This window comes from Staphylococcus massiliensis CCUG 55927 (assembly GCF_000298075.1).
Lineage (GTDB): Bacteria > Bacillota > Bacilli > Staphylococcales > Staphylococcaceae > Staphylococcus > Staphylococcus massiliensis.
The window spans coordinates 995,214-1,052,884 of sequence record NZ_JH815593.1; the positions used below are offsets into that span (position 1 = coordinate 995,214).

Consider the following 57,671-nt stretch of genomic DNA (forward strand, 5'->3'; position numbering starts at 1 on the left):
CTCTAACTCTTTGAGTTCACGTTCTAATTGCGGAATTTTACCGTGTTGTAGTTCGGCTGCTTTCTCTAAGTTATAATTATTCTCTGCATCTTCTAATGCTTTACGTCTTTCATCAAGTTCCGTACGTTTTTCTTGTACGACTTTAATTTTTTCTTTTTCCTTTTCTACGCGAGACGAAATTTCAGCTTGTTTTTCTTTCTCATTCGCGAGTTCTTCTTGAAGTTCTTTAAGTCGGTTTTGACTGGATTGGTCAGACTCGTTTTTCAGTGCGCTTTCTTCGATTTCAAGTTGCATCACGCGTCGATTGACTTGGTCAAGTTCTGTTGGATTAGAACCCATTTCGGTCTTAATTGTGGCACAAGCTTGGTCAACTAAGTCAATCGCTTTATCAGGTAAGAAGCGATCTGTGATGTAGCGGTCTGATAGTTCTGCCGCTGCCACTAAAGCACGGTCTTGAATACGCACACCATGATACACTTCATAACGCTCTTTAAGACCACGTAAGATTGAAATCGTATCTTCTATATCTGGTTCACTGACGTTTACTTTTTGGAAACGGCGTTCTAACGCAGAGTCTTTTTCAATATATTCACGGTACTCATTTAAAGTTGTAGCACCAATACAATGTAATTCGCCACGTGCTAACATGGGTTTTAACATGTTACCTGCGTCCATCGCACCATCTGTTTTACCTGCACCAACTAACATATGAATCTCGTCGATGAAGAGTAAGATGCGACCTTCTGATTCTTTAATTTCTTTAAGAACTGCTTTTAAACGTTCTTCGAATTCACCACGGTATTTCGCACCGGCTACAAGCGCACTTAAATCAAGCTCAAATACCGTTTTATCCATTAGTGTTTCAGGCACGTCTTTTCTAACGATACGCTGTGCGATACCTTCAACGATTGCTGTTTTACCAACACCAGGTTCACCGATAAGAACTGGGTTGTTTTTCGTTTTACGACTTAGGATACGAATCGCATTACGAATTTCGTCATCACGTCCGATAACGGGATCCATCTTACCGTTTCGTACTTCTTCTACTAAGTCGCGACCATATTTTTCTAAAGCTTCATAGTTTACTTCTGGATTTTGAGATGTCACATGATTCCCTCCTCTAATTTTCTTAATGATTTCTTTGATGACCTTTTCTTTATGTGAAACAAATGATTGAGTTGTTTGATCAATTTCCATTGCAGCTAACAATACGTGTTCCATTGAGATGTATGCGTCTTCATATTGTTCCATGTATTGTTTTGATTTCGTAAATAGTTCGTTCGTTTTAGGCCCAACGTATTCACCATATGTGACGTTATCACCTTTAACCGTTGCATAAGATGCTAACTTCTTATTATACGCTTCGATTAATTCATCCGTATCAACTTTCGCACGTTCAAGAATCGATTTGAAAAGACTATCATGTTCGAGTACGCACGATTTTAACACACATTCAATTTCGACATTTTGTATCTTTTGATTTTTAGCTTCTTCAATCGCCTTTTGTAAGGCACCTTGAACAGCATGCGTCATTTGATTTATGTCCAATATCGTTCACCTCTCAGTTATCGTCTTGACTTTGACTTTCTTTGACTAATACTAGTATAACGCCACAACTCATGACTTTCAAATGATTTAACTAAAAAACACGTTCCCCTTTCAAGATTTTTTAATCTTTTTAGGAAACGCGTTATATTTACTTCGTTTGATTCAATTCACTAATGATTGCGCGTGACAACGCTTTGATGCCTGGTGCTTCTAAATGTATGCCATCATATGCGAAATACTCCACATGTCCTTCTGATTTCTTATACCAATCTACTAAATGGACGTTGTCATGTTCTTCGGACGCTTCTTTGAGTAATTGGTTCACGTGCGTTTCGTAATTACGAGGAACGCGCGTGTTCACGAGATAGACGTTAGCTTGATTGAACTTTTCAAGGAGGGAATCGAGTTGCGCCTTTGAAAAGTCACCATTCGTCCCTAGCTCGAGCACCACGATCTTACCCTTCTTATTGTAAGACGCATACTTCTTCTCGGCTAAAGGTACGGCCTGAATTAAATTACGCCCCACCTTACCATCAATTTCTGATAGAGGGATTTCGCCTTTAAAATATGAACCGATATCTACCATTATAGAGTCACCTAGTAACAGAGGCGCGAGTGTTGTATCGTTCTGCGTGATCAGTTTGTCGCCGGTTAGATCGATATGGTCAAAGTGTATGGGTACGGCAATTTGATCTTCAAGCTTATTTGTATTAAACGTCGTGTTATGTGACGCATCAGCTTGGACCTTTGATAATGAATTAAAACCACCAAGCACTGAAACGGTTAATATAAATATCATGAGCGCAGATAGGATTGTGCGGCCATATCGTCGAAAGTTGAAAGGATGAACTTTGAACGCTTTGAAACCCTCTCTTCGGATCGGTGTTTCAATAAATCGATATGACACTTCTGCACAAGCAAACGTAAGCACAACCTCTGATACGTAGATGTACCAAGGGATTTGGCCTTGTACAAAATAAGAACTCATGACACTCATAATCGGATAATGCCATAAATATAAACTATACGAACGCTGACCGATATACTTGAGTATCGGTAAACTTAAGACTTTCGATAAGTATGTGCTTGGATGCACAGCGCTCATAATAATGAATAACGTGATGAAAGACAAGATATAAAAGCCGCCTACATATAGTACAGGCATTTGATCGTTTATAAGAAACATTGACGCGATAAGTGCGATGAGTCCGAAGATACCTAGACCTTCGACAGTATATTGTAGCGTCTTTGGCGGATTAGCTTTCAACCGAAATGGCGGCCAAATGAATGCTAAGAGTACACCGAGTAATAGCGTTTGTAGGCGTGTATCTGTACCGAAGTAAAGTCTTGATAATGATAAGCCGAACCCTTTTAACGACATCATCACGATTAAGGAAATGATTGAAACTCCGAATAAGATTAATATGACTTTGTGTCGTTTCTTAAATTTCTTTAGTAAAAGCCCTATGATAAGCGGGAATAAAATGTAGAACTGTTCTTCGATTGCAAGTGACCATAGATGCTTGAGTGGCATCAATTCAAATTGATTGAAGTAATCGACATCTCGAAAGATGTACCACCAATTGGATACATAAAAAATGGCTGCCGTTGCATCCTTACGAATTGAGAGAATGTGACCTTCATCAAAGAGAACCGTGTATAAGACGACACTACTTATTACGAATAAGCTCGCGGGTAATAAGCGTTTGATTCTACGGAGCCAGAATCCTTTTAAGTCGATGCGCTGCGATGCATCATATTCATATAGTAAAAGACTTGTAATTAAAAAACCTGAAATAACGAAAAATGTATCGACACCGACAAACCCGCCAGATAACCATCTTACGTTGAGATGGTACACCATGATGGCAATAACCGCTATTGCACGTAGACCATCTAAACCAGGTAAATAACGTTTTTGTCCGTGATTGGATGATTGATTTGGATTCATGAGGTTTTCATTCTTTCTAAAATAAATTGAGTTCATTCTTATAAAGCGATGCATTCAATGTGAACGGTATGTAATTTGAATGTTATATAATAAACTTTACAAGCAATAATATGATTGTAATATTTTTGTTATATTTTTGCAATAATCTTTAATATAATCTTAGAAGGCTTTTGAAGCGGAAGTTTAGTGGCGTGATTCTGAGTAAGCGGTGCGGTCTTAAAAGGCCTTTTCAAAAAATAAAAACGTGAGACTTAAATCGCCTCACGTCTTCTCTATCTATATGAAATTCAGATTAGCTTACACCTAACGCAATTTTAGCGTAACGTGACATCATATCTTTATTCCATGGTGGATTCCAAACGATATTTACTTCAGTATCTTGAATCTCTGGTAACTCAGCTAATGCTGTCTTAACTTGATCAACGATTTGCGGTCCTAATGGACAACCGATTGAAGTTAATGTCATTTCAACAGTGCATAAACCATCATCGTCTAAATCAACTTTATATACAAGACCTAAGTTAACGATATCAATACCTAACTCGGGGTCAATTACGTTCTCTAAAGCGCCTAGGATATTGTCCTTTAATGCTTCATCCATCCATATCACCTCTTTTAATTTTAATCATAAATACAATATATCAAATATCCGACAAAACGCCAATAAAATGCTATGATATTGATACATGAAAAGTATTTACATAAGGAGTTTTATATGGAACAGCACTTAATCGTTTTGGATTTAGACGGCACATTATTAAATGATGAAAAAACAATCCCACCTTACACGAAAGATATCTTAAATGAAGTTATGCGTCGCGGGCACCAAGTTATGATTGCGACGGGTCGCCCGTACAGAGCAAGTAAGGTTTACTATGATGAACTCGGTCTTAATACGCCTATTGTGAATTTTAATGGCGCCTATGTCCATCATCCTAAGAATGAAGATTTCCCAGTGACGCATCGTGTACTTGATTTAGGCTTATCTTTAGAAGTGATTAAGTCTCTACATCGTCATGGTGTAACGAATATGATAGCGGAAGTTAAAGATCATGTGTATATCAATTCGCCGGATGATCGCCTTTTTGAAGGGTTTAGTATGGGAGAACCTGAAATTATTACGGGTGATTTACGTGAGAACTTGAAAGAGGCACCGACTTCCTTATTAGTGGAAGCTAAAGAAGAGTCTATTTCTGACATTAAGGACATGTTAAGTCATTTTTATACTGAACATATCGAGCATAGACGTTGGGGCGCGCCATTTCCTGTTATTGAGATTGTAGCTAAAGGTATCAATAAAGCGCGCGGTATCATGTCTGTTTGCGATTACTTACAAATTCATCAATCACATACCATTGCTTTTGGTGATGAAGATAATGATATCGAAATGATTAAATACGTGCGTAATGGTGTTGCGACGGCAAACGCTTTAAGCGAATTGAAGGATGTTTCTGATGATGTAACGGCGTCGAATAACGACGATGGTATTGGCGAATACTTAAATCGTTACTTTAATTTAAATATGCCTAAGACGCGTGAGCAATAAACCTTTTAAATTGGGAGTGGTTTGGATGTCAAAGATTGTTGTTGTAGGTGCCGTGGCTGGTGGTGCTACGTGTGCAAGTCAGATTCGTAGGTTAAATGATGAGAATGCGATTACCATTTATGAAAAGGACCGTGATATGAGCTTCGCCAATTGCGGCTTACCATATTATTTGGGTGACGTTATTGAAAAGCGTGAGTCGGTACTTGCGATTGAACCTAAAGATTTTAAGGATAAGAAAAATATTGATGTGCATACGTATCACGAGGTTATTGCGGTTGATAGTCAAGCTAAGACGGTGACGGTTAAGAATCATCAAACTGGTGAGACGTTTGAGGACACGTACGATTATTTGATTTTAAGTCCTGGTTGCCGTGCTAAGTCGTTAGGTTTTGATGCTGACTTTATCTTTACACTACGTAATATGGAAGACACTGACCGAATTAATGATTATATTGAGGCGCATGATGTAAAGCGCGTATTATTGGTTGGTGCTGGATATATCTCTTTAGAGATGCTTGAGAATATGTATCACCGCGGACTGAAGCCGACTTTAATTCACCGTTCTGATCAAGTGAATAAGTTAATGGATCAGGATATGAATCAGGTAATTTTAGATGCTATGGATGAACGCGATATTCCTTACTATTTAAATGAAGAAATTGATTCCATTGAGGGTCATGACGTGACCTTTAAATCTGGGAAAACGGAATCGTTCGATATGATTATTGAAGGCGTTGGCGTGGCACCTAATTCCGAATTCTTGAAAGGTAGCGGCGTTGAACGTGATGATAAGGGATACGTCCCGGTTAATGAGAAGTTTGAAACGAACGCGGATGGTATTTATGCGCTCGGCGACGTGATTACTTCATTCTATCGACATGTCGATCTGAAAGCTCACGTACCACTTGCATTTGGAGCGCACCGAGCTGCGAGTATTATCGCTGAGCAATTAGAAGGTCGTTCTGAGATTGTGTTCAAAGGGTTTGTCGGCGCAAACATTGTGAAATTCTTCCAGTATACGTTAGCGAGCACTGGCGTGACCGTTAAAGACTTGGATCAATTCGATTACGACGTCGTTAATCATACTTCCAATACACACGCCGGTTACTATCCCGATAATTCTAAGATGCATATTCGCGTCTATTTTGAAAAGTCCTCTCGTAAAATCTTGCGTGCTGCGGCTGTTGGTGAAAAAGGCGTTGACAAACGTATCGACGTTATAACGATGGCGATTATCGGGGAACAAACCATTGACGATTTAACAGAATTTGAAGTAGCTTACGCCCCGCCGTACAGCCATCCAAAAGACATTATTAACATGGTCGGATATAAAGCTCGCAACAAGTAAAGTGATTTCAGGTAAGAGCGGTGTACCTCCTATCTTAGCGTCGTTAACTTCTACTTGGCTGGTTTAGCTCAAGCAGTTAGCCTTTGATGTTAAGTTATATATTTTTAATGGTCTTAAAGCGGTATGCCTCCAAGTGATTGGCTTTGGAGGCATTTTTTATTGGACGTCCGTTTGCTTTTTAGACGGTTTAGCTATTGGCAGTTAGCCTTACAAGTTAGTGATACAAATTTAATTCTTTCAATGCGGTGTGCCTCCAAGCGCGTGTGCTTGGAGGCATTTTTAATTTTGTTTGACTCGGTTGGAGTATTTTCGGTCGTGATAGTTCGGGCTAGCGATGGCGTGCTAGATAGTATAGAGGTAACCGTTAGAATTACACGTTTTCTGAGTCTTGTAAATCTAGAGGGCCTTGGTTTACACGTTTCTAATTTCTTGTAATTTTAAAGGCCCTTGGTTTACACGTTTCTGATTTCTTGTATTTATAAAGGCCCTTGATTTACACGTTTCTGATTTCTTGTAAATTTAAGGGCATTTGATTTACACGTTTTCTATGTCTTGTAAATTTAAAGGGCCTTGGTTTACACGTTTCTGATTTCTTGTAAATTTAGAGCCCTTTCATTTACACGTTTTCGATTTCTTGTAAATGAAGGTATAAGCCCTACGTTTATCACGTTTCTACTTTCTTGATAAACCAAGCCCCTACGTTTATCACGTTTCTACTTTCTTGATAAACCGCTTAGCTTAATAGCTGGTATAATACTACTGAACCTAAATATTGTAGCTTAAGACTCTAAACAATAACTATAAAATCTTTACTGAAGCCAGAATACTACAAATAGCGCTAACATTTCTAACCGGCATAATAAGCTTCAGTCAAACTTTTCCGTTCTATCAATGGAATTATCTTTCAACCGAACTATTCCCTTACTTACCGTATTACAAACGACGACCGCAATATAATCATCCTATCAACCAGTAGTCCTCTATCCGCCCATCAAAAAACGCCCTAACGACTTCTACTTCATTAGCGGAAGTTGTTAGGGCGTTGTTATACTGTCTTGGCTTTTCAGGAATCGATTAAGATAAACCGAATAGTTGTGTGATTGGTCCTAGAGGTAAGATTGTACCTAGGATCATTGTTAGTAAAGCGATTACTAACGTCGTGATGAATAAGCCACGACTGTTTTGTTTTTTCGTTTTCTTAGCAAGCGTTACTTCTGTAAGCGCGATTACTGCTAAGCCACCAATCATTTTAAGTGTTAAAAGCATATGGTTAGCATCAGCCATGCCAAATGATTTAACGACTAACCAAATACCTGAAATTAACGTTAATAATAAGAATAAACGTAGTGCCATACGTAATGGTTTGAAAGATGGACTTGGTCCTTGTTTATTTGAAAAGTTTTGATAAGCTGCAATAAACAAGATGATTGTTACGATCCAACTTACAATATGAAGATGTACCACGTGTCATTCCCCCCTCTTTTCTTTATTAACTCATATCCATAGTATCATATGATGAATCGTTAGAATACTAAAGATAACCAATCATTAACAATCTTATAACGATTTGGCTTTTTTAAAAAAAAGAAAACCTGGAACAAATTACCGAGGTAAAATGCATCTTGCACGAACTCGGTAAGTCCCGCAACACGATACATGACGGGTTGTTCCAGATTCAATCTCATTTAAAATTATTCAGTTTCTGACGCGACGTAGTTCGTTAACGTACCGATATTGTCAATCGTCACTTTGATTTCATCGCCAGGTTGTAAGAATTTCGGTGGATTCATACCTGCACCGACCCCAGCCGGCGTACCAGTTGCGATAATATCGCCTGGATGAAGGGCTACGTATTTCGAAATTTCTTCGATTAATTCGTCGATCTTAAGGATCATTTCGCCTGTGTTACCGTTCTGACGAATTTCGTTGTTCACTTTCGTTACGATATCAACCGCTTCAGGTGTTGGTAACTCGTCTTTCGTCACGATGTAAGGACCCATTGGGCAACCACCTGTTAAACTCTTTGATAAGAAGGCTTGGTCTTGAGCTTTCTGAGCAGTACGGTCTGTGATGTCGTTAATAATCGTGTAGCCGTATACGTAATCAAGAGCAAGACCACGCGGAATCTTCTCACCATGCTTACCAATTACAACGCCAAGTTCGCCTTCGTAATCGAGCTCGTCTGTAATATCTTTGTGGTTCGGAATCGTAGCATTATCACCTGTTAAAGATGACGCTGCTTTCGTGAAGACATATAAACGCTCAACCTCGTGGTTTAACTCATCAGCGTGTTTCTTATAGTTACGACCAAATGCGATTACATTATTAGTTGGCGTAACGGGTGGTAAGAAGTCAATATCAGCGAACTGAACTTTATACGTCTCAGCATCGCCACTATTCTCAGCTTTAACAACCGCTTTTCGAACCTGTTCTTGGAAATCAACAACTTGGTTCATTTGTAAACCTTCTAATAACGTCTTAGGATTAAAGTCTTCTTCTGCAAAATCTCTAAATACCTTACCTAGATCCCAAGCCGCTTCTTCGCGTTTTACTTTAACGCCATAAGATATATCATCGTTATGTTTGAATGATAAGAATTTCATTCAGTATCAGCTCCTCTAAGTTACTTACACCAATTATAACGAATTTTTTAGACAAATCACAATTTTTTAATTATTCGTCTTAATTACGCCATTCATATATGATAGGTCCCCATTCAAAGTGTTATTACCTTAAGTTCGATAACCTTATGTCACCTTACATCAAGCGATTGATAATGCGTTTAACCCGACTCCCCCTGCAAAAGCCCTTTAAGCCACGTACCTCATCGCGCTTTAACATCAGTACCATCCCACACCCAAATAAGAATGAGAAGATGGGATAAAACGAGCTGATAACGAGTACCGAAATCACGCTAAATAAATGCTGATCCGACAGACTTAAAAAGTGTGTCAGATCAACATTTTTATATGGAAAACTAAAGTTTAAAATGTTCATAAGCAAAATGCCGAACAAGCTAATACCTCTAAGGGCGTCTAATTCAAATATTCTCTCTTTCTTTTGTGTAGACATACCTATCCTTCCTCAATTGACAATTGACCAAATTTAAAGAAATAAAGGTACCCTTTCACTTTAGTATTTAATATCGCTTCGAGCGTTTGTTGATAATACGACATTTGAATATAGTATTTCGATTTAAGTTGTTTACCAAGTTCTTCATCGGTCATACCGCGTCGTCTTCTGAATGAATCCGTTTTATAGTCAACAAAGTAATAACAACCGTCCTTGACAAAAATGAGGTCTACCATACCTTGAATAATTGAAACAGCCGCGTCATCACACTCAATATCATCGACTTTCGACTGATTCACGATAAAAGGAATTTCTCTATAGATCTTGTCACTATGCGCAATGTCGTCGTATAAACGACTCTTCGTGAAGTCATAAACTTCTTTTAAGTTAATGACATCTTTCTCATCGGCATTGAGTATATCTCGCGTCACTAATCCATCCACATATTGCTCCAATGCCTCATGTGTCATCCCTTCCTTTTCAAAAGGAAGATGTTCCATGACCGTATGCATCAACGTACCAATTTCATTTGCACGACGCGTACGCCCTTCTTGCATAAACTGAGGACGATCAAACGTCGAGACGCCAAGTCGATATTGACGCACGCGATCATAATTGGTGTTCGTTTCTTCTGTATCATGTTGACGTTTCAATTCAGAAACAGAGATCTTAGAATGACGACTCACTTGATCTTGATACGGATATTCATAACGTAATTGGTCTTGAATTTGAGCCTGAACATCCGCATGCCCTTTCATATGATCGAGCATGTTTAACGTACGATACGTATCCGATTCAAGTGCATCATCCGATTGAATCTCTGAAAAGTGCTTGATATAGATATCTAAATTCTGAGATAAAGATGTATCTACACGATCAAGATTTGATTCAGTATTCGAAGATTTCGCGGTATCATTAGCATGATATTGACCATAAACGCTATAAATTAACTCAAACGGTGACTTCGCACTCAGTCTTGAACTCGCTGAGATGAGCCCCTTTTCAAAGGGTGTTTCAAGAAGCTTATCAAGTTCTTTCTCAGCCTTAACACGCCCTATCAAATAAAGCTGCGTCTTAGCACGCGTTAACGCAACGTACATTAAACGCATTTCTTCAGAGATGAGCTCTTTCTCACCAATCGCCTTAAACAGCACAGACGCTAACGACGGATAACGCACTTCTGCGTCTAAGTCATAATAATCCATCCCAATTCCGTACTGCTGATTTAGAATGACTTGCTGACGAATATCGCCACGATTAAACGATTTCGATAACCCCGAATAAATCACAAACGGGAATTCAAGCCCCTTACTGCTATGGATACTCATCATACGCACCACATCATCATTCGGACCAATCACATTTTCCTCACCGAAGTCCTTACCGCGTTCAATGAGTTCATCTATAAATCTTATAAACTGGAAAAGCCCTCTAAAGCTCATGTTCTCAAAGTCGACGGCCTTATTAAATAAGCCGTATAAGTTTTGACGACGACCACGGCCGCCTACTAAACCACTGAAATACTGAATAACATATTTATCATTGTAGAATTGGTCGATCAATTGATACACAGGATGATTCTGGCTATAGTCTTGATAATATTGAATATCTTCTAAAAAGGCTTTTAGCTTATCTGTTAAATCTTTATGTTCCGTATCATGCTCTAAAAATTGTTCAATAGACTGATAGAAATAATCCATCTTCTCAGTATGAACTTGAATTGTCGCGAGTTCATCTTCAGTAAATTGATAAATAACAGAACGCATTAGCCCCACTAAATAAATATCTTGAAACGGATTATCAATCACGCGTAAAAACGATAACATCAAGCGAATTTCAGTTTGCTCAAAGTAACCAGATTTACTATTCACATGAAACGGAATGTCCTTATCTTTAAACACCTGTTGAAGTATCCGCGCATTACCGTAGCCACGCTCAAGGATCACAATGTCCTTATATGTCGACTTACGATAGCGCTTAGTATCAGAATCATAAACACGTTGATGCTCAAGAATATGTTCAACCCGTTGCGCGATGAGTTCCGCTTCTTGTTCCGTTCCTGTTAATTCACTTTCGTCATCTTCAACCATGACATCAAACTGCATTGGATACGGTTGTTCTGGATCATATTTCGCACCTAAATAAAGTTGTTGTGCCGCGTCGTACGTAATCTCACCAACCGTTTGATCCATCATATGTTGGAACAAGAAGTTTGTCGTATTAAGAACTTCCGGACGTGACCTAAAGTTTTGAGATAAATCAATACGTAAGCCCGCATCCTTACGGTCAATATCCGTTGTAAAGCGCTCATACTTTTCAATAAATAGACTCGGATCAGCTTGACGGAATTTATAAATCGATTGCTTCACGTCACCAACCATAAATAAATTCCCATTATGTTCCGCACCGCGTTTGATACATGAAATAATCTTCTCTTGAACGCGGTTCGTATCTTGATACTCATCCACTAAAATTTCATCGAATTGATCACGGTAAATATCCGCGATTTGCGACGGACTACCATCCTCATTTGTCAAGATCTTTAACGCGAAATGTTCATAGTCTGAAAAGTCCAGCACGTTCTTCTTGCGTTTATTATCGTTAAACGTTTCGATGACATCTTTCGTTAAAGTAGCGAGATATTGAACTCGAGGCGCTAACGCTTTCATGTCAGACTTTAGTAGCTCTACGTCTCGAGATAAATAATTGTCTTGAACATCTTTAATCAACGCTTTATACGCATCATAATAACCCTTGCCTGCGTCATAAACGTCTAAGTTACCATCATTTTCTTCTTTAACCTTTTTCGTTTGAGACGGGAATCGTTTCGGTAGTTCGTGCTGACTAAGCATATCTAAATCGATGACACCGCCTTCAATCGCTTGATTCATAAACGCCAGTTCACCGCGTAGCAACTCAAGATGCTTATCAACTGCGTACAAATCTTCGAATAACACGGTACTTTCTTTTATAAAGTGATGCGCCGTTTTAAGATCAATCATCATATACGCTTTTAATTGATCAAGCATTTCTTCTTGTTTAGTGTCATCTGCATATGGATCGCTTAGATGCGTAAGCCAATCGATTGGGTTCGGATTCGCGACACTAAAGTAATACAACTTCTTCACCATATCGCGTAGTGTGTCATCTGAACGGTCATTCGCAAGCTGCTCAACGACATCAACGAAATCAGAGTCTAATGTCGCATAGTGCTTTTCCAAGACATCATCAATTGTCTGTTCAAGTAATAGCACGTTCTCCGCTTCAGAACTCGTTCGAAAGTTAGGATCAATGTCTAGCACATCATAGTGTTGTTGGATGAGCTTCAAGCAAAAGCTATGTAGCGTGGATATCTGAGCTTGATGAATCTTAACACGCTGATTTTTAAGATGTTCGTTGTCTGGAAATTCTAAGGATTTCTTCTGAATACGGGCATCAATACGATGTTTCATCTCTCTCGCACTAAGATTTGTGAACGTTACGACTAACAGGCGATCGACATCGATTTCATCACGAATGATGCGTTCAATAATACGCTCAACTAGAACGGCCGTCTTACCAGACCCTGCCGCTGCCGCAACTAAAATATCGCGATCTTTCGCATAAATACTCTTCCATTGGTCATCCGTCCATAAGACGCCTTGTGGTTTCTTAGGAATCATGATTATCCTCCTTTCCATCTTCTTGAAGTAACGCTATCGGATTAATTGTTTCATCAACTTGTCGATATCTAGGTTTATCGATAATACCGTCAACGTGACATACAGACTTATAATTACAGAATCTGCATGGTAGCGTATTCTCATATTGAAGCGGTGCGACTTTCGTTTCTCCATCCATGATGTCGCTTGCTGTTTCAATAAAGTTTTCCTTATTCTTCTGAATGAGTTTATGAATAACGCTTTCATCGGCAACTTTACTATTCGAACTAAAACCGCCATTTTTCTTACGACTAAACGGCACGATGTCTGATTTGTACGACGCCTCATCACGAACATCAAGTGCTTGAATCACGCGTTCATCTTGGTTAATTAAACCTTTCATTTGGAAACTCTTTAAACGCGCTTGATCGATATCAGTCGTTTGATGTTCCACCCAGTTTTTAAAGGATTGAATCGGTTCGTGAACACGCATGTAAAGAAGTCCACCTGGTCGGATGCTTTCACTTAAATTAAGTGCTTTGTAATTTTGAAGCACGATATCCATGTACGTCATCATTTGCATCTGCATGCCGTAATAAACTTTCTTCAAATCAAGTTCAGCACTTTGTTTAGACGACTTATAATCAATGATATTCACAAAGCTATCCGTCTCAGATTGGTACGTATCGATACGGTCGATTTGACCACGGATATAAATCGGGTACCCTTGCTTTGTATATAAGACATCTGCCTTTAACTCTTGATTATGACGTGGCTTCACTTTAAAGCTTTGTTCGAAGCGGTACGGCTTAAACTTCGTATGTGAACCTTGGTACTGCATCGCACTTACCGTCGCTTTAATAATCGCACCAATTTTATGAGACATATATTGATAATGCGCAGTTGAATTCAAGAGATTAAATTGTACCTCTGGTAATATCAGATCTAACGCTTCTTTCGTTAACGCTTGAATATCACGTTCAGTTAACTGTTTGAAATTCCCTTCAACACGTTCTGAAATATAACGTAATACATCATGGAATATTGAGCCTAAGTCAAAGCTCTGAAGCTGATACTTCGTACGTTCGTTTAATTTTAAACCGTGAGACGCATAGTGTTTGAACGGGCATTGCTTAAACCCTTCGAATCGAGACACACTTGCTTCGATCTTAGTCCCGTAGAGCTTTTCAGTGAGAGACTGATCGAGTTGAACGGTTTCATTAGAATAACTTAACGACGTCATTAGGTGATCTAAACCTTGATTTAAATGTTCATCATCGCGAATAACTTGATACGCATCTAACCACGTTTCAGCCACAATTTCATCATTTAACCATCCTTTTAAAGCCTCGAATAAGGAAATCTTGGTCTGATGCGGATGTTCCATTAGACGTAACGGCTCGTGCTCATGCATATGATGAATATTTTGTACCTCTAAATTGAAATACAACGCTTCAATTTGGTCTAAGAACGGACTCTTCTCCTTATCGTCACCTGACATGCCCATTAAACTATATGAGAATGTGACCTTCTCAGTCGCTTGCGCCATCGCGATATAACATACAAATGCCTCGTCCATTTGAAGAATGTCAGCTGTCGGACTTAACTTCACATTCGATTGCGTTTGAAATTGCTTCTTCTCATCATCAGAAATTAAGCTCGAATTCGTTATCGTTTGCGGCATGACACCATCGTTCATACCAATCATATAAATATGCTTTTTATTCGCGACTTTAGATAAATCCATCGTACCAATCGTCACTTCATCAACGCCTTGCGGAATCATCTTAAATTCCAACTGGCTCAGCCCGATATCAAGTATCTCAAGAAAGCGCGTGAGCCCCATATCCTTATCTTTGAAGATCGTCACCATGTCGTCTAACACACGAATAAACCCGTGCCAAACTTGGTCAATCTCTTCCGCTTCCTTATGCTTACCATCTAAGTCAAGTTCATCACGCTGCGTCATCATCTGATGCGGTAATTCAAATTCTTCGATTAAGTTATACAGTGCTGTCGCGTAAGCTGTCGCATGTTGCCCTTCTCTAAGCGCTTGTTCGAAGGCGTGAAGTTTCTTAACAACATCATCTTTAAGCTTGATCACCTTTTCGAAAAGCGCTTGGCGCGCGTCATTCAGTTTGATGTGTCGTATTCCTAAACGCTCAAATTGATCTACCGTGAAATAACGGTCATCTAGCCACTTCGAGCCATGGATACCTCGCTCAATCGCATAATTCTCAAAGATATCTATTAAATAGCGATGGTCTTTAAACGTTGAAGTTAAAATATTCGTCTTTAAAAGACGCATCATCGGTTCGAATGCCCAGTTCTTTTGAATCACTTCCACTAATGAGCGCAACATTTCCATAAACGGGTGATGCGTCATACTGCGCTTAACATCAATATTAAATGGAATATCATATTGATTTAGAATCGTTTCAAGTAAATACGCGTACGCTGGGTCACGATATAAAATCGCGATATCGTTAAAGCGGTAATGGTTCACTCGCAAATCACGTAAAATATCACGTGCGACTTCATTTACTTCTTCACGCATATTCGAACTTTCTAAAATCTTAACTTCATTAGAAGTCGTGCGTTGTTCAACTTGTAGCGCGTCAAACGATTGTTCTAAATGCGCTAACGATTCATTTTGATAACGTTGTACTTGCGTGAAATGACGGCGTTTAAGCGGTATTTGTAAATCTTGAGCGATGTCTTCTAAATGTTGTAGGGATTCTGAAGGTTTACGAAATAGACTGAACATATCTTGATTGCCATCACTTGTAAGTAAGACCGTTACAGACTTACAATGCTTCGTTAATGCTTGAATGATTTCATATTCCAACGTTGAAAAGTTATGGAAACCATCTATGTATATATCCGCTTCTTGAAGCCATTTCGACTCAGGAATCTTCTCAATGAAACGCATCAACATATCTTCATTCGTCACAAAGTGATCCTTAAGACGCGCTTCTAACTTGTCATATATCAATTGAATATCATGAAACTTATCACGCGTGCGCAAGTTGATCGAGTTCGATGAGATAATGTCATCTAAGTCAGTTGGCGTTATGTGGTATTTTTTGAAGTCTTGAATTTGCTCACTTAGCTTTTCACTGAAGCCAAAGTAACCAACTTGAGATTGGTAAAGTTTCAATGATTGCTGATGTTCGTTAAGTAAATCATAAATCATCATCTCCATCGCTTCTTGAGACACGCGATCTTCGGTTAAGCCACCTACTTCCTGAAACAATCGGTGCGCCACACGATTAAAGTGTAGAATTTCAGTACGTAAACTTCCATTTAGCGTGGCATCCTTAGCGAATGCTTGTTCAAATTTAAAGGTACTTTGCGTCGGCGTAATGACAACAATTGGGTCGCCCATTGGTGACGTCTGCATCGCTTGTTTAATTTCAGACATCATTTCATACGTCTTACCAGTACCAGCACGTCCTATAAATGCTTCTAATCTCATAGTCGTCCCCACTCCTTTACTCTATTTTAACATAGCGACGTTTAATTTAATGTTAATGCGTTGTGAATCAAACGTATTAATTGATAGGATTTTGTAGCTGTTTAATTGATTTTAGCGTGTCAATTTGAACATATGTTTAATTGCGCATTCTCCTCTTTGAAAAGCCCTTTCAATATAACAACGCGTACGTCGGCATATCGTTTACTAGCAATCTCGTACACTCAAAATCAAAGTACAACCCTTAAGTTGATCGATTACTTAGAGGGCTTTTCATAAAGAAAACCCCGAACGGTGCTATGTAACACCGTCCGAGGCTCTTAAATATTACTATTCTTCTTCAGGATTAAAGTTAACCTTGAACTTACTTAGCGGCCAGAATCTTAAGGATACTTTACCTACAATTTTATCTTTATCGATTAAACCGAAAGCACGACTATCCTTACTAACTTCGCGGTTATCACCTAACACTAAGTATTTATCTTCTGGAATTTCAGACTTACCTTCTGAGCCGAGTAATTCTTTAGATTCAAAATCACCTGTAATTTTATCTGAGCGCTTATGTTCTTTATTATAATCTAAATAAGGTTCTTTAACTTCCTTACCATTCACGTATAATTTATCGTTTTCATATTTAACTTTGTCACCTGGCGTACCAATGACACGCTTCACATAGTCATCATTTTCATTCGCGTGGAACACAATGACATTACCACGTTTTAAGTCGCCAAATTTAAGTCCAATTTCATTTACAATAACTTTTTCGCCATCTTTTAAAGTTGGATCCATAGAATCACCTTTTACTGTGTAAGGTTTAGCTATGAATTGATGGATGAGTGTAACGATAATGATTGCGACGACTATGGAGGCAATCCACTCTAAAATTTCCTTCTTCATTTTGACACCTCAATTAAATTTAAAAGTTCGTCTTCATTCGGTTAAATGGAAAATATGTAACATTAACATTCCCCATTATATCTTTTTTCTGAATAAAACCAAAGCTTCTTGAATCTTGCTTGGCATCTGCCACGTCATTGAGTACAAGGTAAGAACCTGGTGGCACGATATTCGTTTCGGAATCCTTAATTTCTTCCATATTTAAATGTGCAACTGCATAGGAATTATTCGAAACCTTGCGATCATTAATATACAAATGGTGGTCTTTAAGCGCAACACTTTCACCTGGCAATCCAATTACACGGCTTGTGTAGGCCTCATCACCATGTTTGTACATAATGACATCATCACGATTGATTAAATTAAATAAGTTATCAATCTTGTTATAAATCACGCGGTCCCCTTTTTTAAAGGCCGGTTCCATGTGCGAATGTTCAATAACAGCGCCACTGATTACAAAAGCTTGAATCGTTAATACGATAATAAGACTTACGACTATCGTAATAAGATGTTTAATGATGCGACTCAACTTCATCCTCCTCTACCGTATTCATGTAATTACGTTCAACGCGTTTGCTAATCATGTACAGAACTACAACACCAATGATGATAGCGATAAGTTTTAAGGGATTATGTAGCAGTGTTGTAATATCGTGCCCTAATATACCGATTGATCCAATCATAATCGCTTTTGAAAGACATAAAGCGACGAAATACGTGCCTTTACGAATGTGTGTCATACTCACCACAATATTTACAAGTGCGCTTGGTGTAAAAGAAAAACACAACAATATAAATATTGGCGTTACCCCGCGCCTGTCAATAAAGTAAATCAATCGTTTGACGTGTTTCTTCGTTTTAAGCCTTTTGATGTAGGAAATATGATTCAGCCTCTTAAAGCATAAAAACACAAGAAAGCTACCGATTACAGTCCCTAGCCATGATACGAGGATACCGAAGCCTAAACCAAAAGCATTCACGTTGAATACGACAAACACGATAATTGGCAGTATGGGTAGAAATGCCTCAATAAATGTCAGCAGAAAGCCGAACAATAAATCAAAGCCAGTACCCTTAAACATTTTATAGATTTCAGATAGTTCATGTTGAGTCACAATCACGTCATCCCATCAAACTTGATAGTTTAATTATAATCCTGTCGTATTAAATTGAAAACCGAAATTAATTAATAATTGCATAAATCAGTCTGAGGAAGTACAGATACTTTGGCACTAAAAAAAACAGACATCGAGATTAATTGAAACCTCAATGACTGTTTTATGCATTTTATATACATTTCTAAAAATTACAATCTTGATTCTAATTCTTTTTTCATATCTTCAAAGCCTGGTTTACCTAGTAAAGCAAACATATTTTGTTTATATGCTTCAACACCAGGTTGATTAAATGGGTTAACACCAAGTTGGTAACCGCTCATCGCACACGCAAGTTCAAAGAAGTATACTAAATAACCAAACGTTGTCGCATCAAGCTTAGGCACACGTACGACTAAATTAGGAACGCCGCCGTCGGTATGTGCGAGTAACGTACCTTCGTAAGCTTTCGTATTCACTTCATCTACTGTTTTACCAGCTAAGTAATTGAGACCATCTAAATCATCTTTATCTTCTTTAATTTCAATATCATGCTTAGGTGCGTCAACTTTCACAACCGTTTCAAATAAGAAACGACGCCCTTCTTGCACATATTGACCAAGCGAATGTAAGTCAGTTGTATAATTCGCACTTGAAGGATAAATACCTTTTTGGTCTTTTCCTTCAGATTCGCCAAATAACTGTTTCCACCACTCGTTAAAGTATTGAAGTGCTGGCTCATAGTTGATTAACATTTCAGTCGTATACCCTTTATTGTATAAAGCGTTACGAATTGTTGCATATTGGTATGCAATATTTTCATTAAGATCACTTGTTGAAAGTTCTTTTCGTGCTAAGTTCGCACCTTCCATCATGTCTTCAATATTTACACCACTCACCGCTATTGGTAAAAGCCCTACCGCAGTAAGCACTGAATAACGACCACCAACGTCATCAGGAACCACAAATGTTTCATATCCTTCATCTGTAGCTAATTGTTTTAAAGCGCCTTTTTCTTTGTCAGTCGTCGCAAAAATACGCTTAACCGCTTCTTCTTTTCCATACTTATCTTCAATTAATTGTTTAAATAAGCGGAAGCTAATCGCTGGTTCTGTTGTTGTACCAGATTTAGAGATGACATTGATTGAGAAGTCTTTGCCTTCTAAATATTGCATAAGTTCATGCATATAAGTTGAAGATAAATGATTACCAACGAAAACAATTTCTGGTAAGTCATCATTTTGTTTAAACATTGGCGTTAACATTTCAATCGCTGCGCGAGCACCAAGATATGAACCACCAATACCAATCACGACTAATACGTCTGAATTCGATTTAATACGTTCAGAAGCGTCTAGTATACGCTTAAATTCTGCCTTATCATAATTCTCAGGTAAATCTACCCAACCTAAGTAATCACTTCCTGCACCAGTTCCCTCTTGAATCATTTTATGAATTGTATTCACGATGTCTTGTTGTTGAGAGATTTCATGTTCACCAAGGAATGAAAGTGCCTTTTGATAATCTAATTTAATATGCGTCATGAAGATGACCTCCTGTACTTTGAATACCTTTATTGTACTAATTTTTTAAAAGAGGTTCAATTGAACGCCCATATTACTAAGTATTCAAATATTTGTATATTTATTAATAAAAATGGTTTTATTTACATATTCTTTGTGCTATAATTCTGAATATAAAGAAAAACGTTTAAAAATTCGATGAGGTGAATATTAATGAAAGATAGAGTAGTATTAGCATATTCAGGCGGTTTAGATACAAGTGTTGCCGTACACTATTTAATTGAACAAGGTTACGATGTTGTAGCTTGTTGTTTAGATGTAGGGGAAGGTAAAGATTTAGACCTTGTACATTCTAAAGCATTAGATATGGGGGCAATTGAATGCCATATTATTGATGCTACTAAAGAATTCAGCGAAGATTTTGTAAGTTATGCAATCAAAGGTAACTTAATGTATGAAAATACGTATCCACTTGTTTCAGCATTATCACGTCCATTAATTTCTAAGAAACTTGTGGAAATTGCACATAAAACTGAAGCAGTTGCAATCGCACATGGCTGTACAGGTAAAGGTAACGACCAAGTACGTTTCGAAGTTGCAATCAAAGCTTTAGATCCAGAATTAAAAACGCTAGCGCCAGTACGTGAATGGGGCTGGAGCCGTGAAGAAGAAATTGAGTACGCTAAGAAACACAATATTCCTGTACCAATCGGTAAAGAATCACCGTACTCAATCGACCAAAACTTATGGGGTAGAAGTAACGAGTGTGGTATCTTAGAAGACCCTTACCAAGCACCACCTAAAGACGCGTTCGACTTAACTCAAGAAATTGAAGATACACCAGATGAAGCTGAAGAAATTACGCTTTCATTCGAAAAAGGTATCCCTACTGCAATTAATGGCGAAAGCTATCCATTAAACGAACTTATCTTAAAGTTAAACGAACTTGGTGGTAAACATGGTATCGGTAGAATTGACCACGTTGAAAATAGATTAGTAGGTATTAAATCAAGAGAAGTTTATGAAACACCAGGTGCTGAAATTATTTTACAAGCACACAAAGCGTTAGAAACAATTACGTTAACGAAAGACGTTGCGCACTTTAAACCTGTTATTGAAAAGCAATTCTCTGAAAATGTATATAACGGTTTATGGTTCTCACCATTAACAGATAGCTTAAAATCATTCGTTGATGAGACACAAAAATATATTACAGGTGAAGTAAGAGTTAAATTATTCAAAGCAAACGCAATTGTAAATGGTAGAAAATCACCATATACACTTTATAATGAAAAACTTGCAACGTATACAAAAGAAGATGCCTTCAACCAAGAAGCTGCAGTAGGTTTCATCGAAATTTATGGCTTACCTACTAAAGTGAACGCAATGTTACATGGAGGCGAAGAGAATGAGTAATAAAGCTTGGGGCGGTAGATTCGAGGAGAAACCCGAAGCATGGGTAGATGCATTCAATGCATCTATCCATTTTGATAAAGAACTCATCCATGAAGATATTAGAGGTAGCATTGCACATGTGACGATGCTTGCGAATCAAGGCATTTTAACGGAAGATGAAAAAGATCAAATTATTAAAGGTTTAAATGATGTTAAAGCGGATTATTTAAATGGCGACATGGAACTTAGCGAAAGTTTAGAAGATATTCATTTAAATATCGAACATGCACTTATTCAGAAGATTGGCGAAGTCGGCGGTAAGTTACATACAGGTCGTAGCCGTAATGATCAAATCGCTACAGATTTACACCTTTACACGAAAGATCAAGTTGAAACAATCATTGAAATGATTAAATTCTTCCAACACACAATTTTAAAACTTGCGAATGAACATGTCGAAACAATCATGCCTGGTTATACGCACCTTCAACGTGCTCAACCGATTTCATTCGCTCACCATATCATGACGTACTTCTGGATGCTTGAACGTGATAAATCGCGTTTCAAAGATAGCTTAAAACGTATCGACATCTCACCATTAGGCGCTGCAGCACTTAGTGGTACAACGTATCCGATCGATCGTTTCGATACGCAAGAACAATTAGGTTTCGGAAGTGTCTATGAGAACAGTTTAGACGCGGTAAGTGACCGTGATTATGTCGTTGAAACATTATCGAATATTTCTTTAACAATGGTGCACTTATCACGCTTTGCAGAGGAAATTATATTCTGGTCAACTGACGAAGCGAAGTTTGTAACGTTATCAGATGCCTTTTCAACAGGATCATCAATCATGCCGCAAAAGAAAAATCCGGATATGGCTGAATTAATCCGTGGGAAAGTTGGGCGTACAACGGGTAGCTTAATGAGCATGTTAATGACACTTAAAGGACTTCCCCTAGCCTACAATAAGGATATGCAAGAAGATAAAGAAGGTTTATTTGATGCTATTCATACCATCAAAGGCTCACTTCGAATCTTCGAAGGTATGGTTGCGACGATGAAAGTGAATGAGGATCGTTTACATGAGACAGTTCATCAGGACTTTTCAAATGCGACAGAGCTTGCAGATTACCTTGTGTTAAAGGACATCCCGTTCAGAGATGCGCATGAAATTGTAGGTAAAATCGTTCTATGGTGTATCCAAAATGATAAATATTTATTAGACGTGCCATTCGAGGAATATCAAAAGCATCATGAGAAAATTGAAGAAGACGTTTATGAATATTTAAAACCTGCGAACTGTTTAAAACGTCGTAAGAGCTACGGTTCTACAGGCCAAGAAGCCGTTTACGAGCAGTTAAAAGTCGCAAAAACATATTTATAAAAGTTAAGGTCTAAGACAATGTATAAAGCATTGCTTAAACCTTTTTTATTATGCGCGAATTATGACGCTACGCTTTTATAGAGCGAACGTCCATGTATTATTTACCTGAAACTTGGTTATATACGTCAGGTTTATTTGTAATCGCACCATCTACACCTGATTGATTGAGATATTTCATATCTTCAGGGTTGTTTACAGTATAAGGATGAACTGGCATATCTAGGTTATGCAGGCGTTCAACTGTTTGAGGATTGATATCTTTATAGTTCGGGTTAATACCATCTGCATATTGGTCAATGCTATTTAATTCAGCGTCAGACATCATTGATAAACGCCCTGCTGGTAATAATTGTACGACTGGGATGTTTGGATTAAGTTGGTTCATTTTTTTCATGCTTGATTTAGAGAAAGATTGAATAATAACGTTTTTGTTATCAAAAGAAGTTTGATTTAACATGCCATGTTGTTTAAGTTTCTCAAGGATTTTTTCCTCGATACCTGGATATAATTCTGGGCTTTTAATTTCGACATAATAATGCGCGTCTTTACCATATCGAGAGAGGATTTCATCGAAAGTAGGAATTTTAGCGTTTTGATATTCTGGTCTAGCTTGGTCAGGATGTGCTTGATTAAACCAGCTACCTGCATCTAATTGTTTAAGCTCTTCAAGTGTATAGCCACCTACTAAACCATTGCCATTTGTAGTTCTGCCTAATGTTGTATCGTGAATCGAAACAAGCTCACCATCTCTTGTTAATTGTAAATCCATTTCTATGTAGTCGGAGTTTTGTTCATAGAAGCTTTTGTCGTAGGCTTCTAAAGTATTTTCAGGTGCGTATGCGCTAGCACCACGATGACCAACTGTAACATTATCTGAAGTGTTTTGATCTAACGTTACATCTGTCGTGTCATCTGCAGAAGTTGTGCCTGAAAGTTGGATAGTAAGGGGAATAAATAGAAGTGAAGATACTAATACTCTACGAAAACGCGGTTGAACTAAATTCATTAGACAAATCTCCTTTATTTAAATGGTTACTTTCCTCCTTTACCGTAAATCATTTTCATGAAAATAACGACCGCTTTTACTAGATTTTAAAAATAAATAAACATTATAAATAATGGCTTTAAATTATAAATATAGTTTTAGTATTTGATACTTTTAATTATTAGTTGTTTTTGATAAAAGATGAAGCGTGATTTAAAGAAAAGTAATGTAATTGTCAATTTTAGTTTAAAAATTAATAAAATTTTAGTAAAAGCAATTTACGCAATACTTTTTTACTTTTAAACTTAAATTAACTACTATTAAGGAGTGTTTCAATTGAAAAAACAATATAAAGTTTTAATCGGTGTTGTAGCAAGTGCATTACTTGTATTACCTACTTCATTTTCTCAAGCAGACGCAAGTGGTGCAGGAAAAGGTCAATATAAACATGAACATAAACACCCACAATTAAATAACAGTCCACAAAACGTATTAAACCAAGAACATGTAACTGTAGCGCACAGAGGTGCAAGTGGTTATGCGCCTGAGCACACGTTCCCAGCTTATGACATGAGCCATAATCAGTTAAATGCAGATTACATTGAAATTGACCTTCAAATGACTAAAGATGGTCATTTAGTTGCAATGCATGATGAAGAAGTTGACCGTACGACAAACGGTACTGGCCGTGTTGAAGATTACACTTTAGCTGAGTTAAAACAGTTAGACGCTGGTAGTTGGTTCAACGAAGAGAACCCTGAATATGCGAAAGCTTCATATAAAGGGGCTCAAGTTCAAACGCTTGATGAAATTATTAACCACTACGGTACAGATGCCAACTACTACATTGAAACGAAATCTCCAGATGTATACCCTGGTATGGAAGAAAAATTATTAAGCACTTTAGACCGTCACGGTTTACTTAAAAACAATAAATTAAGAAACGGTCACGTATTAGTTCAATCATTCTCAACTGAAAGCTTATTAAAAATGAACCACTTAAATGGTCGCGTACCTTTAGTTCAATTATTAGATAAAGCTTCAGTACCTTACTTAGACGAAGACGATTGGAACTTTGTGAAAAGCTACGCAGTTGGTGTAGGCCCTGAATACACAGATTTAACTCAAAAGAACACTCAAATTATTAAAGACCACGGTTTAGACTTACACCCTTACACAGTAAATGATAAGGAATCTATGAAACAACTAAATGAATACGGTGTTAACGGCGTATTTACTAACTACGCTGACGTATATAATGATGTTTCAGGTAAATAATTAATAAATAAGGAAGGTCGGGTCACTAGGTAGTGATCCGACCTTTTTCATTTTAGTGATTATAGCGGGAGAGGCCGGTGTTTGAGTACCGGCCTTTTTCTTTATTGGGGTTGGTAAGGCGTACGGTGGCCATGTTACATTGTTTGGGTAGGTCTTTATAACAAGGTGCCCTTGTTACAATGTTTGAGTCAGTCTTTGTAACAAGGCTTCTTTGTTACATTGTTTGAGTCAGTCTTTGTAACATGGCTCCCTTGTTACATTGTTTGAGTCAGTCTTTGTAACATGGCTCCCTTGTTATATTGTTTGTCTCAGTCTTTGTAACATGGCTCCCTTGTTATATTGTTTGTCTCAGTCTTTGTAATAAGGAAAATTTTCGTAATCGAAAATTTCTGATTGTTGAATTGCTCGCGAACAAATTGCTTTAGATCTCTATAGGGTACTTAAGCCGTTATGCGATTGTTTTTATTTTCTTTCGTATAACGGCCACCTTATGCGATTGTTTCAAATTTCTTTCGCGTAACGGCGCCCTTATGCGATTGTTTCAAATTTCTTTCGCATAACAGCCCCGTTATGCGATTGTTTCAAATTTCTTTCGCGTAACGGACCCCTTACACGATTGTTTCAAATTTCTTTCGCATAACGGCTCCCGGCCAACCCCCTTCAAACCTAAATACATCAGCATAAACCGCCAGCACCTCTTAAACCCCTACTTCTTAAACTAAACCAATCCTACTAAATCACCCATTTTCACTAAAACCGCGCAAAATAGAAAAAACCTGAACCACATAGGGTTCAGGTTTTACTGAATTTAAATTATGCCCAACCACGGTAACGTGCTGCTTCAGCAGTACGTTTGATACCTACGATATACGCCGCTAAACGCATGTCGATTTTACGGTTTTGAGCTAATGTGTAGATTGTATCGAAAGCTGTTACAAGCTTGTCGTTCATTTTTTCGTAAACTTCTTCTTCTGACCAATAATAACCTTGGTTATTTTGTACCCATTCAAAGTAAGAAACTGTTACGCCACCAGCACTTGCTAATACGTCTGGTACTAATAATACATCACGTTCAGTTAAGATACGTGTAGCAGCTGGTGTAGTTGGACCGTTAGCCGCTTCAACTACGATGCTTGCTTTAATATCGTTAGCATTGTCTTCTGTGATTTGGTTAGCAATAGCTGCTGGTACTAAGATGTCACAATCAAGTTCGAATAATTCTTGGTTTGAAATTGTGTCATCGAACAGGTTTGTTACTGTACCGAAGCTATCACGACGGTCTAATAAGTAGTCGATGTCTAAACCTTCTGGGTCGTGTAATGCACCATAAGCATCTGAGATACCTACGATTTTAGCACCACGGTCGTATAAGAATTTAGCAAGGAAACTACCTGCGTTACCGAAACCTTGGATTACTACGCGTGAACCTTCAAGTTTCATATCACGACGTTTAGCAGCTTCTTCGATTGCAATTACAACACCCAATGCAGTAGAACGGTCACGGCCTTGTGAACCACCTAATACAATTGGTTTACCAGTGATGAAACCTGGTGAATTGAATTCATCGATAGCACTGTATTCGTCCATCATCCAAGCCATAATTTGAGAGTTAGTGAATACGTCTGGTGCCGGAATATCTTTTGCTGGTCCTACGAATTGTGAAATTGCACGTACGTAGCCACGTGATAAACGTTCAACTTCATGGATACTCATTTGTCTTGGGTCACAAATGATACCGCCTTTACCACCACCGTATGGTAAATCAACGATACCGCACTTCAATGTCATCCACATTGATAATGCTTTAACTTCTTCTTCATCAACGTCTGGGTGGAAGCGAACCCCACCTTTAGTTGGTCCAACAGCATCGTTGTGTTGTGCACGGTAACCTGTAAACGTTTTAACTGTACCATCATCCATACGCACAGGGATACGTACAGTTAAGAAACGTAAAGGTTCTTTGACTAAATCATACATCCCATCATCAAAGCCAAGTTTATTCATTGCTTCTTTAATAATTTCTTGCGTGGAAGTCACTAAATTGTTCTTTTCAGTCATGATCCTATTCGCCTCTTTTTCCTATCATTGTTTTCGCTTTCAAAACTATTGTAACATAAGCACACCTTTTTAAAAGGGATTTAATTGCTTAATTTTACAAATTTCATAAGAAAATGAAAACGCTTTATTATTGTTCGAATACTTGCTTAACTTTATCAATTGCGAAATCTAATTCTTCTTTTGAAATGATAAGTGGTGGTGCAAAACGAATTACTGTTTCATGTGTTTCTTTACATAGAATACCGAGTTCTTTAAGTTTTTCACAATAAGGTCTTGCGTTTTCGTTTAATTCAACCCCGATGAATAAGCCGCGTCCACGTACTTCTTTAATAACTGGGTTTTCAATTTTTTGTAATTCTGATTTGAAGTATTCACCAAGTTCTAATGAGCGACCTGCTAAATCTTCGTCAATAATAACGTCTAATGCAGCCATTGAAACCGCACATGCTAATGGGTTACCACCGAATGTAGAACCGTGAGAACCTGGAGAGAATACACCTAGTACTTCTTCATCTGCTAATACTACAGAAATTGGAAGTACACCGCCGCCTAGGGCTTTTCCTAAGATGTAAACATCAGGTTTAACGTTATCCCAATCTGTAGCGAATAATTTACCAGAACGTGCTAAACCAGCTTGGATTTCGTCCGCAATGAATAATACATTATGCTCATCACATAATTCGCGGATTTGTTTTAAGTAACCTTCTGGTGGAATGTTGATACCAGCTTCACCTTGGATAGGTTCAACAAGTACTGCTGCAGTGTTTTCGTTGATTGCTTCTTTTAATTGATCGATGTTACCGAAGTCAACTTTAACGAAACCTTCTAATAAAGGACCATAACCGCGTTGGTATTCCTTTTCTGAAGATAAAGAAACTGGAGCCATTGTACGACCGTGGAAGTTACCGTTCATTGCTACAACTTCTGCTTGGTTTGGCTCGATACCTTTAACTTCGTAAGCCCAACGACGTGCTGCTTTAAGTGCAGTCTCAACCGCTTCAGCACCTGTATTCATTGGTAATGCTTTGTTTTTACCAGAGATTTTACAGATTTTTTCATACCATTCACCTAGGTTGTCACTGTGAAAAGCACGTGAAACAAGTGTCGCTTTTTCAGCCTGATCTTTAAGTGCTTGGATAATTTTAGGATGTCTATGTCCTTGGTTTACTGCAGAATAAGCAGATAACATATCCATGTATTTATTGCCTTCTGGGTCTTTAACCCAAACCCCTTCAGCTTCTGAAATTACGATTGGTAGCGGTAAGTAGTTGTGCGCACCAAAATGGTTTGTTTGTTCAATAATTTGTTCTGACTTAGTCATTATATCTCCCCTTTACAAAATTGTAGGGTAAATGTCACACCCTATTGGAACGTTACCACAATTGTACCACTACAAATTTAAATTTACAGCGATACAATCGAGGACGTTCTAAAATGCTTATTTACCCTACGTCATTTATCTATTCAACAATGTTTAGTAAATTCTAATTTAAAATTAAAGTGCTTCAGAAACTGTGCGACCTTGTAAGTGAAGAACAAGGTAATCTGGTCCACCAGCTTTAGAGTCTGTACCAGACATTTTGAAACCACCGAATGGTTGGTAACCAACGATTGCACCTGTGCAACCACGGTTGAAGTATAAGTTACCTACCATGAAGTCACGGCGCGCTTGTTCTAATTTCATTCTGTTGTTTGAAATTACAGCACCTGTTAAACCGTACTCAGTATCATTAGCAAATTCGATAGCTTGGTCGAAGTCTTTTGCTTTAGAGAAACCTACAACTGGACCGAAGATTTCTTCTTGCATGATACGGCTATCGTGTTTAACGTCAGCGAATACTGTTGGGTAAACGAAGTTACCTTTAGATTCGTCAGTGTTACCACCTGCAACTAAGCGACCTTCTTGTTTACCGATTTCAATGTATTCTTTGATTTTGTTGATTGATTTTTCATCGATAACAGGACCCATGAAGTTATCGTAGCTTGAAGCGTCACCAACTGTTAATTTTTCAGTTTCAGCTTTAACTTTTTCTACTAACTCGTCATAGATTTTTTCGTCAGCGATAACACGTGAACAAGCTGAACATTTTTGACCAGAGAAGCCAAATGCTGAGTAGATGATCGCATCTGTAGCGACTTGTAAGTCTGCTTCGCTATCTACAACGATTGTATCTTTACCACCCATTTCAGCGATTACGCGCTTAAGGTGAGCTTGACCGTCTTGGATTTTAGAAGCTTTTTGCATAATGTCAGTTCCGACTTTCTTAGAACCTGTGAATGAGATTAAACCTACATCTTTATGCTCAACTAATACATCACCAATATCTCTTGAAGAACCTGGTACCCAGTTTACAACACCTTTAGGTAATCCTGCTTCTTCTAACACTTCCATGAATTTGTAAGATATTACTGGTGTGTTTGAAGATGGTTTTAATACTACAGTGTTACCAGTTACAACTGGAGCTGCAGTCGTACCAGCCATGATTGCATAAGCAAAGTTCCATGGAGAGATAACAACACTTACGCCGATTGGTAAGTAATCGAATTGGTTATATTCACCTGGACGTGATTCAACTTTCTTACCGTCTTTTAATTCAAGCATTTGACGGCCGTAATATTCCATAAAGTCAATAGCTTCAGCTGTATCTGCGTCTGCTTCTTTCCATGGCTTACCGCCTTCTAAAGATAATAAAGCTGAGAATTCATGTTTACGACGACGTGTAATTGCTGCCGCTCTGAATAAAATGTCAGCTCTAGTCTTAGGATCTACTGTGCGCCAAGTTTGGAAAGCTTCTTTTGCAGCTGCAACAGCTTTATCTGCATGCTCTGCACTCGCTTTAGAAACATAACCGATTGTTTCTTCTTTATTAGATGGGTTGTAAGAACGTGTTTTGTCATCAGTATAGATACGTTCACCATTAATGATTAATGGATACTCTTTACCAAGTTCTTGCTTAACCTTTTCTAAAGCTTTTTCATAGGCTTCACGATTCTCCTGTTTCGTGAAATCTGTGAATGGTTCATGTTTATATGGAATCATTTATTAAATCCCCCTTGTTTTATTTTAGGAAAACCCTTACATACTTATAATGACATATAATATTAGCGATTAAAAGCGAAAAACACAGAAAATTTAAATGATTTAAAAATCGGGTTAAATTACACACCTACATCACCTTAATATGACAAATAATGAGCAAATTGTATTTTTAGGTGTAAATCATTTAGAGGCTTAAACGCATAGATTTATGTGATACATTAAAACTATCAATCTTAAAGTATAACTTTTTAACCTACCCTGGAATCTACTTAAGAAAGGATAGTTTCTTATGCAAGGTATCAATCATATTACGTTTTCAGTATCTGATTTAAAGCGCTCTATTTATTTTTACAATCACATTTTAAAAGCCAAATTGATAGTAGAAGGTCATTCCTCAGCATATTTAGATTTAGCAGGCATATGGTTAGCATTGAATGAAGAAAAAGACATACCTCGCGATGAAATAAAGTATTCTTATACGCATATAGCTTTTTCAATTGAGGAAAATGCTTTTGAAGAATGGTATGAATGGTTAGTTGAAAACGAAGTAAATATTCTTGAAGGAAGAACAAGAGACGAGCGTGATAAGAAATCTATTTATTTTACGGATCCTGATGGTCATAAATTAGAACTACACACAGGGACTCTTGATGATAGAATAAAATATTATAAAGAAGCAAAACCTCATATGAGATTTTATTAATTACTACATTATTCTAAACTAGTACTCCCCTGATTTAATCTTCAAATTTAATTAAGAAAATACTTACTATACATTACATATAACGCATAAAGTTTTCTCTAAGAAAAGTTATTTAACATGCATTTTTGTATTAAACACAAAAAAACCACTTACGCTTCCTCTACGTAAGTGGTTTATCTTCGTGCTTTAATGTCACTGCTGTTTTGATTGTTTAACCCATTTCGGTAATCTTTCTTTTAACGTTTGAAACCCATAAACTTCAGTTTCTTCGATTTCTTCCAACACTGAACGTTTTGATTTCTTACGTTCATAGTTCTTAAAGTAATCGTTATCTTTAAGAGACAAATTCAGTTTTCCTTCATGATCAATAGATAGAATTTTAGCTTTTACAATTTGTCCTTCAGACAATAATTTTTTAATATTATGGACGTAATCATCCATAACTTCAGAAATATGAATTAAACCTTCAGTATTGTCAGGGGTTTCAACAAAAGCACCATAGGGTTGAACACCAGTAACACGTACTTTTACATGTTGACCTACTTTATACTGATTATTCAACAATATAACCCCTTAAACTCGTTTGATATGTTAACACAATAATCATAGCATAAATTAGTAGGCAGTACGAACGAATACGTTGAATTTATCTTAATCTTTTTATTGCTTTACTTTTCAAGAAGTGGTTTAATGACCTGTCATCCAAGGTCGTTGCGCATTATTATTACGTCGTGGCTTATTCTTCATCAGTTTATCACCACTAACGACGCGTGGTGTCTTACCGCGTTCAATACGCTTTTTAAGATTTTGGTCCATTGAATACGTCTGAAAAGGCACAAAGACACGTTTCGCCATTTCGTCGCAATTCGGGCACTTCGCAACTTCGTGGTTATCCTTTATAGACTGACGTAAGTTAAATGAACCGCAGTTCGCACATTCATATGTGTAACTTGGCATTACTCATCTGGCTCCATGTCAGGTAATACGCCTTTATTGAAGATCTCTTTAGGTAAAGCAACTGTACAACAAGAGTTCGGAATATCAACAATGCCTGCAACGTTACCTTGCATAGGCGCAGAACCAAGTAACATGTAAGCTTGTTCACCTGTAAAGCCACGTGTTTTGAGGAATTCGATCGCATTTAAACAAGCATTACGGTATGCTGTGTTTGCATCTAAGTATGTTTGATCACCACTAAATTCATTAACTGAGATACCTTCGAATACGATGTAATCTTGATAGTTTGGCATAACTGGACCTGGGTTAAACGCTGGGTTACGTTTGATGTTGTATTTATCCATGCCGCCTTTGATCACGTTTACGCGTAATTCGATCCAACCTGGCATTTCAATACCGCCACAGAATGTAATTTCACCATCACCTTGTGAGAAGTGGATGTCACCTACTGATAATTTAGCACCATCAACGAATACTGGGAAGTAAACGCGTGAACCTTTAGATAAGTTTTTGATATCACAGTTACCACCATTTTCACGTGGCGGAACCGTACGTGCACCTTCTTTAGCAACACGTTCAAAGTCTTTACCTTTTAAAGTACCTGCAACAACTGCATCAGTGTCAGGTAAATTAGCTAAAGGTGGTTCGCGGTGAGGATCTTTATCTACAAGTGCCTTTTCACGACGATTCCACTCATCTAACATATCTTGAGATGGTGCAACACCAATTAAACCTGGGTGAATAATACCAGCAAATTCAACGCCTGGTACGTGACGGCTTGTCGCATAGATACCGTTAAAGTCCCAAATAGATTTAGCCGCATTTGGATAATGGTCAACTAAGAAACTACCGCCGTTAGTTTTATCAAAGATACCATTGAAGCCCCATTTATGTTCATCGAAAGCACCAATGTCTAAGATATCTACAACTAATAAATCACCTGGTTCAACACCGTTAACATGAACTGGACCACTTAATACGTGTACACGATTTAAGTTAACGTGTTTGATATCACTTGGGTCGTCATTGTTAGAAATTTGACCGTCAGTCCAGTCTAAACATTCCATTCTAAATGACTCACCTGGATCTACTGAGAACGCCGCTGGAATATCCGGGTGCCAACGGTTATGTCCTGGATGGTCCTGTTTGTCCATAGTTTTGTTTAAATCAACGTTAAATAACTTCTTTGGCATAATAAATTCCCCCTACTAAAGTTTTAAATTGATTATGTGTCTGAATTTTCTGTTAATTACAATTGTAACATATCTTTATTAAGTCGATATTGATTTATAATGAAATAATTTAAATCGTAATTATTATGATTTAATAATTAAATTTGTTTACAACATCTTCCCATTTCACCAGCTTTCTATTTTTCCCTATTTTTAAAAGCCACGCCAGGTTTCGTTTGCTTAGAAGCCTTTATATATTTTTTATTTAAATACCTTGATTCAAATTTCCTTGTAAAAGCCACGTCCCTATAAAAGCAAGCTAGTTAAAGTGCATTATTTAATAAGTGCTCATTTTGTATTCTACTTTCAAGACTTTGCATCCGCGGAAGACGTATTCACTAAAACAAACACTTCCATCTTATAGGGCTTTTCAAGAAAGAAAAAAGTCCTAACGCACATAGCAATTATACAAGCTATGATAGTTAGGACGTTACAATTAATTAACCTTACAACTACTTTTTAACGCAACCGCTTGATCTGCAATTGCTTTACAACGTTCATAAGGAATCGTCGTTTCAAACGAGAATTGGTAAATGTTTTGAATCTCATGAGCAATCTTATCTGGTTCACCAAGCTGATGAACCTGATCCATCACTTCGTACACTTCCGCGTCACCTAGCGTAGGATCATCAAAGTTCATTGGATTCCAATTTGCGATGAGTTTATATAATTCGATGTTTAAATCATTATTATTCATAAATAAACTCCTTCAATCGTAAATTATGCGTCGATATCGATTGATTCGATGACAACGTCATACATAGGCTTGTCATTTGGGCCTACTTTAACACTAGCGATATCTTCTAAGACATCTTCACCCTCAATTAATTGACCGAATACTGTATGTTTTTGGTCTAACCAAGGTGTACCGCCTTTCTCTTTATACGCATCCGCGATTTCTTCAGGCCAACCGCCATCTTTTAATTGACTTAACATTTGACCTGGAAGTTCTTTCATTTGAACAATGAAGAATTGAGATCCATTCGTATTTGGACCTGCGTTAGCCATAGATAAAGCACCGTATAAGTTAAACGCATTCATAGAGAACTCATCTTCAAATGAACCACCGTAAATACTTTCGCCACCCATACCAGTACCAGTAGGGTCGCCACCTTGAATCATAAAGTCGTTGATTACGCGGTGGAACGTGATTCCGTTATAATAACCATCTTTAGATAACTTAACAAAGTTCTCTACTGTTTTAGGTGCAATATCAGGGAATAATTTTAATGTCATATCACCTTTGTTTGTATGCATAACAACTTTAATTTCGTTGTCTTTGATTTCTTTACTTAACTGAGGAAAGTTTGTCATCTTCATTCTCCATTCATGATAAAATTAATGTATTAACTATTCTAACATAATTTATGAAAGGAAGTTTATAACATGTTATATCAATTTAGCCATAAAACAGGTACATACGCTGTATCTATCGTAGAGGAAAAGGCTGATCAAACATTGGTTCAGATTGAGCAAGTTGTAAAGCACCCGAAACAAGGTGACTTACACAACCCGAACGATGTTGAAGGTGTATTCTTTCATGAACGTCGTGCTTTAAGCCAATTTGAAAAGCGATATACACCAAAGTCACGACTTAAACCATTTGAAGGTGAAGAGCAGTCGTATACAGCGTCACTTCAAGACGCGATAACAGCGCTTGAAGATAAACTTAAAACTAAAGACACCGAACATAGCGCGCTTTCTTTAAAATGTTTAAATACTTTAAAGGAAGATTATGGTCGTCAATACAAGACTGAATTTAAATAAGACAATGCTTCACGCTTAACAACGGAGGATAGGACATGAAAGAAAACATCAATATCAGTGATCTTAAACCCGAGCAATACCCCTATGCGGATGAACAAATACTTAAAAAACAAATCAACAAATATGAAGGCTTTGATACCTTATTACTTTTAGTAATATCCATTACTTTATTGTTACCAGTTATCTTTGATTACAAGAATAGCGGCATCGTGTTAGCTATTACGAGTTTAATCAACATCATTGCTTTAATTTATATCAGTGTCGCGCGACGTTCTTGTAAAAAGAAAATTACAAATGTACTAACTAAATACCAACCGGAACACCATGCAGTCAGTGTTGTAGGCAACTTTGAGGTCATTCAAGCGATAACGATATATCTTTTAATCGCGACTTGCTTCATTACTCTCATCGTTTCAGTCATCAAATTAGTAAGTTAAATGAACACATAGACAGACAACCTTTTATCAAATCGTAAGTTTTAATGAGAAAATATAAAAAGTTTCAAATAAATTTTACCTTTCTCATTTCTACTTTCTACCTATTTAACAAATCTTTTTAAATAATCATTATCGATTAAATTCGTGTTTTTATCAAGTTAATTAATCATGTATAATGAAATTAATACAAGTAAAAGGGAGGACACATAATGGGAATAATACATATTGCAGTTTTGCTACCGTTATTATTTGCCCTCATTATTCCTATTTTGTATCGGTTTTATAAGCGGATACATTTAGGTTGGTTTGTTTTACCTGTCCCTGTCATTTTATTTATATATTTTCTTACTTATATTCAAAATATTATGTCAGGTCAATCGATTGAGAAAACAGCGAAATGGATGCCACAAATTGGTATGAACTTCGCCGTTCATCTAGACGGTTTAAGTTTTCTCTTCACACTATTGATAACAGGTATTGGCGCCCTCGTTGTACTTTATTCGATCGGTTATTTAAGTCAAAAAGAACAACTTGGCAATTTCTATTGTTATTTGCTCTTATTCATGGGTGCAATGCTAGGGGTAGTTTTATCGGATAATTTAATGGTTTTATATTTATTTTGGGAGTTAACATCATTCTCAAGTTTCTTACTCATTTCTTATTGGAGAGAGAAGAAAGCATCACTATATGGTGCTCAAAAGTCGATGTTAATTACAGTATTTGGGGGATTATGTTTACTTGGTGGATTTATCTTACTTGCACTTGCAGGCAAGACGTTAAGTGTTTCTGAATTAATCGCAAATGCTGATAAGATTCACAATTCACCTACATTCATCATGGCAATGGTACTTGTGATTATCGGTGCGATGTCTAAATCAGCACAATTCCCATTTTACATCTGGTTACCAGATGCTATGGAAGCACCTACTCCAGTTAGTGCTTACCTACACTCAGCCACAATGGTTAAAGCTGGTATCTATTTAATTGCTCGTGTAACACCAATTTTCGCAATCTCACAAGGATTCATATGGGCCGTAACGGCGTTTGGCCTTGTAACTTTATTCTGGGGTTCACTCAATGCGACAAAGCAACAAGATTTAAAAGGTATCTTAGCTTTTTCAACAGTTTCACAGTTAGGTATGATTATGTCCATGCTTGGAATTGGTGCAGTAAGCTATCATTTCCAAGGCGATGAAAGTCAACTCTACTTAGCAGCATACACGGCAGCTATCTTTCACTTAATCAACCATGCCACATTCAAAGGTGCCCTATTCATGATTACGGGTGCTGTCGACCATGCTTGTGGTACGAGAGATATTACGAAACTTGGCGGATTAGTTACAATCATGCCGATATCATTTACACTTTCAATTATTACGGCTTTAAGTATGGCAGGTGTACCACCGTTCAACGGTTTCTTATCTAAAGAAAGTTTCTTAGAATCAATGATTCATGTTACTCAAGCACCATTATTTAGCTTAAATACAATTGGATTACTTATTCCAATTGCCGCAATTCTTGGTAGTGTATTCACATTTGTATATTCGATTCGATTTGTAGGAAGTATCTTCTTAGGTTCATATAAACCAGACAAACTACCTAATACGCCTCATGAAGAATCATGGTTAATGCTTTTATCACCAACCATCTTATCAATCTTAGTTATCGGTTTTGGTTTATTTCCAAACATTTTATCTAAACCAATCATTGAACCGGCAGCTAACGCGATATCTCACTCAGACAAAGCACACGCAGAATTCCATTTATTCCATGGATTTACACCAGCGTTTTTCTCAACATTATTTATTTACGTACTTGGTATTCTGTTAATTCTTACATTTCATAGATGGGTTGGTAAATTACACAAGCACCCTGAACGTTTCATGTTGAACAATTGGTATGATCAAATCGGTAGATATACACCATTCTATTCAACAAAACTTACACGAACATACATGACTGGCTTTATTCGTAACAACTTAGTGATCATCTTCAGTATGCTGATCTTAATTACTGCAGTTACATTAATTTTCGTGGACTTTTCACTTGATTTTGAAAAGGTAAGTTCAGTAAGAACGTTCGAAGCAATCACAGTTGTCATGATTACAATTGCTAGTATCATGATTGTATTTGCACGTTCAAGACTATTCAGTATCATTATGCTAAGTGCGGTCGGTTACTCAGTTGCGATATTCTTTATCTTCTTTAACGCACCTGACTTAGCATTAACGCAGTTTGTCGTTGAAACGATTTCAACTGCACTATTCTTATTATGTTTCTATCATTTACCAAACTTAAGTCGTTACAACGAAGATCGTTCATTTAAAGTGGTAAATGCACTCATTTCAATAGGTGTCGGTGCAGTCGTAACAATACTTGGTTTAATTGCTTACGGCAATAAGCATTTCCCATCTATTGCAGAATTTTACCAAAAGCACGTCTATGACTTAGCAGAAGGTAAAAATATGGTTAACGTTATTCTCGTTGACTTCCGTGGTACCGATACGTTATTCGAATCATCTGTATTAGGTATTGCAGGATTAGGTATTTACACACTTATTCGTCTTCGGGCTAAGCATAAAAATGGCTATGAAAGGATTGAGAGAAATGAACAACCAGAAGAATGATATGATATTCCAATTTTCTTCCATATTAATCTTCTTCTTAATTATGCTGTTCGGTTTCTCTTTATTCCTAGCCGGACACTACACTCCAGGCGGCGGATTTATTGGTGGTTTACTTGTTTCAAGTGCACTCGTCATGATTGCAGTCGCATTTGATGTTAAAACACTACGTAAAATCTTCCCTTGGGACTTTAAGAAGTTAATCGGTGTTGGATTATTCTTTTGTGTCGCAACACCACTAGTAAGTTTCACATTTAACAAAAACTTCTTTACACATAAATCTTTCGACATACCATTATTCATACTTGAACCTATGCACTTACACACAGCTGTATTCTTTGATTTAGGTGTCTTATTCGCGGTAGTCGGAACTGTAATGACAATAATATTAACGATTGGAGAGAATGAGTAATGGAGATATTAATGATTTTCGTTTGCGGTATCTTAACTTCAATTAGCGTTTACCTCATTCTATCTAAGAGTTTAATTCGTATTGTTATTGGTACGACACTATTGTCACATGCAGCGAATTTATTCTTAATTACGATGGGAAGTTTAAGAGACGGTGCTGTGCCGATTTATGATAAACATACATCCGATTATGTCGATCCAATTCCACAAGCACTGATTTTAACAGCAATTGTAATTTCATTTGCGGTTACTGCCTTCTTCTTAGTTTTAGCTTTTAGAAGTTATAAAGAGCTTGGTACCGACAACGTAGAGAAAATGAAGGGAGTGCCTCAAGATGATGATTAAAGAGAATTTGCTTATCATGACATTACTCGTACCGATGTTTACAGCAATTATACTCATATTCATCGGTAAACGCCCTTTTGTTAAACGTTACGTTGCCTTACTTGGTACGCTCATTACATTCCTATTCTCAATTTGGAATCTCATTAACGTTTATCAAAATGGTACGCTTAAGCTCGAGCTTGGCTCTTGGAAAGCACCATACAGTATCGTATTTGCAGTTGATTTATTTAGTGGATTACTCATCGTTACAAGTATTTTAGTAACAATCCTCATCATATTATTCTCATACCAATCCATCGGGTTACATAGGGAGACTTATTACTACTATTTCGCAGTTATGTTTATGTTAACAGGTATCATTGGTGCCTTTATGACAGGCGATATCTTTAACCTATTCGTATTCTTCGAAGTATTCCTAATGTCATCATATGCCTTACTTGTGATTGGTGGTACTAAAATTCAGCTTCAAGAAAGTGTAAAGTACCTACTCGTAAACGTTGTGTCATCCGCATTCTTCGTTATTGGTGTAGGTATCCTCTACTCAGTAGTTGGAACGTTAAACTTAGCACATATTAGTGAACGTTTAATCGAGCTTTCTCAACATGAAAAAGGCCTTGTAAGCATCGTATTCATTTTATTTATATTTGTATTCGCTACGAAGGCCGGCGTATTCCCAATGTACGTATGGTTACCTGGTGCTTATTACGCACCACCATTTGCGATTATCGCATTCTTTGGTGCCTTACTTACTAAAGTTGGGGTTTATGCGATTGCTAGAACGTTAAGTTTATTCTTTGATACGACAGTATCATTTTCACACTATACAATATTGGCACTCGCCCTACTCACAATCATATTCGGTTGTGTTGGTGCAGTAGCTTACCATGATACGAAGAAGATTATCATTTATAACATTATGATTGCGATTGGCGTTATACTAGTCGGTGTCGCGATGATGAACGAAAGTGGTATGATTGGTGCCATTTACTACACACTTCATGATATGTTAGTTAAAGCATCACTCTTCTTCTTAATCGGTATCATGTATAAGATTACGAAATCTACAGATATTCGTAAGTCAGGTGGACTGATCAAACACTATCCGTTACTCGGCTGGGCATTCTTTATCGCAGCTTTAAGTTTAGCTGGTATTCCACCGTTCAGTGGGTTCTACGGTAAATTCTATATCGTTCAGGCCACTTTTGAAAAAGGCTTTTACGTAAGTGGTATCATTATTTTACTATCAAGTTTAATCGTTTTATATTCAGTGATGCGCATATTCTTAGCGAGCTTTTTTGGAGAACCAAGGGGTTATAAGGTTAATCCAAACTTACATTATAAAGGGCTCTTAACAGCTGGTGTTCTATCCGTTGTGATTACTGTCGCATTTGGATTATGTGCAGACTTATTGTATCCACTTATTGAACAAGCAGCCGTATCATTCTATGATCCACAATCATATATTGATAGCATAATGGGGGTGAAATAATATGGCCATACAAATCGTCATTAACATCTTTTTAGCTGTATTTTGGATGTTCTTATCAGACAGTTATACACTCAATAACTTTGTATTAGGATTCCTGTTCTCTTTAGCATTTGTGTATCTAATGCGCCATATTTTACCCGGACGCTTTTACATGATTACGTTATATCGCATCTTTAAGCTCATCTTGATATTCTTACTTGAGCTATTAAAGGCAAATGTCGATGTAATACGTATCATCTTTCAACCAAAGATTCAAAACGAACCCGCATTTTTCGAATATGAAACTGAATTAAAGAAAGATTGGGAAATCGTGTTACTTGCAAACCTCATCACGTTAACACCAGGTACCGTCGTATTAGGCGTTAGTGATGACCGCAAGAAACTGTATATTCACTGCGTAGACTTTAGTACTAAGGAAGAAGAAGTCGAAGGAATTAAAACATCGCTTGAAAAAGCGGTGAGAGAGGTAGGCGAACTATAATGGATTATAAAATTTTTATTGTTATCGCATTGATTATTGTTGCACTGTCCATGTTAGCAATTTTAGTTCGAGTTATTCTTGGTCCTACCCTAGCCGACCGCGTCGTAGCACTAGATGCACTCGGTATTCAGTTAATGGCTACAGTTGGTTTATTCTCGATATTACTCGATACGCACCATATGATTGTAGCCATACTGTTAATCGGTATCTTAGCCTTCTTAGGAACAGCCGTATTCGCCAAATACATGCAGAAAGGTCAGGTGATTGAAAATGATCGCAACGATCGTAATTAGTATCGTAATTATCTTAGTTATTTTAGGTTCGTTATTCAGCGCATTTTCAGCTATAGGCTTACTTCGCCTCCCTGACGTATATTCTAGAAGTCACGCTGCAGGTAAAGCTTCAACACTTGGTTCAATGCTGTTATTACTCGGTGTCTTCTTATTCTTTATCGGCGAAGAAGGCTACGTGAATTTCCAAATTCTGATTGGTTTATTCTTCGTGTTTATAACAGGACCACTATCAAGCCATTTGGTTATGAAAGCAGCTTATAACCTAGGCACACCTTATACCAAACGTACTAAATTAGACGAAATTAAAGATAAAGATTAAAGCGCTTGAGATATAACTTGTGAAATAGAGCATTTAGCTTTAACATACACAATTTATTAAAACAGCTGACTCCTAGGGGAGTAGCGTGAGTCTGGAGACTACAGGCTCCAGCCACGCCCCAGGAAAGCATGCTGTTTTAAGGGAATTGTGTGGTATGTATCTCAAGCCCAATAAGAAAAATCCCGGTTTCACAAGCACGCTTGAGACGTGCCTTGAAACCGGGAATTTTTTTAGTTAATTGAGTTGCTTATTGTCCTTTTCGAAGTGGTTTAATCATAATCGTGCCTCGCATCACACATAACAATTCAGAAGCCTCATTCATAATTTGAATATCCCAAATATGTTGCGTGCGTCCTTCATGAATAATGCGCGCAGTACAATATATATAACCTTCTCGTTCAGACTTAATATGGTTCGCATTCATTTCTTGACCTAAGGGAATAAATTGATTTGAATCGATCATATTCAACGATCCCATTGAACAAGCCGTTTCACCAAGTGCCATAGACACACCGCCATGTAGATATCCGAAAGGTTGCTTCGCCATATCTGTAATCGGCATCTTAAGCTTGATATATCCGCTTTCTTGTTCCACAACTTCTATTTGAAAAGCCTTTAAAAAATCCATATTTAAGTCCTCCTGATTTCACATATACCTTTAAAGTACCATCGCTGCTATTGTACCAAAAATAATTAAAGGGATATTGTAAAATACAAAGTTCGGAATACATGTATCACGAATATGGTCGTGCTGACCATCCATATTTAAACCTGCTGTAGGCCCTAGCGTCGAATCACTTGCAGGTGAACCTGAATCACCAAGCGCACTCGCCGTACCAATTAACGCGATTAATGCCATGGTACTTAAACCAATAGATTCACCGAACGGAATAAATAATGCCGCAATAATCGGTATCGTCGCAAAGGATGAACCAATACCTAATGTCACGATTAATCCGATAACATACATCAACACAACGCTAAATAACTTATTTCCACTTGATAACGTCGTAAGGGCTTTTACTAGATCATCAATATCGCCAGTCTCATTCATAACCCCCGCAAAGCCATTCGCAGTTAAGATAACCACGCCAATATACGCCATTAGCTGAATACCTTTGATAAATTCGTCATCTAAGTCTTTCCACTTGTACACCCCAGAGATGAAGAAGATTAACACCCCTGCAAGCGCACCGAAGATCATAGAATCCGTCAACATTTGCGTAATAAACGTCGCTAAAATCGCAACTACAGTTGTCACAATCACTTTAGGTTTCAGCGAAATATTCGTCGTATCTAATTTGTCATCATTCTGGTGATACGTTCTCTTCTTTCTAAAGACAAAGAACGCCATGATAAGCCCCGCGATATAACCGAGAGAAGGGATTAACATCGCCTTCCAAACCATTGTAATGTTCATGTCATGGTTCGCTTTATGAAAAGCCTTTGTGATAATTTCGTGGAAAATATGACCAAACCCAAATGGTAGGAGTACATATGGGAAACAAAGTCCAAATCCAATAATCATCGCAATTAAACGACGATCAATTTGAAGTTCATTAAATAAACTTAATAATGGTGGTACAACAATTGGGATGAAAGCAATGTGTACGGGTATCACGTTTTGACTCATAACACTAAGTGCGAGTAAAGCAATGATAATACTCACTTTAACTTTAATACGTGATGCTTTATTATCCTTTGCTTTAATCGATTGAATCACCTTAAGTACAAGGTAATCCGTGATGCCACTATATGAAATCAGCGCCGCAAACCCACCAAGTAAGGCATAACTTAGCGCCACTTCTGCTCCATCGACAATATTTTTACTAAATACTTCAATCACTTTATTTATCTTTAAGCCTGAAATCATACCGCCAACTAACGCACTTATAAACAAACTAATCACTACATTGATGCGCAGTAGACACAGTACAATCATTAAAATTACGGCTATGACAACCGCATTGATCATACGCCCACTCCTTTAATTCATTATCGTACTAAAGCGTTATGATTTATCCTACCAATTTACAAGCAACCTGTCAACTTCGATTTTTTATTAAAAAAGGCGAGTGTGAAGTCGCTTGGACTCCGACACTCGCCGTGCTTCAATATAAACCTTTTGATTACTGTTGGCTTTCATTTTTTATCCAATTTACAACCAATTGAATTAAGTAACCTGTTGGACCTTTAGGACCTTTATGAGAGGCTTTTGAAGTAGTAGCTGGACCTGCAATATCAAAGTGTAAATGCGGCGTCTCGCCACTAAAGTGCGTTACAAAGGCTGCCGCGAACAGGGCTTTTCCATGGGCATTAACGTGATTGGTTAAATCTGCTACATCAGAACGACGAATCGCTTGGCGCTCTGTTGATGTAATCGGCAGTTCGAATAAGAATTCATCGCGATACGCGGCTTCCTTTAAAATGCCATCGCGTTCGTTTTGAGCTTGATGGTTCATAACAGCTGCCTTGTCACTACCTAGTGCGACTACTGACGCGCCCGTTAACGTCGCAAAGTCTAGAATGAGACGAGGTTGAAACTGATTGCTATAGAATACGGCGTCACCTAAGACTAAGCGCCCTTCAGCGTCTGTATTCGGCACTTCAACTGTTTCACCGCTTAATGCCGTAAACACATCGTCTGGCTTCATAGCGCGGTTACTAATCATGTTCTCAGCCATCGCAATAACGCCGACAACGTTAATCGGTAATTCGAGTTTAGCGATCGCATTCATCATGCCGATGACATTGCTCGCACCACACATATCGAATTTCATCGTAGGCATACCTTGTTTCGATTTAATCGAGTAGCCACCTGAGTCATATGTGATCCCTTTACCTACTAAGGCAACAGGTGCAACGTCGTCTTTCGCACCCTTGTATGTGAGCGTCACCAATCGAGGCGGGTTAATGGAACCCTTGCCCACTGCTTGGAGTAATCCGAAGCCTTCTTGTTCAATCGCGTGCTCATCCTTAATATCAACTTCAACATTTCCTCCTTTGAAAAGCCCTTTCACCTCTTCGGCAAAGTAGTCCGGTGTAAGGATATTTGGCGGCATGTTACTGAAATTACGTGCAATATTAATAGATTCACCGATGACTTTTCCTTCTTCAATAGAAGCACTTAGGTTACGCGCTTCTGACGCAATATGTACATCCATTTTGAATGGTGGCTTTTTATTTGATTTGTAATTATCGAATTCATAAATCGCTTGTTCGCTTTGTAAGCCAAACGTCGCCGCTACCTCTTCATCAGGAACTTGGTTGGATAAGAAAGTATCGAAGAAGATATCGTAAGACGAGATGCGATTATCCTTAAGATATTGGAATAAATATCCAAAGATTTTTAAGTAGTCGGCATATGTTAAGTGATTACGATTACCTACACCAACCGAAATCAAACGAACCAAGTTATCGTTAACTTTCGCGATGGTTGATCGTACCTGGCCTAATTCTGATTCAATCACATGATGTTGTTTTAAATCTTGAAGGGATGTTTCGAATAAAGCGTTGATGTCGTCGTAATGAGGCATTTGATTTAGATGCGTTGGAATCCCAATAATCATCGTTTCTGTCTTAATATTGTATATTTGATCGATAGAATATTTCACTTATATCGCTCCCCTTTGTTGATATAAATAACGGGTCTAAGACATTTATCCTGTTTCTTAGTAGCTCGCCAGTTACTTACTGGCGAGCTCTCAAGGAAACAAGTTCAATTCAATCTGATCATTGAATCGTCATAAGTCTTAGACCCTTTATAAGTAATTATAATGATTTAAATTGGTTGAGATTAAAATTTACCTTTTTTGAATGCTAGGCCGAATCCACCAATTTTGTAGATAGCGCGTGTATCGATAATTTTCTTCATGAATGAAGCTTTTTTACCAGCGATATCTTTACCGAATACAACACCTACACCATCGTGTGCACCTAATGAGCAAACTGTACCACGGTCGATGTATTCGAATTTATCTGTTGGATTACCATTTAAGATGTTTGCAATGTTTTTAGCAGTTGCTTCACCTTGTTGCATAGCAATTTGTGCTGTTGTAGGTAATGGACGTTCTTCACCTTCTGGGATGAATGCTGAGCAGTCACCAATAACGAAGATATCGTCGTAACCTTTGATTGTTAAGTCTGATTCGTTAACAATACGGCCACGTTTAACGCCTTCGAATGATTCTTCCATTAATTCACTACCACGAACACCAGCAGCCCATACAGCTGTGTTTGCTTCTAATTGTTGTTCTTTATCGTCAACTTTAACTACGAAACCTTTTTCGTTAGCTGCAACGATTGGTGTCGCAATTTTGAATTCAACACCACGGTCTTCTAAGAAGCTAACTGCATAGTTAACAAGTTCGTCTGAGAACATTGGTAACATTTTAGGAGCCGCTTCAACACAAGTGATGCGAACTTTATCTTGGTCTACGCCGTATTTATTACATAATTCAGGGATGCGTGTAACAAGTTCACCTAAGAATTCGATACCTGTAAAGCCAGCACCACCAACTAAAATAGCTAAATCATTTTCGTCTTTTTCTTTTGAAGACGCATAGTTCGCAAACTTATCTTCGATATGACGAGATAGTTTACGTGATGTTAATACGTTTTCGATTTGGAAAGCATAATCTTTCATGCCTTCAATACCGAATGTTTCTGAAATGAAACCTAAAGCAACTACTAAAATATCAAAATCATAAATACCTGAGTCAGTTTCTACTTTCTTAGCATTACGATCGATTTTAGTTACTTCTGCTTTAACGAAGTTTACTTTACTATTGTCAATTGCTGTTTCAATTGGGTAAAGTAACTCTTCATAGTTAATCGTACCTGCTGAAGCTTCATGTAACCATGTAGATTCATAATGGTAATCATTTTTGTTGATAAGTGTAACTTCTGCATCTTCTGCTGAAATTAACTTTTGTAGTTTTGTAATAGTTTGTAAGCCAGCATAACCTGCACCTAATACAAGAACTTTTTTACGATCTTGAGCCATTTTATTCACCTATACTTTCATATATTTGTAGTACCTATATGTCTTTCTTCTTGTATACCCTAAACTTACGATAATATACAATGAGACAATGATCATCCAATATTAATTTTATAGTTTTTTAAAGAACAATTCAAGCAAACGTGTAGATTAACACGTTGCTTCATTGTTCGGGATTTGAGTTATTAGCAATCTTCTGGATTACCTGCTACCTTAGCAGTTCTAAATGACGTTCCACAACCACAAGATGCAATGGCATTTGGATTGTCAATTTGGAATCCGCCGCCCATAAGTGATTGTTTAAAATCAATTGTTGTGCCGTCTAATACCGGTTTATCGTATTCGTCTACTAATACTTTAAGTCCATAATATTCTAAGACTTCGTCCTTTTCACCAGGTTCTTCTTCTGCAGACATACCATAAGTTAAACCTGTACAGCCACCACCGTTAACGTTCACTTTTAGGTAGCCATCTGGCATTCCGTTCTTTTCAAGCATATCTTTGACTTCGTAAGCTGCTGCTTCTGTTAAAATAACTGTTGGCATTATATTACCTCCTTAAAATATCCATGTTTCTTCTATATGACGGTAGATGTTTTGTAATAAGTCGTCAGGCGTTTCACCTTCAACAATATCACCATTAACTAAGGCGTACAATCCACTTGAACACATGCCGCAATTTTGCAGGCATCCATAGTCTAAAACATCTACGTTGGGATCATTCTCTAATTTTTGAAAAACTACATCGCCACCTCGTGCAAGATTAGAAATGCAGAATTCAACTATTGGATTCATAGTCCACCCTCTCATGTCGTTTTAATGACCACATTATAACAAATTTAAAGGGCTTTTCATATGCTCATGACTTAGTAAACGTGTCGTTCCACACACATAAGATTTACAACTTTTATTGTAGTTTAATTCAAAAGGCTCTATAATATTAAATGAATAAGTTCATTGATTTGTACGTCTTGTACACATTAGAAACTGTTTAATAAAGGGGAGTCAACATGAAAAATTTAGTTCTTTTAGGCGGGGGCTATGGTAACATGCGTATTTTATCGCGCATTTTGCCAGATGAATTGCCAGAGGATTATAGTGTTACATTGATTGATCGTATGCCTTATCACGGCTTAAAAACAGAGTTCTACGCACTAGCTGCAGGTTCTAAGTCGGATAAAGAAGTACGTGTTCAATTTCCAGATTCAAAACGTATTAACGTCGTTTATGGCGAGATTACAGACATTGATTTAGATCAACAAATTGTTTCAGTTGGCAATAATCGCATTGATTATGACGAGCTTGTTATTGGTTTAGGTTGTGAAGATAAGTATCACAACGTACCAGGCGCGAGAGAACATACGCGTAGTATTCAAACACTTCAAAAAGCAAGAGACACTTACCATGATATTAGTAACTTACCGATGAACTCATCAGTAGGTATTGTAGGGGCTGGTTTAAGTGGTATCGAACTTGCGAGTGCGTTACGTGAGAGTCGTTCAGACTTAAATGTGATTCTTTATGATCGCGGTGAACGTATCTTAAGAAACTTCCCAGAGAAGTTAAGTGATTACGTTGAAAAATGGTTTAAGAAACATGATGTTACAGTAGTACCTAACTCAGACATCGTTAAAGTTGAGCCAGGTCTTATCCATAATAATGAGGACACTGAGAAACTTGACCTTATCGTTTGGACTGCAGGTATTCAACCTGTTGAACTTGTACGTAACTTACCAGTTGATATTAGTAAGAGTAACCGTGTTATCGTTAACCAATATCATCAAATTCCAACATATAAGAACGTCTATGTAGTTGGGGACTGTGCAGAATTACCTCATGCGCCAAGTGCGCAACTTGCTGAAATTCAAGCTGATCAAATTTCAGACGTTATGAAAAAGACTTGGAAAGGTGAAGCTTTACCTGATAAGATGCCTGAAATCAAAATTCCTGGTTTCTTAGGTTCTTTAGGCGAGAAGAAAGGTTTCGCTTACATGATGGATACGACAGTTACAGGTCGTTTAGCTTCAATCTTGAAATCCGGCGTATTATGGTTATACAAACACCATAACGGTTAATTCGAATATAAAAATAACCTGATGTATTGCGGTTCTATTAGAGAACTTTACCATACATCAGGTTTTTAATTTCATTATTTTAATGATAGTAATTAAGGATAAAACTAACTTATAGAAAGCTAAAGATTTACTTAAATCTACCTTCCTAAAAGTGCCTTGTTTAACATATCTTATAAATAAATTTACAAAACTTAATTTCCTAACAGCTGACTCCTAGGGGTGGGGCCCCGGCATAGAAATTTGCGATAGCAAATTATCAAGCTATGCAAGCTGGGGCTTTCAATATTATGAGCAAAGAAGCTCTGGCTTCTTTGTATGTTCAACTAACGAATTAAAAATTCGAGTTGAACTTTACAGGAAAGCATGCTGTTGAGGAAATTTAGTAAAAGTCTAACCTAAAACTATTGAATTTGATTAAAGCATAATTTAGCGAGTTATTTTAAAAGGCCTTTTAAAAAAAGAAACGCTTTATGCGTTGGCATAATGTTGATCCACGAAATTCGTAATTTGCTTAAGTTGAATATACCCATCCGCTACATATTCATCATCCATTGTTATCAGTGGATAAAACAGTTCGTCCTCTTCGATTCGTTCAATATATTGCACATCGTGGTCAGATAATTGTTCATGATCTTTCTGAATATCAATGTACGTGTATTCAAATTGAATGTCAGGATATTTACGCTCTAAAACGGGTTGAATCCATTCGTATGTGTCCTTTGATGTAGGTGCATTTACACAACTCGCACAAACGACATCCGCACCATATACGACGACGCTCACTTTAGTCAATGACAGTTCCCCCTTTTGAATGATAGATTTTTTCTTACGTATCTATTATAATAAATTAATAAGCATAAACTGAAATATTTTACTTGAAAGGAGGCATTTATATGCCTACTGAAAATACAACAATGTATGATCAAGTTGCGGTTGTTATTGAAAAGCTACGTCCGTTCTTATTACGTGATGGTGGCGATTGTTCGTTAGTAGACGTGGAAGACGGTATCGTTAAATTACAATTACATGGCGCTTGTGGTACATGCCCTAGCTCTACGATTACGTTAAAAGCAGGTATCGAAAGAGCGTTAGTTGAGGAAGTACCTGGAGTTGTAGAAGTTGAACAAGTATTCTAAATAGATTAAAGGGTTTAGGACATTGAGTAACTCGTCCTAAACCCTTATTTTTTATGCCTTCTTTAAATATTACCTCTTTATTTTTCTTTCATATGTTGTTCGATGCGTTCGTTGATATATACATAACCTTTATATCCAATATGTACGGCATCGCTCACTACATACGGCTCATAGTCTTTATCGGTCATATCATAGACTTTGCCGTGATGTTTCTTAATCGTAGATGTAATTTTATCGTACACCTTATCACGTCGTTCTTTCTTAATCCCAATGTGATCATACCATTTACCATTAGTCAGAATGACGATGAATAATGCATCCGCTTCAGCTTCATGTAGTGTATCTACGAGTAACGCTAAATCATCGTATTCTTTGGACTTCGTACGAAATTCATGATTACGATTAATTTTACGTTTATTGGCTTTAATTAAATCCCAATATTCATCTCGAATTTTAAATGCGTTCGAGGACGTTTGCTTTTGACCATAATCTTCTGCAAGTTGCTGCATCTCTTTATAAGGCATATCTTTCGTTGTAACAGGTTCAACTTTCATAACAGGTGCTTTTTGATTATGAATCGTAAAGTTCGACTTGATCGCATCAATCTTATTTAAATTGTGTGCTTCAAACGAAGATAAGAATGGTTCCTCTGGCAAGGTCTTCGTTTCAATTAAACTTTGAAGATAATCATTATCTTTCATAGCTTTGAAACGTGAAACTTGCTTAGCGAAACGAATTTTTAGTTCAAGTGGCATCTTATCTTGTTGAAACAACTGATTCATTTGAAGTTTTGAATGTCTTGCATCAAAGTTCACGTTCGTTAAACCCTTTCGTGTGAACCATTGAGGCGAAATAATGATCGCTAACTTCTTCCCCTTTAACTGGTCATACTGTGCACCGATAGACATCATTTGAATTAAATCTGTGGACCCACCTGCTCCAACTAAGAACGGTGTGTAACCCGTTTGTCGTTGATCGAGTACAATACCTGGACTAAATGGGTCGTCCTTTTCAAGTTCACTAGACCCAAAGATCGGATAGTATGCATCTGATGCCCACATGCGATTCTGAATTGAAGTACCTTTTAATACTTCGTCATCCAAACTTAACCGACGCTCTTTAATGTCTGTAGCCTTAAGGGGCTTTTCAAAGAGGGAGCTTGGTAGAAGTAGGAAAATAATAAACACGCACCCACTAATGATAATGGGTAGAAACAATTTGAAGTTCATCGTAATTCGTCGAGGGCTGCCACAATTTTATTAGGTGTCGCCCACTTTTCTCTATCAAAATCCATGATCGAAACTTCGATGTCGAGCTCGTTTTGAATCTCAAGTAATAAACCTACTGTTTGGAATGAGTCGATAATCCCCTCTTCAAATAATTCGATATCAGGATTCGTTTTGACACGATCATCTTCAGTTACATTTTCTAAAATATCTAAAACTTGTGCTTTAAAGTCCATATTGTTATCTCCTTAAATTAATTTTCCTGAAAAGATTAAAAAGCCAAACGCAACGAAATGGAATGTTATGATAATACTCAACGCTTGCGTCCATTTATTATTCCATTTAGGTGGATGTTGTTTACGCCACTTCTCATAGTAGCCATATAGAATAAATAGCGCCGCATGGTAAAGCCCGTAAACAATGTAGAATACCTCTAAACCATGCCAAATGCCCATAATAAAGAAATTGATGAAGAATGCTAGATTCGATAATACAAGCGTATCTTTAATCCATTTCTTCTTAGACATGAAGAATAGAAATCGCATATAAATACAATCTCTAAACCAGAATGATAGACTGAGGTGCCATCTATTCCAAAAGTCCTTTATATGCTTCGCTTTAAACGGTTGTTTAAAGTTTTCTGGCGTTTTAATACCAAATAAATAACTAAATGCAATCGCAAATAAGCTATAGCCTGCAAAATCAAAGAAGAGATAGAAGCTATAGGCATACATATAAAGCCATAAATCGAGTACTTTCGTGTAATCGTATTTCATTTGAACGATCGCATATTGGTTAATAAGGTACGCGATGATGTATTTATATAAGAAGCCAAGCATGATTTTATGAATGGCTTGATGCAGTAAAACTTGATAGTCCGCAGATGACGGGACTTTCTTATCGTCTCTAATAAAACGTTTGTAGCGATCAATGGGTCCTGACGAAATCGTTGGAAAGAATGTGATAAATTGTAGCACCTTTAACATATCCACTTCTTTAATCGATTTGTCTCGAATTTCCATTAGTAGTTGCACGCTTTTAAATGTTAAATATGAAATACCAAGGAACGCAACCCACTCTACAAGTTTGTGTCCGTGTAAGTGAATTTGGTGCTCCCCTAGCCACGAACTCTGTAGTACTTTAACAACTATGAGCGGCAGAATTGATAACGTGATAACCGCCGCGAATTTAAGAAATGTATTCGAGCGTTTAACCGCGTGAACGTAATAGTAAATGAGCCCGAGTTGCCATAGAACATACATGATAAAACTGATCAGTTGAATGCTAAGCCAAGGTATTTGAAATAAGTTAAATGTCTCATCTGAGAAGATGAGTACAATCATAATAAACGTGATGATAGCGTTATATATGAGGCTTCTTTTACCGAAAAGCCCTAGAACTATAACGGGTATCATTAATCCTAATGCGATGTAGAAGAACTGAAATTCACCGTATGGAATCATGAGTTAAGCGCCTCTTTAACTTTATGTCGATCGACTTTACCGTTCAGCGTCATAGGTAAGTGATCCATAAATGTGATTTTCTTTGGCACCATGTACTCAGGTAAGCGTTCTTTTAAAGCGTCTTTAATTGTTTTAACGGATTGATCTTGTGATTGCTCTTCTAAAATGATAGCTGCATGTAGATGTGTAACTTTATTGAGTTTATATATCGGCACGACGAGTGCTTCACGTACACCTTTAATATCTCTTAAATGCGTTTCAATTTCTTCAATTTCCATTCTGTAACCGTTTAGTTTAATTTGGAAATCGATACGCCCTGTGATGAACCATAAATTGTCCTTTAATATAGCTTTGTCACCTGTATGATAAGCTCGAGTGTTATCAATAGCTTTGAATACTTTTCGAGAACGAGCCTCGTCCTTTAGATAACCTAAACTTACGCAATCCCCTGCGATTACAAGTTCTGATTCTTCCGTTGTCGTAAGTGTTGCTTGAGGTTGTGGCGTTCCTACTGGCAACGTTTCATACTTCTCTAATAGTGCTTCGGTTACTTCAACACTGGTAACGGCTACTGTGGCTTCAGTTGGACCGTACGTATTGTAAATCGTCGCAGCGTTGAAATGCTGCTTAAGCATCTTGGCCTTTTTATGAGGTAAAATCTCCCCACAGAAAAAGAATTCTCTTAGCGATGGGAACGTGTCGATGTTAAAGTTTGGTAATAGTAAGCACATTTCCATGAACGATGGCGTTGAGACCCATACATCAACTGACGCTCGTTCAAGCATTTGGTAGATGCGAATCGGTTTATAAATCATATCTTTATCAACAAGTTGTAATGTTCCGCCTGACATGAGACATGGGTAAATGGCCATTACAGATAAATCAAATGAAAATGGCGCTTGGTTGAGCCAAGTATTATGTTGCCCAAGTTTATGAAGCGATAGCATCCAATTTGTAAATTGGAGTAAGCTGTCATAAGCGATTTGAACGCCTTTAGGTTCGCCTGTTGATCCCGAAGTAAATATCGTATAAACACAATCGGATGGTTTCATGTTACATGTTTTAGATGTAGTTGGATGTTTAAGTATATCGTCTAGTTGAATTTCTTCATATGATGCGTAATTAAGTAAATCGTTCGATGTATTCCAAATATAATGTGGTTGTACTTTATCAATAATAGCTTTGACGCGACTTTCTGGAAGCCCCATATCAATTGGAACATAGCCACAACCGGCTTTAATTGATGCAATCATACCTACTAACATTAGCGGTGACATATGACCGTATACGATTAACGGACGTTGACTATCTTCTAATTGATACCGTAATTGATTGGAGTACGTTTCTAATAAATGATATGTCAATGTTTCTTGTTCATGTTTCACTGCAATGAAGTCGGGCTTTGCATTAGCATACTTAGCTAAAGTTGAAATTAATTCTTTCATGTTCGACTCCTATAGTTAAAATTCATTATAAATAAAATTGTTTTGCGTATCTCCAGAACCATAGATGAGATAAAGCGCGATAAATATCACGATGTATAAGACGGTTTGAAGACAAAGCTTGGTTATTTGTATCTCTTTTTGTTGCATTCTGCACCACCTCGTTATAATTTCAATTTATTATAATCTTTTTCATATATATTTACAATCAAAAAATGAAACAAATCTATCGCACATGTCAATTTTTCGACAAAATAAAAATGCCAACAGTAAACTGTTAGCATTTTAATACGATAATTGATTTAAGTTTTCTAAAGTTCAACGGGTGTCTTAGGAGGTTTATCATTCAGAATCGCTTTTACGTTTTCAACGCAGCACTGAATCATACGATTTCGCGTCACAACTGTAGCACTTCCGATGTGAGGTACCACGACAACGTTGTCGAGCTTTAGAAATTCGTGGTTCATATCTATCGGTTCTTCTGTCACGACGTCTAACCCAGCACCTAATATCTCACCTTGTTTGAGTGCTTCGACTAAGTCCTTTTCAACGACAATCGGACCTCTACCAATGTTAATGAATATCGCATCGCGCTTCATTTTCTTAAATACGTCTTTATTAAATCGACGCTCTGTTTCTTGCGTTAACGGTGCGGTACAGATTACGAAATCACTTTCAGAAATTAACGTATCGAAATCTGTGTAATGCACGCCGAGTGTTTTTTCAGCTTTTAAGTTACGTGAGCGGTTATGGTACAACACGTCTGAATGGAAACCTTGCAAGCGTCTCGCAAAGGCCTGACCGATTTCGCCCATGCCGAAGATACCAACCTTAGACTGAAACACGTCTTTGCCCGCAAATAGATACGGTCCCCAACTTTGCCATTTGCCGTCTTTAACATACTTCTCCGCTTCTACAATACGTCTTGCGACAGCTAACATTAATGAAAAGCCAAGCTCAGCGGTAGTTTCGCTAAGGACGTGTGGCGTATTCGTAACAACGACGTTATGCGTGCGCGTAAGTTCTAAGTTAATATTATCGTAACCTACTGCCATATTCACGATAACTTTTAAATGAGGTGCTTGGCTTAATACAGTCTCATCTATCGTCTCGCTTAACGTTGTAATACAGGCAGTTGCATCTTTAATAGAAGCTAAGAATTGATCTCTCGGCATCGGTGTTAAGTCGTGTGGCCACATTTCTACTTCTGCAAATTGTTCCAAATCATTAACAAAACGATCTGGAATCTTACGTGTAATTAATACCTTTGTCATAGGTATCACTCCATTTCTAGCTGTTCCTTTAATTCGTTGAGATCTTTATAACTATATGTCGGTGGCACGTCTTTTCCTAAAACATCATCTTTAGTAGAGACACCTGTTTGAACGTGAATGGTATCGATGCCTGCATTAATGCCTGAAAGGATGTCTGTATCGTAAAGGTCCCCAATCATGGCAACATCCGCTTTATCAAGCTGGATTAAATCTATCGCTTTATTCATAATGGCACTTTCAGGTTTACCTATGAATTTAGGCGCTACGCCTGTTGATACAGAGATAACGCTCGTTAAAGCACCGTTACCTGGTAAGAATCCGCGCTCTTTCGGAATTGATACGTCTTTATTCGTTGAAATAAATGTAGCGCCGTTACGTACAGAAAGCGTCGCGATAGCGAGCTTTTCATAAGTGATGTGTTCGTCTAACCCAATTGTCACAACGTCTACGTCTTCATTGTCTTTCAGTGTAAGGCCTGCTTCAGTGAGTGCTGTTTCAAGGCCTTTTCCACCAATCATATAAACGCGTGCATTAGGATTCATCTTGTAAACTTCGTCGGCAGTCGCCATCGCAGACGTCACGACTTCGCTCGGTTTCGCTTCGATATCGAATGCTTTAAGCTTCTCAGTAACTTCTTCAGGCGTTTTAGTCGAGTTATTTGTGACAAATAAGTGCGGAATATCGTTCGCGTTCAAGTAATCGATGAATTGTTTCGCACCATCGATTTCATCTGATCCTTTATACATCGTGCCATCAAGATCGATTAAATAACCTTTGTAATGTTTAACCATTAAGCTTCTCCTTTTCCAAAAGCAGTCACGGGAACGTTCTCGTTCTTAAGGAAGTTCATAACCTCATCAATGAATTGACGATATTTCGGTAGCGCCTCATCGAAAAGCGGTTTAAGTTCATCGACGTTCAGTGCGACAATATCATGCACAAATTGCTTACGAACCTCAACTGTTCGGTTAATCGCTTGTTGTGTCTCTTTAGAAATGACACCTTCAAGTTCTAAAATATCGATAACATCTTTGTAGTTACCTGGATCTCTTAAAATAAAACCATCGATAATCATATTGCCGATATCGACAGAAATTTCAATTAACATATGCGCGATACGTTCGAAAGCATATTTATTATCGCGTTGACTTGAATAATCTTCAGTTAATTGATATAAATAATTTAATTTTGTGGATAATTGTTCTTTATTTACAAAATACATGCTGTCACCCCTCAATACCTTTATCATATCACAATTTTGCGTCTAGATTCATTTCTAGTTATACTGAATTAAGTCGATAAAGTTACGTTTGAAAAGGAGTATTTGGTTATGATAGATATGTTTTTATACGATGATGTAGACCCAGCTCAAGTCCGATTTGTGGGATTCGTTGGCGAACACAGCCGTTATGATTTAGTACTGTTACAGACGGATCGCCATTTCGGTAAAACGTTAGTATTAAATACGCAGACGAATAAATTCGGTATTATCGGTACGGACGATATGGAGGAAGAAGGCTATATTGCTTATATTTTAGGGGTTTCAGACGAAGAAGCCGACGAAATCAAGGAATATTTATCAGAGGTTATTCAATAGGAATGATGGTTAGGACTTAGTGGGCTTACTAGGATCTACGTTTCTAGCTAACTAACGGGCAGGTGGGCTTAGTAGGCTTAACGGGCCTAGCGATAGTGGCTGGATTAGCGGGCTCGGTCGGCTTAAAGGGTCTAGCTCTAATTTCATTCCTGGCGAACTAATATATTAGGCGTTCTTAGCGCTAATATGCGATCTAGATTAGTAATAAACCTCGGGTATTTCGGTTAAAATATTAGATTATAACAGCGTCGAAGTTAGGTTAAGTTACCGCTTCGGCGTTTTAATTTTAGGGGTTGTAATTATGGGTCCGAATTGCGTCGGTTTCGTTTGCTCATTCCGACGCTATTCAGTTCTAGCGTCGGTTTCGGTAGTACATACCGCTGAAATAAATACAATCTTATTAAATACTTGCAGGAATAAGACCGCCCTTAACGACTTGTGATATCTCCACTAGTTGGTAACGGCTCTCTTAGCAACTTGTCGTTACATAACAAGTTGGTAACTCATGATTTTTAAAATACTATAACTATTTATTAGAACCATGTTATTTAATCACTTGGTTGAAAAACTACTGTAAGAGCCATGTCGCGGCTCCACTTGGCTACTAATCCATCATAAGAGCCATGTCGCCACTCCACTTGGCTACTAATCCATCATAAGAGCCATGTCGCCACTCCACTTGGCTACTAATCCATCATAAGAGCCATGTCGCCACTCCACTTGGCTACTAATCCATCATAAGAGCCATGTCGCCACTCCACTTGGCTACTAATCCATCATAAGAGCCATGTCGCCACTCCACTTGGCTACTAATCCATCATAAGAGCCATGTCGCCACTCCACTTGGCTACAACACGCAATCAAACCCAATATATCAATCACCATCTCCTATAGCCCTTTTAAAACAAAGAAACGCACTCTAACCTTTCACGTATTTCCCACCTGAATCTAGAAAAATCCACACTATCACTTATCTCTATAGCCCTCTTATGCCGATAAATTAGCACTATCACATATAGCTAAAATTCCACTTTAAACTAACACCCCATATTAAAGCCCCACATATCCACCTAACACAAATACGCCACGCTTTCACGCTATCACCCACCCCCTCGTACCCCCTTCTCAATGCGAAAAAGAGAACTCGTACCCCCTCTCAAT

General features: G+C 37.6%; 54 protein-coding genes (1 of these 54 only partly in view). 18 read left to right on the top strand and 36 right to left on the bottom strand.

The annotated features are described in order from the left end of the window. The 3 genes from clpB to A33S_RS0105090 all read right to left on the bottom strand — a co-directional run. On the bottom strand, window positions 1–1,548 hold the 5' portion of the coding sequence (gene clpB / locus A33S_RS0105080) for an ATP-dependent chaperone ClpB (RefSeq protein ID WP_009383501.1). The gene continues 1,050 nt to the left of window position 1, outside the view; only the first 1,548 of its 2,598 coding nucleotides appear in the window; it begins with the start codon at window positions 1,546–1,548; its stop codon lies off the left edge, out of view. Between the two features lie 148 nt (window positions 1,549–1,696). Continuing rightward, window positions 1,697–3,535, bottom strand: coding sequence for an acyltransferase family protein (locus A33S_RS0105085; RefSeq protein WP_392449959.1), 1,839 nt, complete (start codon window positions 3,533–3,535; stop codon window positions 1,697–1,699). Window positions 3,536–3,791: 256 nt separating this feature from the next. Further along, entirely contained in the window at window positions 3,792–4,100 is a 309-nt protein-coding gene (locus A33S_RS0105090; protein WP_009383499.1) for a metal-sulfur cluster assembly factor, read from the bottom strand. Between the two features lie 114 nt (window positions 4,101–4,214). On the opposite strand from A33S_RS0105090, the gene A33S_RS0105095 reads away from it, so the two are divergent. Next, on the top strand, window positions 4,215–5,045 hold the full coding sequence (locus tag A33S_RS0105095; RefSeq protein WP_009383498.1) for a Cof-type HAD-IIB family hydrolase: 831 nt from the start codon (window positions 4,215–4,217) through the stop codon (window positions 5,043–5,045). A gap of 25 nt (window positions 5,046–5,070) precedes the next feature. After that, window positions 5,071–6,393, top strand: coding sequence for a CoA-disulfide reductase (locus A33S_RS0105100; RefSeq protein ID WP_009383496.1), 1,323 nt, complete (start codon window positions 5,071–5,073; stop codon window positions 6,391–6,393). Between the two features lie 1,074 nt (window positions 6,394–7,467). On the opposite strand, the gene A33S_RS0105105 is transcribed toward A33S_RS0105100, so the two are convergent. The 9 genes from A33S_RS0105105 to A33S_RS0105145 form a co-directional block, all read right to left on the bottom strand. After that, on the bottom strand, window positions 7,468–7,857 hold the full coding sequence (locus tag A33S_RS0105105; RefSeq protein ID WP_009383494.1) for a YisL family protein: 390 nt from the start codon (window positions 7,855–7,857) through the stop codon (window positions 7,468–7,470). A 227-nt stretch (window positions 7,858–8,084) separates the two neighbouring features. Then, the gene (locus A33S_RS0105110) at window positions 8,085–8,996 is read right to left on the bottom strand and encodes a fumarylacetoacetate hydrolase family protein (protein WP_009383492.1); all 912 of its coding nucleotides are present in this window, start codon (window positions 8,994–8,996) and stop codon (window positions 8,085–8,087) included. 154 nt (window positions 8,997–9,150) lie between these two features. Further along, entirely contained in the window at window positions 9,151–9,465 is a 315-nt protein-coding gene (locus tag A33S_RS0105115; protein ID WP_009383490.1) for a DUF418 domain-containing protein, read from the bottom strand. Between the two features lie 2 nt (window positions 9,466–9,467). Then, a complete protein-coding gene (addA, locus tag A33S_RS0105120; RefSeq protein ID WP_026048965.1) occupies window positions 9,468–13,130 on the bottom strand; it encodes a helicase-exonuclease AddAB subunit AddA in 3,663 nt (1,220 codons plus the stop codon). Beyond that, window positions 13,117–16,584 (bottom strand): helicase-exonuclease AddAB subunit AddB, encoded by a 3,468-nt coding sequence (addB, locus tag A33S_RS0105125; protein ID WP_009383486.1) that lies wholly within the window; start codon window positions 16,582–16,584, stop codon window positions 13,117–13,119. The genes addA and addB overlap by 14 nt, the downstream gene beginning before the upstream one ends. 327 nt (window positions 16,585–16,911) lie before the next feature. Continuing rightward, entirely contained in the window at window positions 16,912–17,478 is a 567-nt protein-coding gene (gene lepB, locus A33S_RS0105130) for a signal peptidase I (RefSeq protein WP_009383484.1), read from the bottom strand. 19 nt (window positions 17,479–17,497) lie between these two features. Further along, on the bottom strand, window positions 17,498–18,013 hold the full coding sequence (gene lepB, locus A33S_RS0105135) for a signal peptidase I (protein WP_235044503.1): 516 nt from the start codon (window positions 18,011–18,013) through the stop codon (window positions 17,498–17,500). Then, a complete protein-coding gene (locus tag A33S_RS0105140) occupies window positions 17,991–18,593 on the bottom strand; it encodes a TVP38/TMEM64 family protein (RefSeq protein ID WP_017176622.1) in 603 nt (200 codons plus the stop codon). The genes lepB (A33S_RS0105135) and A33S_RS0105140 overlap by 23 nt, the downstream gene beginning before the upstream one ends. Window positions 18,594–18,784: 191 nt before the next feature. Beyond that, window positions 18,785–20,116: a glucose-6-phosphate isomerase gene (locus A33S_RS0105145; protein ID WP_009383478.1), complete on the bottom strand. Its 1,332-nt coding sequence runs from the start codon at window positions 20,114–20,116 to the stop codon at window positions 18,785–18,787. A gap of 192 nt (window positions 20,117–20,308) precedes the next feature. On the opposite strand from A33S_RS0105145, the gene A33S_RS0105150 reads away from it, so the two are divergent. Together A33S_RS0105150 and argH are read left to right on the top strand one after the other, a co-directional pair. Then, window positions 20,309–21,511 carry an argininosuccinate synthase gene (locus A33S_RS0105150; protein WP_009383477.1) on the top strand — a complete coding sequence of 401 codons (1,203 nt, stop codon included), beginning with the start codon at window positions 20,309–20,311 and terminating at the stop codon, window positions 21,509–21,511. After that, complete coding sequence (gene argH / locus A33S_RS0105155) at window positions 21,504–22,877, top strand: argininosuccinate lyase (protein WP_009383476.1); 1,374 nt, start codon at window positions 21,504–21,506, stop codon at window positions 22,875–22,877. Before A33S_RS0105150 ends, argH begins: the two co-directional genes overlap by 8 nt. Window positions 22,878–22,974: 97 nt before the next feature. Here the strand turns inward: argH and A33S_RS0105160 are convergent, their stop codons facing one another. Then, window positions 22,975–23,883, bottom strand: coding sequence for a glycerophosphodiester phosphodiesterase (locus tag A33S_RS0105160; RefSeq protein ID WP_009383475.1), 909 nt, complete (start codon window positions 23,881–23,883; stop codon window positions 22,975–22,977). 315 nt (window positions 23,884–24,198) lie between these two features. On the opposite strand from A33S_RS0105160, the gene A33S_RS0105165 reads away from it, so the two are divergent. Beyond that, window positions 24,199–25,140, top strand: coding sequence for a glycerophosphodiester phosphodiesterase (locus A33S_RS0105165; protein ID WP_009383474.1), 942 nt, complete (start codon window positions 24,199–24,201; stop codon window positions 25,138–25,140). An 813-nt stretch (window positions 25,141–25,953) separates the two neighbouring features. Here the strand turns inward: A33S_RS0105165 and A33S_RS0105175 are convergent. The 3 genes from A33S_RS0105175 to pruA all read right to left on the bottom strand — a co-directional run bounded on the left by A33S_RS0105175 (window position 25,954) and on the right by pruA (window position 30,238). Continuing rightward, window positions 25,954–27,198 carry a Glu/Leu/Phe/Val family dehydrogenase gene (locus tag A33S_RS0105175; RefSeq protein ID WP_009383473.1) on the bottom strand — a complete coding sequence of 415 codons (1,245 nt, stop codon included), beginning with the start codon at window positions 27,196–27,198 and terminating at the stop codon, window positions 25,954–25,956. Between the two features lie 127 nt (window positions 27,199–27,325). Beyond that, window positions 27,326–28,519, bottom strand: a complete 1,194-nt coding sequence (locus tag A33S_RS0105180; protein WP_009383472.1) for an ornithine--oxo-acid transaminase — start codon at window positions 28,517–28,519, stop codon at window positions 27,326–27,328. A 174-nt stretch (window positions 28,520–28,693) separates the two neighbouring features. Beyond that, entirely contained in the window at window positions 28,694–30,238 is a 1,545-nt protein-coding gene (pruA, locus tag A33S_RS0105185) for an L-glutamate gamma-semialdehyde dehydrogenase (RefSeq protein ID WP_009383471.1), read from the bottom strand. A 289-nt stretch (window positions 30,239–30,527) separates the two neighbouring features. On the opposite strand from pruA, the gene fosB reads away from it, so the two are divergent. After that, window positions 30,528–30,941 carry a FosB/FosD family fosfomycin resistance bacillithiol transferase gene (fosB, locus tag A33S_RS0105190; RefSeq protein ID WP_009383469.1) on the top strand — a complete coding sequence of 138 codons (414 nt, stop codon included), beginning with the start codon at window positions 30,528–30,530 and terminating at the stop codon, window positions 30,939–30,941. 192 nt (window positions 30,942–31,133) lie between these two features. On the opposite strand, the gene ygs is transcribed toward fosB, so the two are convergent. From ygs to A33S_RS0105215, 5 genes are all read right to left on the bottom strand, one after another. Next, on the bottom strand, window positions 31,134–31,502 hold the full coding sequence (gene ygs, locus A33S_RS0105195) for a S1 domain-containing post-transcriptional regulator Ygs (RefSeq protein ID WP_009383468.1): 369 nt from the start codon (window positions 31,500–31,502) through the stop codon (window positions 31,134–31,136). A gap of 126 nt (window positions 31,503–31,628) precedes the next feature. Further along, window positions 31,629–31,898: an FmdB family zinc ribbon protein gene (locus tag A33S_RS0105200; RefSeq protein ID WP_009383467.1), complete on the bottom strand. Its 270-nt coding sequence runs from the start codon at window positions 31,896–31,898 to the stop codon at window positions 31,629–31,631. Further along, window positions 31,898–33,091, bottom strand: a complete 1,194-nt coding sequence (fmdA, locus tag A33S_RS0105205) for a formamidase (RefSeq protein WP_009383466.1) — start codon at window positions 33,089–33,091, stop codon at window positions 31,898–31,900. Before fmdA ends, A33S_RS0105200 begins: the two co-directional genes overlap by 1 nt. A 475-nt stretch (window positions 33,092–33,566) precedes the next feature. Beyond that, window positions 33,567–33,827, bottom strand: a complete 261-nt coding sequence (locus tag A33S_RS0105210; protein ID WP_009383465.1) for a DUF1871 family protein — start codon at window positions 33,825–33,827, stop codon at window positions 33,567–33,569. Window positions 33,828–33,850: 23 nt separating this feature from the next. After that, window positions 33,851–34,444 (bottom strand): peptidylprolyl isomerase, encoded by a 594-nt coding sequence (locus tag A33S_RS0105215; RefSeq protein WP_009383464.1) that lies wholly within the window; start codon window positions 34,442–34,444, stop codon window positions 33,851–33,853. 72 nt (window positions 34,445–34,516) lie between these two features. On the opposite strand from A33S_RS0105215, the gene kapB reads away from it, so the two are divergent. The 9 genes from kapB to A33S_RS0105260 all read left to right on the top strand — a co-directional run bounded on the left by kapB (window position 34,517) and on the right by A33S_RS0105260 (window position 41,296). After that, window positions 34,517–34,897: a sporulation phosphorelay system protein KapB gene (kapB, locus tag A33S_RS0105220; RefSeq protein WP_009383463.1), complete on the top strand. Its 381-nt coding sequence runs from the start codon at window positions 34,517–34,519 to the stop codon at window positions 34,895–34,897. Between the two features lie 35 nt (window positions 34,898–34,932). Further along, window positions 34,933–35,334 carry a hypothetical protein gene (locus A33S_RS0105225; RefSeq protein ID WP_009383462.1) on the top strand — a complete coding sequence of 134 codons (402 nt, stop codon included), beginning with the start codon at window positions 34,933–34,935 and terminating at the stop codon, window positions 35,332–35,334. A gap of 209 nt (window positions 35,335–35,543) precedes the next feature. Then, complete coding sequence (locus tag A33S_RS0105230; protein WP_009383461.1) at window positions 35,544–37,961, top strand: Na+/H+ antiporter subunit A; 2,418 nt, start codon at window positions 35,544–35,546, stop codon at window positions 37,959–37,961. After that, complete coding sequence (locus tag A33S_RS0105235) at window positions 37,942–38,370, top strand: Na(+)/H(+) antiporter subunit B (RefSeq protein WP_009383460.1); 429 nt, start codon at window positions 37,942–37,944, stop codon at window positions 38,368–38,370. Before A33S_RS0105230 ends, A33S_RS0105235 begins: the two co-directional genes overlap by 20 nt. Beyond that, on the top strand, window positions 38,370–38,714 hold the full coding sequence (gene mnhC1, locus A33S_RS0105240; protein WP_009383459.1) for a Na+/H+ antiporter Mnh1 subunit C: 345 nt from the start codon (window positions 38,370–38,372) through the stop codon (window positions 38,712–38,714). The genes A33S_RS0105235 and mnhC1 overlap by 1 nt, the downstream gene beginning before the upstream one ends. Next, entirely contained in the window at window positions 38,707–40,203 is a 1,497-nt protein-coding gene (locus tag A33S_RS0105245) for a Na+/H+ antiporter subunit D (protein WP_009383458.1), read from the top strand. Before mnhC1 ends, A33S_RS0105245 begins: the two co-directional genes overlap by 8 nt. Window position 40,204: 1 nt before the next feature. Next, window positions 40,205–40,684: a Na+/H+ antiporter subunit E gene (locus A33S_RS0105250; RefSeq protein WP_009383457.1), complete on the top strand. Its 480-nt coding sequence runs from the start codon at window positions 40,205–40,207 to the stop codon at window positions 40,682–40,684. Beyond that, window positions 40,684–40,977: a Na(+)/H(+) antiporter subunit F1 gene (locus tag A33S_RS0105255; protein ID WP_009383455.1), complete on the top strand. Its 294-nt coding sequence runs from the start codon at window positions 40,684–40,686 to the stop codon at window positions 40,975–40,977. The genes A33S_RS0105250 and A33S_RS0105255 overlap by 1 nt, the downstream gene beginning before the upstream one ends. Next, window positions 40,955–41,296: a Na+/H+ antiporter subunit G1 gene (locus A33S_RS0105260; RefSeq protein ID WP_009383453.1), complete on the top strand. Its 342-nt coding sequence runs from the start codon at window positions 40,955–40,957 to the stop codon at window positions 41,294–41,296. Before A33S_RS0105255 ends, A33S_RS0105260 begins: the two co-directional genes overlap by 23 nt. A 247-nt stretch (window positions 41,297–41,543) precedes the next feature. On the opposite strand, the gene A33S_RS0105265 is transcribed toward A33S_RS0105260, so the two are convergent. From A33S_RS0105265 to A33S_RS0105290, 6 genes are all read right to left on the bottom strand, one after another. Continuing rightward, window positions 41,544–41,924, bottom strand: a complete 381-nt coding sequence (locus A33S_RS0105265; RefSeq protein WP_009383451.1) for a PaaI family thioesterase — start codon at window positions 41,922–41,924, stop codon at window positions 41,544–41,546. 30 nt (window positions 41,925–41,954) lie between these two features. After that, window positions 41,955–43,271 carry a Na+/H+ antiporter family protein gene (locus A33S_RS0105270; protein ID WP_009383449.1) on the bottom strand — a complete coding sequence of 439 codons (1,317 nt, stop codon included), beginning with the start codon at window positions 43,269–43,271 and terminating at the stop codon, window positions 41,955–41,957. Between the two features lie 154 nt (window positions 43,272–43,425). Beyond that, window positions 43,426–44,910, bottom strand: a complete 1,485-nt coding sequence (locus A33S_RS0105275; protein WP_009383447.1) for a leucyl aminopeptidase family protein — start codon at window positions 44,908–44,910, stop codon at window positions 43,426–43,428. Window positions 44,911–45,092: 182 nt separating this feature from the next. Further along, window positions 45,093–46,301, bottom strand: coding sequence for an NAD(P)/FAD-dependent oxidoreductase (locus tag A33S_RS0105280; RefSeq protein ID WP_009383445.1), 1,209 nt, complete (start codon window positions 46,299–46,301; stop codon window positions 45,093–45,095). Between the two features lie 182 nt (window positions 46,302–46,483). Continuing rightward, a complete protein-coding gene (locus A33S_RS0105285) occupies window positions 46,484–46,843 on the bottom strand; it encodes a HesB/IscA family protein (protein WP_009383443.1) in 360 nt (119 codons plus the stop codon). Between the two features lie 12 nt (window positions 46,844–46,855). Further along, the gene (locus A33S_RS0105290) at window positions 46,856–47,092 is read right to left on the bottom strand and encodes a YuzB family protein (protein ID WP_009383441.1); all 237 of its coding nucleotides are present in this window, start codon (window positions 47,090–47,092) and stop codon (window positions 46,856–46,858) included. 215 nt (window positions 47,093–47,307) lie between these two features. Between A33S_RS0105290 and A33S_RS0105295 the strand changes: the two genes are divergently transcribed. Then, window positions 47,308–48,372, top strand: a complete 1,065-nt coding sequence (locus tag A33S_RS0105295; protein WP_009383439.1) for an NAD(P)/FAD-dependent oxidoreductase — start codon at window positions 47,308–47,310, stop codon at window positions 48,370–48,372. Between the two features lie 468 nt (window positions 48,373–48,840). On the opposite strand, the gene A33S_RS0105300 is transcribed toward A33S_RS0105295, so the two are convergent. After that, the gene (locus A33S_RS0105300) at window positions 48,841–49,164 is read right to left on the bottom strand and encodes a YuzD family protein (RefSeq protein ID WP_017176624.1); all 324 of its coding nucleotides are present in this window, start codon (window positions 49,162–49,164) and stop codon (window positions 48,841–48,843) included. Window positions 49,165–49,265: 101 nt separating this feature from the next. Between A33S_RS0105300 and A33S_RS0105305 the strand changes: the two genes are divergently transcribed. Next, window positions 49,266–49,508 (top strand): NifU family protein, encoded by a 243-nt coding sequence (locus A33S_RS0105305; RefSeq protein ID WP_009383435.1) that lies wholly within the window; start codon window positions 49,266–49,268, stop codon window positions 49,506–49,508. Window positions 49,509–49,585: 77 nt separating this feature from the next. Here A33S_RS0105305 and dltD read toward each other — a convergent pair whose 3' ends face one another. The 8 genes from dltD to A33S_RS0105345 form a co-directional block, all read right to left on the bottom strand. Further along, window positions 49,586–50,737: a D-alanyl-lipoteichoic acid biosynthesis protein DltD gene (gene dltD / locus A33S_RS11635; RefSeq protein WP_081502233.1), complete on the bottom strand. Its 1,152-nt coding sequence runs from the start codon at window positions 50,735–50,737 to the stop codon at window positions 49,586–49,588. Further along, window positions 50,734–50,970 (bottom strand): D-alanine--poly(phosphoribitol) ligase subunit 2, encoded by a 237-nt coding sequence (gene dltC, locus A33S_RS0105315; RefSeq protein ID WP_009383432.1) that lies wholly within the window; start codon window positions 50,968–50,970, stop codon window positions 50,734–50,736. Before dltC ends, dltD begins: the two co-directional genes overlap by 4 nt. A 12-nt stretch (window positions 50,971–50,982) precedes the next feature. Next, the gene (gene dltB, locus A33S_RS0105320) at window positions 50,983–52,197 is read right to left on the bottom strand and encodes a D-alanyl-lipoteichoic acid biosynthesis protein DltB (RefSeq protein WP_009383431.1); all 1,215 of its coding nucleotides are present in this window, start codon (window positions 52,195–52,197) and stop codon (window positions 50,983–50,985) included. Next, a complete protein-coding gene (gene dltA, locus A33S_RS0105325; protein WP_009383430.1) occupies window positions 52,194–53,642 on the bottom strand; it encodes a D-alanine--poly(phosphoribitol) ligase subunit DltA in 1,449 nt (482 codons plus the stop codon). The genes dltB and dltA overlap by 4 nt, the downstream gene beginning before the upstream one ends. A 15-nt stretch (window positions 53,643–53,657) precedes the next feature. Beyond that, entirely contained in the window at window positions 53,658–53,789 is a 132-nt protein-coding gene (locus A33S_RS0105330; protein ID WP_009383429.1) for a teichoic acid D-Ala incorporation-associated protein DltX, read from the bottom strand. 161 nt (window positions 53,790–53,950) lie between these two features. Next, a complete protein-coding gene (locus tag A33S_RS0105335) occupies window positions 53,951–54,913 on the bottom strand; it encodes a 2-hydroxyacid dehydrogenase (RefSeq protein WP_009383428.1) in 963 nt (320 codons plus the stop codon). A gap of 5 nt (window positions 54,914–54,918) precedes the next feature. Beyond that, on the bottom strand, window positions 54,919–55,704 hold the full coding sequence (locus tag A33S_RS0105340) for a TIGR01457 family HAD-type hydrolase (RefSeq protein WP_009383427.1): 786 nt from the start codon (window positions 55,702–55,704) through the stop codon (window positions 54,919–54,921). Further along, entirely contained in the window at window positions 55,704–56,135 is a 432-nt protein-coding gene (locus A33S_RS0105345) for a DUF86 domain-containing protein (RefSeq protein ID WP_009383426.1), read from the bottom strand. Before A33S_RS0105345 ends, A33S_RS0105340 begins: the two co-directional genes overlap by 1 nt. A 108-nt stretch (window positions 56,136–56,243) precedes the next feature. Between A33S_RS0105345 and A33S_RS0105350 the strand changes: the two genes are divergently transcribed. After that, window positions 56,244–56,510 carry a DUF3055 domain-containing protein gene (locus A33S_RS0105350; protein ID WP_009383425.1) on the top strand — a complete coding sequence of 89 codons (267 nt, stop codon included), beginning with the start codon at window positions 56,244–56,246 and terminating at the stop codon, window positions 56,508–56,510. Window positions 56,511–57,671 lie beyond the last annotated feature (1,161 nt).

Excerpts from the sequence above, each read along its gene's own strand:
- A33S_RS0105085 (WP_392449959.1), bottom strand. The coding sequence starts at position 3,535 with ATGAACTCAATTTATTTTAGAAAGAATGAAAACCTCATGAATCCAAAT.
- A33S_RS0105090 (WP_009383499.1), bottom strand. The coding sequence starts at position 4,100 with ATGGATGAAGCATTAAAGGACAATATCCTAGGCGCTTTAGAGAACGTA.
- A33S_RS0105095 (WP_009383498.1), top strand. The coding sequence starts at position 4,215 with ATGGAACAGCACTTAATCGTTTTGGATTTAGACGGCACATTATTAAAT.
- A33S_RS0105100 (WP_009383496.1), top strand. The coding sequence starts at position 5,071 with ATGTCAAAGATTGTTGTTGTAGGTGCCGTGGCTGGTGGTGCTACGTGT.
- A33S_RS0105110 (WP_009383492.1), bottom strand. The coding sequence starts at position 8,996 with ATGAAATTCTTATCATTCAAACATAACGATGATATATCTTATGGCGTT.
- A33S_RS0105115 (WP_009383490.1), bottom strand. The coding sequence starts at position 9,465 with ATGTCTACACAAAAGAAAGAGAGAATATTTGAATTAGACGCCCTTAGA.
- addB (WP_009383486.1), bottom strand. The coding sequence starts at position 16,584 with ATGAGATTAGAAGCATTTATAGGACGTGCTGGTACTGGTAAGACGTAT.
- lepB (WP_009383484.1), bottom strand. The coding sequence starts at position 17,478 with ATGAAGAAGGAAATTTTAGAGTGGATTGCCTCCATAGTCGTCGCAATC.
- lepB (WP_235044503.1), bottom strand. The coding sequence starts at position 18,013 with ATGAAGTTGAGTCGCATCATTAAACATCTTATTACGATAGTCGTAAGT.
- A33S_RS0105145 (WP_009383478.1), bottom strand. The coding sequence starts at position 20,116 with ATGACGCATATTAAATTAGATTATCAAAAGGCACTTTCATTCCTTGGT.
- A33S_RS0105150 (WP_009383477.1), top strand. The coding sequence starts at position 20,309 with ATGAAAGATAGAGTAGTATTAGCATATTCAGGCGGTTTAGATACAAGT.
- argH (WP_009383476.1), top strand. The coding sequence starts at position 21,504 with ATGAGTAATAAAGCTTGGGGCGGTAGATTCGAGGAGAAACCCGAAGCA.
- A33S_RS0105160 (WP_009383475.1), bottom strand. The coding sequence starts at position 23,883 with ATGAATTTAGTTCAACCGCGTTTTCGTAGAGTATTAGTATCTTCACTT.
- A33S_RS0105175 (WP_009383473.1), bottom strand. The coding sequence starts at position 27,198 with ATGACTGAAAAGAACAATTTAGTGACTTCCACGCAAGAAATTATTAAA.
- A33S_RS0105180 (WP_009383472.1), bottom strand. The coding sequence starts at position 28,519 with ATGACTAAGTCAGAACAAATTATTGAACAAACAAACCATTTTGGTGCG.
- pruA (WP_009383471.1), bottom strand. The coding sequence starts at position 30,238 with ATGATTCCATATAAACATGAACCATTCACAGATTTCACGAAACAGGAG.
- fosB (WP_009383469.1), top strand. The coding sequence starts at position 30,528 with ATGCAAGGTATCAATCATATTACGTTTTCAGTATCTGATTTAAAGCGC.
- A33S_RS0105200 (WP_009383467.1), bottom strand. The coding sequence starts at position 31,898 with ATGCCAAGTTACACATATGAATGTGCGAACTGCGGTTCATTTAACTTA.
- fmdA (WP_009383466.1), bottom strand. The coding sequence starts at position 33,091 with ATGCCAAAGAAGTTATTTAACGTTGATTTAAACAAAACTATGGACAAA.
- A33S_RS0105210 (WP_009383465.1), bottom strand. The coding sequence starts at position 33,827 with ATGAATAATAATGATTTAAACATCGAATTATATAAACTCATCGCAAAT.
- A33S_RS0105215 (WP_009383464.1), bottom strand. The coding sequence starts at position 34,444 with ATGACAAACTTTCCTCAGTTAAGTAAAGAAATCAAAGACAACGAAATT.
- kapB (WP_009383463.1), top strand. The coding sequence starts at position 34,517 with ATGTTATATCAATTTAGCCATAAAACAGGTACATACGCTGTATCTATC.
- A33S_RS0105225 (WP_009383462.1), top strand. The coding sequence starts at position 34,933 with ATGAAAGAAAACATCAATATCAGTGATCTTAAACCCGAGCAATACCCC.
- A33S_RS0105230 (WP_009383461.1), top strand. The coding sequence starts at position 35,544 with ATGGGAATAATACATATTGCAGTTTTGCTACCGTTATTATTTGCCCTC.
- A33S_RS0105235 (WP_009383460.1), top strand. The coding sequence starts at position 37,942 with ATGAACAACCAGAAGAATGATATGATATTCCAATTTTCTTCCATATTA.
- mnhC1 (WP_009383459.1), top strand. The coding sequence starts at position 38,370 with ATGGAGATATTAATGATTTTCGTTTGCGGTATCTTAACTTCAATTAGC.
- A33S_RS0105245 (WP_009383458.1), top strand. The coding sequence starts at position 38,707 with ATGATTAAAGAGAATTTGCTTATCATGACATTACTCGTACCGATGTTT.
- A33S_RS0105250 (WP_009383457.1), top strand. The coding sequence starts at position 40,205 with ATGGCCATACAAATCGTCATTAACATCTTTTTAGCTGTATTTTGGATG.
- A33S_RS0105255 (WP_009383455.1), top strand. The coding sequence starts at position 40,684 with ATGGATTATAAAATTTTTATTGTTATCGCATTGATTATTGTTGCACTG.
- A33S_RS0105260 (WP_009383453.1), top strand. The coding sequence starts at position 40,955 with ATGATCGCAACGATCGTAATTAGTATCGTAATTATCTTAGTTATTTTA.
- A33S_RS0105265 (WP_009383451.1), bottom strand. The coding sequence starts at position 41,924 with ATGGATTTTTTAAAGGCTTTTCAAATAGAAGTTGTGGAACAAGAAAGC.
- A33S_RS0105270 (WP_009383449.1), bottom strand. The coding sequence starts at position 43,271 with ATGATCAATGCGGTTGTCATAGCCGTAATTTTAATGATTGTACTGTGT.
- A33S_RS0105280 (WP_009383445.1), bottom strand. The coding sequence starts at position 46,301 with ATGGCTCAAGATCGTAAAAAAGTTCTTGTATTAGGTGCAGGTTATGCT.
- A33S_RS0105285 (WP_009383443.1), bottom strand. The coding sequence starts at position 46,843 with ATGCCAACAGTTATTTTAACAGAAGCAGCAGCTTACGAAGTCAAAGAT.
- A33S_RS0105290 (WP_009383441.1), bottom strand. The coding sequence starts at position 47,092 with ATGAATCCAATAGTTGAATTCTGCATTTCTAATCTTGCACGAGGTGGC.
- A33S_RS0105295 (WP_009383439.1), top strand. The coding sequence starts at position 47,308 with ATGAAAAATTTAGTTCTTTTAGGCGGGGGCTATGGTAACATGCGTATT.
- A33S_RS0105305 (WP_009383435.1), top strand. The coding sequence starts at position 49,266 with ATGCCTACTGAAAATACAACAATGTATGATCAAGTTGCGGTTGTTATT.
- dltD (WP_081502233.1), bottom strand. The coding sequence starts at position 50,737 with ATGAACTTCAAATTGTTTCTACCCATTATCATTAGTGGGTGCGTGTTT.
- dltC (WP_009383432.1), bottom strand. The coding sequence starts at position 50,970 with ATGGACTTTAAAGCACAAGTTTTAGATATTTTAGAAAATGTAACTGAA.
- dltB (WP_009383431.1), bottom strand. The coding sequence starts at position 52,197 with ATGATTCCATACGGTGAATTTCAGTTCTTCTACATCGCATTAGGATTA.
- dltA (WP_009383430.1), bottom strand. The coding sequence starts at position 53,642 with ATGAAAGAATTAATTTCAACTTTAGCTAAGTATGCTAATGCAAAGCCC.
- A33S_RS0105330 (WP_009383429.1), bottom strand. The coding sequence starts at position 53,789 with ATGCAACAAAAAGAGATACAAATAACCAAGCTTTGTCTTCAAACCGTC.
- A33S_RS0105335 (WP_009383428.1), bottom strand. The coding sequence starts at position 54,913 with ATGACAAAGGTATTAATTACACGTAAGATTCCAGATCGTTTTGTTAAT.
- A33S_RS0105340 (WP_009383427.1), bottom strand. The coding sequence starts at position 55,704 with ATGGTTAAACATTACAAAGGTTATTTAATCGATCTTGATGGCACGATG.
- A33S_RS0105345 (WP_009383426.1), bottom strand. The coding sequence starts at position 56,135 with ATGTATTTTGTAAATAAAGAACAATTATCCACAAAATTAAATTATTTA.
- A33S_RS0105350 (WP_009383425.1), top strand. The coding sequence starts at position 56,244 with ATGATAGATATGTTTTTATACGATGATGTAGACCCAGCTCAAGTCCGA.